Raw genomic sequence first — 56468 nt, forward strand, 5'->3', positions numbered from 1 at the left:
AGGAACTGATCGACTTCGTGACGGCCCCGGCCTAACCACGGGGCTCCGCCCCGGACCCCGCGCCACAATCGCCGGCGGGGCTTGATGATAGATCAAGCCCCGCCGGCGATTGAGGCGATCTTTCAGGCCCTTGCGGCGATTGACCTATTAAGCCCCTGCGGCGATTGAGCAGCGGGGTCCGGGGCAGAGCCCCGTGAGCGGGGGACGGACTCCCGGAAACATCCGCGATACCGTCGGAACGTCAACAGCACCACCCCGGAGGGGACTTCGTGGGGATCGAAAGTGATCAGATCGTCTTCGACTACCTGAGCAAGGTCGGAGACCTGGCCCAGTCACGGCAACTCCCGTCATCGACCCGCATGCGCCTCGTCACCGACCTCCGCTCCGAGATCGACAAACGCCGCGCAGCGGCCGGCGCCGAAAGCCCCGCCGCCGTGCGCAGGCTGATCGGCCGGATCGGCACGCCGGACGAGATCGTCGCCGGGGCGAAGGACGGCGACGGCACCTACGACTTCGGCGCCGCGAGCCCCACCCCCGACGAGCCCGAACAGGGCAGAGGCACGCTCGGCCGGATCGTGCCGAAGGCCCGCGACCGCGTACGCCGCAGGCCGGTGTCCGCCAAGCCACCCGTCGACGCGGACGCGGACGACGGGCCGACGCCCGTGCACCTCGCGGGGACCGACGAACTGGGCACGATCGAGGCCGCCGACTGGTGGCGCGCCGGGGGCGGCATACCGGGCGCCGAGATCGACGACGTGCCGGGGTTCGTCGGAGGCATAGAGATCCCGGACATCCTCAAGCCGCCGGGCCCGGGCCGCGGCGCCGACCTCCGCAAACGCCCGATCCCGGAACCGTCCAGGCCGGAGGACGAGTACGAGGACGAGTACGAGTACGAAGAGGACGACGAGGAGGACGAGGAGTCCGGCCGCACCCGGGCCCGCCGCCTCTTCCGCCCCCGCCGCGCGACCGGCCGCATCCCCCGCGCCTCCTTCGGCCGCTCCTTCAACCAGCCCTTCCTGCTGCTCGCCGCCCTCGCCCTGGTCGTCGGCGCCGTACTCGGCAACATCCTTGTGCTGCTGATCGGCTGGGCCGTCATCTACCTCTCACGGCAGCTGACCATCGGGCAGAAGAAGTGGGCGGTGTTCGGCCTGCCGGGGCTCGCCGCGCTCACCGGCGTCGTCTGGTTGTGGGGGCGTGGCGACGGCCGTTGGGGCGATCCGATCGCCGACGGCAGGCTCAGCGGCGCGCTCGACGAGACGTGGCCGTGGGTGCTGCGCTGCGCGGCGTTCGCCTCGGCGCTCTACCTGGTGTGGCGCGCCCGCTCACCACGGTTGTAGCCCCGAAGCACGCCCGCCTCACCGCGCCAGATCCGACTCCAGCTCGGACAGGATCTGGTTGGCCGCCGTGTAGCCGACGCCCTGGGCCCACAGGTCGTCGTCGACGTTGTAGACCTGGCTGTCCCGCACCGCCCTGATGCCGCGCCACTGGCCGCTCGTCGTCGCCTCCGCGACCTTGGCCAGGCCCGGATTCCCGTACGTGGACGTGAAGATGGCGTCCGCGTCCGCCTCGGCGATCCGCTCGGGCCCCACCTCGTACGCGATCCCGCCCCTGGCCTGCTTCGTGATCGCGGGGCGGCCGAGGCCCACGTCGGACAGGACCGTGGCGGTGGGCGTCCGCCTGCCGGAGATGCGGATGTCGGAGCCCGCGACGAACCGGACGACATTGACCTCGGTCCGCGCCGCCGCGCCCGCCCCGCCCAAGGCCTTGGTGACGGCGGCGACGTGTTCCTTGTACTTGGCCGCGACCTGCTTCGCCCGCGTCTTCTCGCCGAGTGCGTCGGCGTGCACGAGGAAGTTCCGCTTCCACGAGCCGTCGGCGGCCCCGGTGAGGACGGTGGGGGCGATGGCGCCGAGCTGTTTGTAGCGCCGACCGTCGTGGGCCTTGTCGCCGATGATCAGGTCGGGCTTCAGCCCGGCGATCTTCTTGAGGTCGGGGCTGCCGCGCTCGCCGACCTCGGTGATGCCCTTGGTCTTCGCCGCGGGCAGGTACGAGAGGAAGCCCTCTTCGGCGTCGGCCCGGGTGGCCCCCACGGGCCGCACGCCGAGCGTGAGCGCCGAATCGAGCCCGGCGGTGTTCAGGACGACCACGCGCTCGGGGAGGTTCTTGACCTTGACGTCGCCCATGGCGGTGCCGACCGTGTGGCTGCCGGAGGCCTTGGCGGCGGGCTTGTCGGCGTCCCCGTCGTCCGAGCTGCAGGCGGAGAGGGTGAGCGCGAGGGCGAGGGCGGCGCCGAGGGCGAGGCGGGTGTGGTTCATGGGGGCCCATGGTGCCCCTGGGATCGGCATCGGGGAAGCCTTCACCGTGCAGGCAGAATGATCCCCATGGCTCCTCACGCAGACCCCACGCCCACCGGCCCCACCGTCGGCTTCGATCTCGACATGACGCTGATCGACTCCCGGCCCGGCATCCGCGCCACCTGGGTCGCGCTGTCCGAGGAGACCGGGATGCGGATCGACGCGGATCTGATCGTCTCGCGCCTGGGCCCGCCGCTGACCGACGAGTTGGCGTACTGGTGCCCGCCTGAGCGGGTCCCGGCGATGGCCGACCGCTACCGTGAGATGTATCCCACATACGCGATCGAGCCGACGCTGCCGATGGCGGGCGTGCGCGAGACCATCGCCGCCGTGCACGCGGCGGGCGGCCGGGCGATCGTCGTCACCGCCAAGTACGAGCCGAACGCCAAGCTGCACCTCGCGCACCTCGGCATCGACGCGGACGCCGTCATCGGCGATCTGTGGGCCGAGGGCAAGGGCCACGCGCTGCGCGAGCACGGCGCGAGCGTCTACGTCGGCGACCATGTCGGCGACGTACGCGGGGCACGCACCGCCGACGCCCTGTCCGTGGGCGTGACGACGGGCCCGTGCGACGCCGCCGAACTGCGGGCGGCCGGCGCCGACGTGGTGCTGAAGGACCTGACCGAATTTCCGGCCTGGCTGGAGGGTTACGTAGCCGAGCGCGCCTGACGGCGCTGCGCGGCGACACCGCGCAGCACGCCCGCCGCGGCGACGATGAACCCGACGCCCATCAGCATGCACACCGCATAGGAAATGGGCGGGAACGGGTCGGTGTGGAGGAACAGCGGCGCCATCGTGACGAGGGTGGCGATCGCCCCCACGATGAAGACGATGCCGCCGGCTTTCACGAGCCCGTCGCCGGGGCCGGTCTCGGCCACCGCGGAATTGGCTTGGGTTTTGTCGCGCACTCCACCAGGGTAGTTCCCTGCGCAGAGGGACAAGCACGGACGTCTTGTCAGGGGCCCCGGGACCCATAGTCTTGGTGGCGGCGGGTCGGACCACGACCCGCCGTACTGCTATCCAGAGCGTTTTCTTTCAGTGACGAGGACGAGGACTTCAGGTGCCTACCGGCAAGGTCAAGTGGTTCAACAGCGAGAAGGGCTTCGGCTTCCTCTCCCGCGACGACGGCGGCGACGTCTTCGTGCACTCCTCCGTACTGCCCGACGGTGTCGACGCCCTCAAGCCCGGCCAGCGCGTCGAGTTCGGAGTGGTCGCAGGACAGCGCGGCGATCAGGCGCTTTCGGTCACCGTCCTGGACCCGACACCGTCGATCGCGGCGGCCCAGCGCCGCAAGCCGGACGAACTGGCCTCGATCGTCCAGGACTTGACGACGCTGCTGGAGAACATCACACCGATGCTGGAACGCGGCCGCTACCCCGAGAAGACCGCCGGCAAAAAAATCGCCGGCCTCCTACGAGCAGTGGCAGACCAGTTGGACGTCTGAGCGCTGCTCAAGCTCCGCACTTCAAGCCCCTGCGGCGTTTGAGCAGCGGGGTCTGGGGCAGAGCCCCAGGCCCCAGCGCCGTGGGGGCCCGCCGTTACGGGAAGGCCAGCGCGTCCGGCCCAAGTGCCGGAACCAAACCCTCCGCGGCGGCCCGGGTCAACAGGCCCCGGATCGCCGCATAACCGTCCTCACCGAGGTCCGCTGTGAACTCGTTGACGTACAGCCCGATGTGCTGATCGGCAACGGCCGGATCCATCTCCTGCGCGTGCGCCATGACGTACGGCCGACTGACCTCGGGCTCGTCCCAGGCCATCCGCACCGACGCCCGCACCGCATCCGCATAGCCCCGCAGCGCCTCCGCGCCCAGGTCACGCCGCGCGATGATCGCGCCGAGCGGGATCGGAAGCCCCGTCGTGGCCTCCCAGTGCTCGCCCATGTCGGCGAGCTTGTGCAGGCCGTAGTTCTGGTACGTGAAGCGGGCCTCGTGGATGACGAGCCCCGCATCGACCTTGCCGTCGCGCACGGCGGGCATGATCTCGTGGAACGGCATGACGACGATCTCGCCGACGCCGCCACCCGGCACCACGTCCGCGGCCCAGAGCCGGAACAGCAGATACGCGGTGGACGTCTCGCTCGGCACCGCGACGCGCTTGTCGGACAGGTCCACGCCCGCCTCGCGGGTGAGGACCAGCGGGCCGCAACCGCGCCCGAGCGCACCGCCGCACGGCAGCAGCGCGTAGTCGTCGAGGACGTACGGCAGGACCGCGTACGACACCTTGAGGAGGTCGTAGGCGTCCTCGCGGCGTTCGGCGACGCCGTTGGTGATGTCGATGTCGGCGAAGGTCACGTCGAGCGCGGGAGCGCCGGGGACGCGGCCGTGGGCCCAGGCGTCGAAGACGAAGGTGTCGTTCGGGCAGGGCGAGAAGGCGATGCGGGCCGTGGTGTCGGCGGTGTCGGTCATGTGTTCTTCCAACTCTCCAGTACGGGCGCGGTCTTCCCGAAGGCGGAGGCCAGCGCGGCGAGTGCGTCACCGATGCGCCAGGCGTCGCGGTCGCGGGGACCGACGGCGTTGGAGACGGCGCGTATCTCGGCCACCGGCACACCGTGCGCGGCGGCGGCCTCGGCGACCCCGAAGCCCTCCATCGCCTCGGCGACGGCGCCGGGGTGGCGCTGGGCGAGCAGCGCGGCGCGGTCGGCGGTGCCGGTCACCGTGGAGACGGTGAGCACGGTGCCGACCGTGGCGGAGGCGGCCGAAGCGAGGTCCCGTACGAGGGATTCCGGCGGCGTGTGGGTGACGGTGCCGAAGCCGAGTCCGGTGACGGGGACGAAGCCTTCGGCGGTCTCGGCGCCCAGGTCGGCGACGGTGATCGCGTCCGCGACCAGGACCGCTCCGGGCGCGGCCGTGAAGCCGCCGCCGATACCGGCCGAGACGACCAGCGTGTACGGGGTGCCCGCGAGTTCGGCCCTGGTGAGCGCGGTCGCGGTGCCGGCCGCAGCGGCGGCGGGGCCCACGCCGACCGCGATGACATCAAGGGCGGGGTGGTCTTGCAGCGCGCCCGCCACCGCGTCCCGTTCGGCAGGGACGGCGGTGGCGATCAGCACATGCGGGGTATTCGTCAGGAGTCCTTCTCGAGCTTGAACGACCACAGGCCGTACGCCTTGGAGTTGCCGCCGGAGAGGATCGTGACGGTGGTCGAGGAACCGGAGGCGCCGTACTGCTGGTTGAAGAAGACGCTGCCGGGAACCGTGCGATACGTCTTCTTGCTGGAGTCCGTGAGCGGCTGGCCGTTCATCAGGAGCGTCCAGCCCTTGTCCGCGATCTCCGGGTCAACGCCGAAGCGGACCGTGGCGTCCGGGTCCACCTTGATGGACTCGGCGTTCTTCGCGTCCTTCAGGCAGCCCTGCAGCGCGGTCGGCTTGAGGGCGTCGCCGTCGTTGTAGCAGCTGGCCTCGGAGTTCACCGAGTTGCGGTCCACCGTGACGGTGGCCAGCGGAGTCGGCTTGTCACAAGCGGAGAGGACGAGAAGTCCGGCGCCGACAACACCGACGGCGGCAGCGGCGCGGCGGTGGCGCTGAGCGAAACGCTGGGAGGTCATGGCGGAAGGCTATCTGGCGCCACCGCTCCCGCTCCGAGTGGGGGAGCGGGTGTCGCGTTTGCGCCTTGAGGTCAGGGCCTCACGCCACGCGTGCCCGGCGGGTCGGCCCGGCGTGGCGCGCCGACGCCAGCAGCCCGCGCACCGTGCCGAGCCAGCCCGCCGCCACGATGGCCGCCGCGACACACAGCCCGAGCACCCCGTTCAGCGGCAGCGCGATCCCGACCGCCCCGCCCACCACCCACGCCATCTGCAACAACGTCTCCGAGCGCGCGAACGCCGACGTGCGCACCGCCTCCGGGACGTCCCGCTGGAGCGTCGCGTCGAGGGACAGCTTGGCCAGCGCCTGCGCGAACCCGGCGACCGCGCCCAGACACGCCGTCATGAGCGCGCTGAAGAAGACGGCGGACAGAACGGCCACGCCGAGCACCACCGCGAGCACCGTCACGATGATGAGCTCGGGGGCCCGCGCCTTCAGCCACGCCCCGACGGCCGTGCCCAGCGCGTTCCCCGCCCCCGCCGACACGCCCACCAGCGCGAGCGAGACGGCCGCGCTCTGCCCGGTCAGCGGATGCTCCCGCAGCAGGAACGCCAGATAGAAGATGAGGAAGCCGGACAGACAGCGCAGCGTCGCGTTGGCGGCGAGGGCGTGGGTGACGGCGGGGCCGACCGTCCGCAGGCCCGGTCCGCGCTGCCAGCGCTTCTTCGAGGGACCGTGCAGATGTTCCTCGTCCGCCGCGAGCAGCGCCTTGTGCTCGCCCCGCGCCGAGTCCACCTTGTGCGGCATCGAGTACGACAGGAAGGCCCCGCACACGTACAGCACGAAGGCCCCGTACAGCGGCCAGCGCGGGCCGAGCGCCTGCAGTCCCGCCCCGACCGGCGCCGCCGCGCCCGTGGCGAGCAGGCCGCCGAGCGTGACCCGCGAGTTCGCCTTCACCAGCGAGAAGCGGGGTGGGAGCAGGCGCGGCACGACCGCCGAGCGCACCACCCCGTACGCCTTGGACGCGACGAGGACGCCGAGCGCCGCCGGGTACAGTTGGAGCCCGCCGCCCGTCACGGCGCCCGCGAGGACGAGGGCGAGCAGCGCCCGCGCCAGCATCGACGCGGCCATCGCGGCGCGCCGCCCGTGCGGCAGCCGGTCGAGCAGCGGCCCGATGACGGGCGCGAGGAGCGTGAACGGCGCCATCGTGATCGCGAGATACAGGGCGACCCGGCCGCGCGCCTCGTCCGTCGGCACGGAGAAGAAGACCGTCGAGGCGAGGGCGACCGTGATCATGACATCGCCCGCACCGTTCACCGCGTGCAGCTCGATGAGCTTCCCGAGCCCCGACTCGCCCGCGCCGTGCGCGTGTGTCGCCTTGCGGATACCGCGTGCGGTGCCGGTGAAAGGGAGGTGCAGGGCGCGGCCGATTCTGCGAAGGGGAGTCGGCGAGTCCGACGCGCGCGACGACGAACCCGACGACGACTTGAACGACGACCTATCGGCAGCCACGCAGCAATGGTGCCCCTTGTTCGGGCGAACTAGTGCCGATATGGACACGCTGGTCGGCTTTCCGGCCAGGTGCGGCTCGTACGTCGGTGTGGGCGCAGGGCGTCAGAGGAGGTAGCGTGCGTAGCGCGCCCGCGGCGGTTGTTCTCGGCCGCGCGCCTCTCGGCCATCCCGCAGAATGGATGGCGTAGGCGCGCCCGGAACGTCGGGCGCGGACGTCGACGCGGTCCCCTGGTCCGCTCCGTCCGCGCTCCCGCACACAGGACGGCGCACTCGTGAGACGGCGTAGGAGAGAAGCGATACCTGTGAGCGCAGCGACAACGCGAAGCCGCACCCCGGACCGCCTGTGCGCCGAGGCGGTGGACATCGCCCGGGCAGCGGCCGAGGAGGCAGCGGCACCGGGGGTGGTGGGCGAGCACGTCGAAACGGTCGTCGAGGGCGACCGGGTCGTCACGCACCTCTTCGAGTGCAAGGACTTCGGCTACCGGGGCTGGCGCTGGGCCGCCACCGTGGCCCGTGCCTCCCGTGCCAAGTACGTCACGCTCGACGAGGTCGTGCTGCTGCCCGGGCCCGACGCCCTCCTCGCGCCCGAATGGGTGCCGTGGAGCGAGCGGCTGCGCCCCGGCGACCTCGGGCCCGGCGATCTGCTGCCGACCGAGGCCGACGATCTGCGCCTGGAGCCGGGCTACAGCGGCGACGACGTGCCGCCGCCGAACTCTCCCGTGTCCGAGGACATGGCGGAGCTCGTCGAGGCGGAGGACGCCGAGATCACCGAGGGCCCCGTGGGGGCGCTGCCGGTGTCGCCCACCCGTGGTTCGATCGCGGCGGTCGCCGAGGAACTGGGCATGCGCCGGGCGCGGGTGCTCTCCCGGTACGGGCTGCATGTCGCGGCCGACCGCTGGGAGGACTCCTTCGGGGCGAAGACCCCCATGGCACAGGCGGCCCCCGCCACCTGCGTGTCCTGCGGCTTCCTCGCGAAGATCGGCGGCTCGCTCGGCCAGGCCTTCGGCGTCTGCGCCAACGAGTTCTCCTCCGCGGACGGCCGGGTCGTGTCCCTGTCGTACGGCTGCGGTGGCCACTCCGAGGCGGCCGTCATGCCCAAGGCCCCGCGGCCTGCGCCGCCGGTGATCGACGAAACGGTGGTCGACACGTTCCCGCTCCGCTTGGAGCCGGACGCGGGCTCGGTCGGAGCGGTGGCCTCCGGCGGTGGCGACGACGACTTGGGCCATTCGTAGGCAGATCAAGCCCCTGCGGCGATTGAGCAGCGGGGTCCGGGGCGGAGCCCCGAAGGCGCAACGCCGGTGCCGCTGCATGCTCGCGGCGGCACGGGGAACTCTGCGCGGTACGGTTCGGCCGATCACGATCACGCCGCCCAGAGGAGTCACCCGTGAGCGTCAGCAGACCTGCACCGGAGGGCGTCGACCCGTTCGGCACCGCACGGCTGCGCCACACCGTGCTCCAGGCATGGGCCGGTAGCGCCGCCCGCTTCCGCGAGGACGCCAACGCCGAGGAGGACCTCGCGCTCGGCGGCTACCGCGACCGCCTCGTCGTCGAACTCGCGCAGAACGCCGCGGACGCCGCCGCCCGCGCCGGCGTCCCGGGCCGACTGGCGCTGACGTTGAAGGACGGTGTGCTCGCCGCCGCCAACACCGGCGCCCCGTTGGACGCGGCAGGCGTCGAGTCGCTGTCCACGTTGCGGGCCTCCGCGAAGCGGGAGGACACGAGCGGTGCGGTGGGCCGTTTCGGTGTCGGCTTCGCGGCGGTGCTGGCCGTCTCCGACGAGCCCGCGGTGGTCGGGCGGAGCGGGGGAGTGCGCTGGTCCCTGACGGACGCGCGGCTCGCCGCGTCGGACGCGGCGTTGCGCGGTCCGGACCTCGGCGATGAGCTGCGGCGCCGGGACGGGCACGTGCCGCTGCTGAGGCTGCCGTTCGCGGCGGAGGGCTCTGCGCCTGAGCCGTACGACACGGTGGTCATCCTTCCGTTGCGGGATGCGGCGGCGGAGGCGTTGGCCTCGCGGTTGGTGGACGGGGTCGACGACACGCTCCTCCTCGCGCTGCCGGGGTTGACGGAGGTCGTGATCACGACGGACGCGGGCACGCGGATTTTGCGCCGCACGGACGAGGCGCCCTACGTGCTGATCGCCGACACGGGGTCGACGCCACGGGGCTCCGCCCCGGACCCCGCTGCTCAATCGCCGCAGGGGCTTGAAAACCGGTACCGCACCGTCACCCGTAGCGGCACGCTCGACGCCGCCCTCCTCGTCGACCGACCCGTCGAGGAACGGCTCCGGCCGCACTGGGCCGTGACCTGGGCCGTCCCCGTCGACGCCGAAGGCGCACCGCAGAGGCCGCGCAGCGAACCCGTGCTGTATGCGCCCACCCCCAGCGACGAGCCCCTCGGCGTGCCCGCCCTGCTCATCGCCTCGTACCCGCTGGACACCGCGCGGCGCCACGTCGCCCCCGGCCCGCTCACCGACTTCCTCACCGAGCGCGCCGCCGACGCGTACGCCGAACTCCTCGGCGGCTGGAACCCCGTAGGAACCGGCATCCTCGACCTCGTGCCGGGACCGCTCGGCAGGAGCGAGCTGGACGGGGCCCTGCGCGCCGCCGTCCTGGAGCGGCTGCCGAGCACCGCCTTCCTGCCTCCGGCGACCGAACCGGGAGACCACCCCGAGGACGAGGACCGGCCGACCGCCCTCAAGCCGCGCGACGCCGAGGTCGTCGAGGGCGCGGGCGCCGACACCGTACGGGTCCTCGCCGACGTGCTGCCGAGCCTGCTGCCCGCGGGGCTCGAACGGCGCGCGGAGCTGCGGACGCTGGGCGTCGCCCGCGTCCCGCTGACCGAGGCGGTCGACCGGCTGGCCGGACTGGAGAAGGAGCCCGGCTGGTGGCGGCGGCTGTACGAGTCCCTCGCCGGCGTCGACCCGGACCGGCTCAGCGGGCTGCCCGTGCCGCTCGCCGGCGGCCGGACCACCATCGGCCCGCGCCAGGTGCTGCTCCCCACCGCCGAGGCCTCCACCGTCCCCGGTGAGGCGCTCGCCCGGCTCGGCCTCAAGGTCGCGCACGCCGACGCCGCTCACCCGCTCCTGGAGAAGCTGGGCGCGCTGCCCGCGACCCCGCGGGCCGTCCTGCGCACCCCGCAGGTGCGCGCCGCGGTCGCCGCGTCCCTCGACGACGAGGCATCCGCCTGGGACGACGAAACCACTCTGGACGCCGACGAGTTGGCCGACGTCGTCCTCACCCTCGTACGCGACGCCCATCTCGACGTGGGTGACGAGCCCTGGCTCGGTGCGCTCGCCCTCCCCGACGACGAGGGCGAACTCGCCCCGGCCGCCGAACTCCTGCTCCCCGGCAGCCCGCTCGCCGAGGTCCTGCGCGAGGACGAACTCCCGTTCGTGGACGGTGAGCTGGCCGAGCGCTGGGGGCAGGAGCCCCTTGCCGCCTGCGGCGTCCTCGCGTCCTTCGCGCTCGTGCGCGCCACCGACGTCGTTCTCGACCCCGACGAACTCGACCCGCGCGAAAGCGACTTCCCGGAACCGGATGACGCCGGGCTCCTCGACGCCGTCGACGTGTGGTGCGAGGACGTCCTCGACGGGCTGCCCGACACGCCCGTACCGCCGGTCGCCACCGAACTGACCGCCGTACGCGATCTGGACCTGGTCGACGAGGACCGCTGGCCGCAGGCGCTCGCGCTGCTCTCGCAGCCGCCGCTGCGGGACGCCCTCACCCAGCCGGTCCGCGTGCTGCTGCCCGACGGCACGCACGAGCTCGTCCGCCCGTACACCGCCTGGTGGTTGCGCGGGAACCCGGTCCTCGACGGGCGCAGCCCTGCCGGCCTGCGCGCCGAGGGCGGGGACCCGCTGCTCATCGGCCTGTACGAGCCCGCCGACGCCGCCGGCTTCGACGACGAGCAGGTCCTGCGCGCCCTCGGCGTGCGCACCTCCGTCGCCGCGCTGCTCGACGAGCCCGGCGGCGCCGCGGAGCTCCTCGACCGGCTCGCCGACCCCGACCGCACGGTCGGCGCCACCCAACTCCACGCCCTCTACGGCAGGTTGGCCGACCTCGACCCCGAGCAGGTCACCCTGCCCGATGAGCTGCGGGCCGTACGGGACGGGGAGGTCGTGATCGTCGACGCCCGTGACGCGCTCGTCGCGGATGCCCCTGACTTGATCCCGCTCACCGAGGGCCGCGCGCTCCTCCCGGTCACGCCGTCGAAGGCAGCGCATCTCGCGGAGCTGTTCCAGGTGCGGCGCTTGAGCGAGGCGGTGGGTATCGGGGCGGTCGAGGGCGGCGATGTGCACGAGGTGCCCGGGCCGGTGCGTGTCCTGCTCGGTTCCGCAACCCCCGCCTCGTACGTCGAGCACGAAGAGCTGTACGTCTCCGACGTCGAGGTGGACTGGTGCCGGACGGCCGACGGGGTGGTGCATGCGGCGACGCTCGAGGGCGTCGCGGCGGGCCTCGCGTGGGCGGCGGGCCAGTGGCCCCGCCGCTTCGAGGTCGCGGCACTCCTGGAGGACCCGTCCCGCACGAACGAGCTGGCGCGGGACCGGTGGTTCGACTAGTACCCGGCACCGGCGTTGCGGACCTGGGGCGCTGCCCCAGACCCCGCTGCTCAATCGCCGCAGGGGCTTGAAATGCCCACCCCCGCTTTGGGTCGCGAGGGCTTGAAAGGCCTGCTCAATCGCCGCAGGGGCTTGAAAAACCAAGCCCCGCCGGCGGCGATCTACCTGCCCCGCCCGTGGTGACTGTCAGCTCTGCTGGTGGCGACCTATCAGCTCCGCTGGTGGTGACCTACCAGCCCCGCCGATGGTGACCTATCAGGCCCGTCGGCGATGGACATATCAAGCCCCGCCGGCGTTTGAGGCGCGGGGTCCGGGGCGGAGCCCCGAGGCCGCAACACACCTATGCCGGAAACCTGCGTCCCACCCACCGCCACAAGAACTCCAACAGGCCCGCCGCGACAACCGCCACCCCGACGGCAGTCCACGGCATCACCGACCCCACCAACCGCAACGCAAAGAACTCCTGCAGCCACGGCACCACAAGCACCAGCAGGAACCCGAAAGCCATCGCCGCCACCAGCCCCACCCGCCACCACGTATACGGCCGGGCGATGATCGCGAGGACCCACATCGAGATCAGGAAGAGCGTCAGCGTCGCCGAACTGGTCTCCGCGGCAAGCGCCCCCGAACCCCCGTAGTAGTGCCGCGCGACCAGGTACATCACGAACGTGGCGATCCCGGCGGCGGCCCCGCCGGGAATCGCGTACCGCATCACCCGCCGTACGAAGTGCGGCCTGGCCCGCTCCTTGTTCGGCGCGAGGGCCAGGAAGAACGCCGGGACGCCGATCGTCAGGGTGGACAAGAGCGTCAAGTGCCGTGGCAGGAAGGGGTATTCGACCTGGAAGCAGACCACGAGCAGCGCGAGGATCACCGAGTAGACCGTCTTCACCAGGAAGAGGGTGGCCACGCGCGTGATGTTGCCGATGACCCGGCGGCCCTCCGCGACCACCGAAGGAAGCGTCGCGAACGAGTTGTTGAGCAGCACGATTTGGGCGACGGCTCGCGTGGCCTCGGAGCCCGAGCCCATCGAGACCCCGATGTCGGCGTCCTTCAGTGCGAGGACGTCGTTGACGCCGTCGCCGGTCATCGCGACCGTGTGCCCGTGCGCCTGGAGCGCACCCACCATGTCCCGCTTCTGCTGCGGCGTCACCCGGCCGAACACCGTGCCGTCGTCGAGCGCGTCGGCCAGCTCCTCCGGGTCCTCGGGCAGCTCGCGGGCGTCGACGGTCTGCCCCTCGAGCCCCAGCTTTCCGGCGACCGCGCCCACCGACACCGCGTTGTCACCTGAGATGACCTTGGCCCGTACGTCCTGCTCGGCGAAGTAGCGCAGCGTGTCCCCGGCGTCGGGGCGAAGGCGCTGTTCGAGGACGACGAGGGCGGCCGGCTCGGCGCTCTCCACGACGCCCGCACCCTCCAGCCCCTCCGGCGCGCGGGCGAGCAGCAGCACGCGGAGGCCGCGCAGGTTGAGCTCCTCGGTCGCCGCGAGCGCCGGGTCGTCCGCGGGCAGCAGCACGTCGGGCGCCCCGAGCAGCCACGCGCTGCCCGTCCCGTCGCCCTCGCTGAAGGCGGCGCCGCTGTACTTGCGCGCGGAGGAAAACGGGAGTGCCTCGGTGCAGCGCCAGTCCATGCTGTCCGGGTACGCGTCGATGATCGCCTGGAGGGAGGCGTTGGGCCGCGGATCGGACTCGCCGAGCGCGCCGAGCACCTTCCGTACGTACGCCTCGTCGCTGTCGCCGAGCAGCCGCAGCTCGTGGACGTCCATGCCGCCCTCGGTGAGCGTGCCCGTCTTGTCGAGGCAGACCGTGTCGACGCGGGCCAGGCCCTCGATCGCGGGCAGCTCCTGCACGAGGCACTGCTGGCGGCCGAGCCGGATCACCCCGATCGCGAAGGCGACCGAGGTGAGCAGGACCAGGCCCTCGGGGACCATCGGGACGATGCCGCCGACCGTGCGTGCGATGGAGTCCTTGAGGTCGTTGTCCTTGACCACGAGCTGGCTGATGATCAGGCCGAGCGCGGTCGGGATCATCATCCACTGGACGTACTTGAGGATCGTGGAGATGCCGCTGCGCAGCTCGGAATGGACGAGCGTGAACCGGCTCGCCTCCTCGGCCAGCTGCGCCGCGTACGCCTCACGCCCGACCTTCGTCGCGGTGAACGCGCCGCCGCCCGCGACCACGAAGGAGCCCGACATGACCTCGTCGCCGGGCTTCTTGAGGACGGGGTCGGCCTCGCCGGTGAGCAACGACTCGTCGATCTCCAGGCCGTCGGCCTCGGCGCAGGTCCCGTCCACGACGATCTTGTCGCCCGGACCGATCTCGATGAGGTCGCCGAGCACGATCCCGGAGGTGGGGACGGCGACGGCGGCCCCGTCGCGCCGTACCGTGGGCCGGGCCTCGCCGATCACGGCGAGCGAGTCCAGGGTCTGCTTCGCCCGCCACTCCTGGATGATGCCGATGCCGGTGTTGGCCAGGATCACGAACCCGAAGAGGCTGTCCTGGATCGGCGCGACGCTGAGCATGATCACCCAGAGCACGCCGATGATCGCGTTGAACCGGGTGAAGACGTTGGCGCGCACGATCTCCGTCACGGACCGCGAGCTGCGCACGGGTACGTCGTTCACCTCGCCCCGCGCGACCCGCTCGGCGACCTGGTCGCTCGTCAGACCGGCCGCGCGTGACGGCATCGGTGCAGGGTCGGCGGATTCGCCCGGATCACCCGGATCGAGTTCCGTGCCCGCGTCGATGTGCGTCATGAAAACGACGGTACGGGCGATTTCGGGGGTTTACCCCTCGGGCGCCGCAGCTTCACGGTCCGTGACCGCCGCCGCGGCCGCCCGCTTGAGCGCGGCGTCACGCCCCCGGACGTACCAGATCCCGATCAGACCGAGCCCGGCGCCGGCCAGGCAGCACCACACCCACCATGTCGTCCCGCGGTCCCGGAACCAGCCGTAGAACGGCAGCTGTACGAGGAAGAGGACGAACCAGAGGATCGTGCCACCCGTGATGGTGGCGACCACGGGCCCCTCAAGGGGTTCCGGTGCCTCGTGCTTCGGGATCCACTTCGCCATGTGCACAGCTTACGAGGACCCACCGACAACCCGGTACAAGCCCCTCACCGCCGGGGTCTACGCGCGGAGATAGCAAATTGGGCCTCATATGTTCATACTGAAACAGCCTGAGTCTGGCTCCTTATGTTCGTATGAAACACCAGCGGAAACTTCGGGGAAACCCGCAGGTGACCACACGACGACGAGACTCCATCACGCACCCCGCCCGCATTTCACCGCTGAATACCGCTGAGGTCATCCATGTCCACTTCGGCCACCACCCCGGTCGATGTCAATGACTCGCCGCCGCCGGCCCCGAAGAACGGCTTCGACCGCTACTTCAAGATCACCGAGCGCGGCTCGACCGTCCCGCGTGAGATCCGTGGCGGCCTCGCCACGTTCTTCGCGATGGCCTACATCATCGTGCTGAACCCGATCATCCTCGGTGGCGCGAAGGACATGTACGGGCACCAGCTGGACAACGGCCAGCTGGTCACCGCGACCGCGCTGACCGCCGCGTTCACCACGCTGCTCATGGGCGTCATCGGCAATGTGCCGATCGCGCTCGCGGCGGGCCTGGGCGTGAACACGGTCGTCGCCCTGCAACTCGCGCCGCGCATGTCCTGGCCGGACGCGATGGGCATGGTCGTCCTCGCGGGCTTCGTCGTGATGCTGCTCGTCGCCACCGGCCTGCGGGAGCGGGTCATGAACGCGGTGCCGTACAGCCTGCGCAAGGGCATCGCGATCGGCATCGGCCTGTTCATCCTGCTGATCGGCCTCGTCGACTCCGGCTTCGTGACGCGCATGCCGGACGCCGCGCAGACCACGGTCCCGTTGCAGCTCGGCACCGGCGGTCACCTGCTCGGCTGGCCGGTCCTGGTCTTCGTGCTCGGCGTGCTGCTCACGCTGGCGCTGCTCGTGCGCAAGGTGCCGGGCGCGATCCTGATCTCGATCGTCGTCATGACGGTGGCCGCGCTGATCATCAACGCCGTGGCCGACATCGACCCGATGTCCTGGGGCCTGACCGTGCCCGAGTGGCCCGGCAACCCGGTCGCCAGCCCGGACTTCTCGCTCGTCGGCCAGGTCAGCCTGTTCGGCGGCTTCGGGAAGGTCGGCATCCTGACCGGCATCCTCTTCGTCTTCACCGTGCTGCTGTCGTGCTTCTTCGACGCCATGGGCACGATCATGGGCATCAGCGACGAGGCGCATCTGACCGATGAGAAGGGTCAGATGCCCGGCATGAACAAGGTCCTGTTCATCGACGGTGTCGCCGTCGCCGCCGGTGGGGCCTCGTCCTCCTCGGCCACCACCTGCTTCGTGGAGTCCACGGCCGGTGTCGGCGAGGGCGCCCGTACGGGCTTCGCCAACGTGGTCACCGGCTGCCTGTTCGCGGTCGCGCTGTTCCTCACGCCCGTCGTCACGATGGTCCCGTCCGGGGCGGCCACACCCGCGCTGATCGCGGTCGGCTTCCTGATCCTGTCGGGCAGCATCCGTGAGATCGACTGGGACGACTGGACGATCGCCATCCCCGCGTTCATCACGATGCTGATGATGCCGTTCACGTACTCGATCACCAACGGCATCGGCATGGGCTTCATCAGCTTCACGGTGCTGCGCGTCGTCGCGGGCCGCGCCAAGGAGGTGCCGGCCGCGATGTACGCCGTCTCCGCGGTGTTCGTCTTCTACTACCTGATGCCGGCGCTCGGCCTCACGTAGTCGCGCCGTACGTAGTCGTGCCTTACGTAGTCACGTCCCCGTAGAACCGCTCCGTCTCCTCGACGGCAGTCTTGAAGCGTTCGTCGAAGTCGTCGCGAATGAGCGTCCGGACCACATAGTCCTGGACGCTCATTCCTCTTTTGGCGGCATGCACCTTGAGCCGGTCGAGCAGCTCACCGTCGATCCGCAGACTGAGCACTGTCGATCCCATACGGACAGGGTCGCGGGCAGCCCCGACCTGTTGCGTCACTTTCCGCGTCCGGCTCACTCGTATGGGTGATGAAACATTTCTGCACTCCTGTCACAGGTGAAGAGGTGGTGGGGATCACGGACGCGTGCCGTGCGGCGAGTAGTCGTTAGACATAGTAATGAGTTACGCTAACGAACATGCCAGACCTCTCCCATGGCGATAACGCAGCCGCCGTGAACTCCCTGCGTTCCGCGGTGATGCGCCTGTCGCGTCGGCTCAAGCATCAGCGGGTCGACGAATCGCTGAGTCCCACCGAAATGTCGGTGCTCGGCACCCTCGCCGGATGCGGCTCCGCGACACCGGGCGAGCTGGCCCGCAAGGAGCATGTGCAGCCGCCGTCGATGACCAGAATCGTCGCGCTCCTCGAGGCCAAGGGACTGGTCGGGCTCGAGCCCCACCCCGAGGACCGGCGGCAGAAGGTCGTCACCTCCACCGAGCGGGCCGAGACCATGCTCGCCGAGTCCCGCCGCAAGCGGAACGCGTGGCTGGCCGACCTCGCCGAAGGGCTCGACGAGGACGACTGGGCCAAGCTGCGCGCCGCCGCCCCCGTCCTGGAGAAACTGGCCCACCTCTGAGCCCCACCTCTGAGCCCACCTGTGAGCCCCTCTGGGGACCGACGACCGCCGAGGAGGCGAACCCACTTTGAGTACGGGATCCGGAGCAGACTCCGCCCCCGCACCAGCCGCCCACGACTCGAACGCCCGCCCACGTAAGCCCTCGATGTTCGCCAGCCTGAAGGTACGCAACTACCGGCTGTTCGCGTCCGGGGCCGTCGTCTCCAACACCGGCACCTGGATGGCCCGCATCACCCAGGACTGGCTGGTCCTGTCCATCACGGGCTCGTCCACCGCCGTCGGCATCACGACGGCGATGCAGTTCCTTCCGATGCTGCTCTTCGGCCTGTACGGCGGTGTGATCGCCGACCGGTTCGCCAAGCGGACCCTGCTGTTCTGCACGCAGGGCGCGATGAGCCTGTCCGGACTCTTCCTCGCGGCGCTCACCCTCACGGGCAACGTCCAGGTGTGGCACGTCTACCTCGCGGCCTTCTTCACCGGCCTCGTCACGGTCGTCGACAACCCGACGCGGCAGTCCTTCGTGTCGGAAATGGTGGGCCCCGACCAGGTCCGCAACGCCGTCTCCCTGAACTCCGCGAACTTCCAGTCCGCCCGCCTCATCGGCCCGGCCGTCGCCTCCGCGCTGACCGCCGCGGTCGGCCCCGGCTGGGCGTTCCTCGCCAACGGCCTGTCCTTCCTCGCTCCCCTCACCGGCCTCATGCTCATGCGTACGCACGAGCTGCACGAGACGAAGCGCTCCCCGCGCGGCAAGGGTCAGTTGCGGGAGGGGCTGCGTTATGTGTCGGCGCACCCCGAACTGATCTGGCCGATCGTGCTCGTCGGGTTCGTCGGCACTTTCGGCTTCAACTTCCCGATCTGGCTGAGCGCGTACGCGGACGATGTGTTCCACGGCGGGGTCGGCCAGTACGGCCTGTTCAACACGCTCATGGCGATCGGCTCGCTGGCCGGCGCGCTGCTCGCGGCCCGCCGCCGCTCCACCCGCCTGCGGGTCCTGGTCGGCGCGGCGCTCGGCTTCGGTGTCCTGGAGGTCCTGGCTGCGTGGGCGCCGGGCGTCTGGGCGTTCGCGCCGCTGATCGTGCTGCTCGGCATCCTCGGTCTGACGGTGAACGTGACCGCCAACACCACGGTGCAGATGGGTACGGACCCGGAGATGCGGGGGCGTGTGATGTCGCTGTTCATGATGGTGTTCACCGGCGGTACGCCGCTGGGCGGCCCGCTCTTCGGCTGGCTCGCGGACGAGTACGGGGTGCGGGTGAGCTTTGCGCTTGCGGGGGTGATCTGTGCGGTTGCCGCGGTTGGCGTTGGCCTGATGCTGGCCCGTGCGGCCAACCTCCGGTTGAAGGTCGACCTCCGCCGCGGCGAACGCCACGTCCAGTTCGTCCCCCGGGAACTCGCGGCGGCGGCGTGATCCAGATCAAGCCCCTGCGGCGGGTGGGCCATTTAAGCCCCTGCGGCGATTGAGCAGGCTTTTCAAGCCGTGCGGCGCGTGAGCAAATCAAGCTCTGCGGCGGGTGAGCCAGCTCAAGCCCCTGCGGCGATTGAGGCGCGGGGTCCGGGGCAGCGCCCCGGGACCGCAACGCCGGAGGGGCTTGACGTCTCGGGGCTCCGCCCCGGACCCCGCGCCTCAATCGCCGGCGGGGCTTGATATGCCCATCCGTCCGCGGAGCTTGATGGGCCCACCCGTCCGCGGGGAGAAGGTCGCCGCCCAGCAGGATCCGGGAGCGGGTTACGCTCGGTGGGTGGACCCGAAGACCCGGAACCGGATCATGGCCGGTGTGCTCGTGCTGATGTTCGTCGTCGTAGCCGTCGCGGCGGCCGTCGGCCAGTAACCGACCGACGCCCGCCCCGTACGCGTCTACCAGGCGAAGGCTTCCGGGGACGGCCCAGGCCCCGGGAAGACCTCGTCCAGGCCGGCCAGCACCTCCTCGCTCAGCTCAAGATCGACCGCCCGCAGCGCCGAGTCGAGCTGCTCCTGCGTGCGCGGACCGACGATCGGCCCCGTGACGCCGGGCCGGGTGAGCAGCCAGGCCAGCGCCGCCTCACCGGGCTCGATCCCGTGCTTGCCCAGCAGATCCTCGTAGGCCTGGACCTGCTCGCGCACCTTCGTGTTCTCGAGCGCGGAGGCGGAGCGGCCCTGCGACCTGCGCTTGCCCTCGCTCTCCTTCTTGAGCACGCCGCCGAGCAGCCCGCCGTGCAGCGGGGACCACGGGATGACGCCGAGGCCGTAGTCCTGCGCGGCCGGGATGACCTCCATCTCGGCGCGGCGCTCGGCGAGGTTGTAGAGGCACTGCTCGCTGACGAGGCCCACGCGGCCGTGCCGGGCGGCCAGTTCATTGGCCTGGGCGATCTTGTAGCCGGCGAAGTTGGAGGACCCGGCGTACAGGATCTTGCCCTGCTGGATCAGGACGTCGATGGCCTGCCAGATCTCCTCGAAGGGGGTCCGGCGGTCGACGTGGTGGAACTGGTAGATGTCGATGTAGTCCGTCTGCAGCCGCTTGAGGCTGGCGTCGACCGCGCGGCGGATGTTCACCGCGGAGAGCCGGTCGTGATTGGGCCAGGCGTCGCCGTCGGCCGCCATGTTCCCGAACACCTTCGTGGCGAGCACCGTCTTGTCGCGCCGCTCGCCGCCCTTGGCGAACCAGGTGCCGATGATCTCCTCGGTACGGCCCTTGTTCTCGCCCCAGCCGTACACGTTCGCGGTGTCGAAGTAGTTGATGCCACTGGCCTGCGCCGCGTCCATGATCGCGTGGCTGGTGGCCTCGTCGGTCTGCGGACCGAAGTTCATGGTGCCGAGGACGAGTCGGCTGACCTTGAGTCCCGTGCGTCCGAGCTGTGTGTACTTCATGGTCCATAGCCAAGGACCTGGAGTGCGCTCTAGGCAAGCGGGTCGGGACTTCGGGCCCGGTCAGTCGCGGGGGAAATCCGTGGTGTCGAGGGTGAGGCCGACGGGGGTGTCGGTCATGCCGACGGCAGCGCCGAAGGCGACGGTCAGCTCGGACACGTACTCGCCGCCCTTGGGCTGGGTGTAGAGGTGGCACTTGCCCTGGTAGGGGTCGGCGACCAGGTGGACGGGGACCTCGGCGGCGGCGTAGGCGGACTTCTTGGGGCCGTAGTCGTTCTGTGCCGTGCCCTTGGAGATGACTTCGGCGACGAACACCACGTCCTGCCAGAGCCACAGGCCCTTGGCGTTCTTCTCGGCGGTCTCGGAGACCAGGGTGACGTCGGTGGCGAAGCCGTTGAGATTGCCCGGGTAGTCGATGCGGACGTCGGACTTCACGCGCTTGCGCGGGTACTTGGTGCGCAACTGCTCGACGATGTCCAGGATGATCTCCCAGTGCGTGTCCCGCTGCGGCGACATGTAGACGATCCCCTCGACGATCTCCGCCTTGTAGCCCTCGGGGATGGTCATCTGGTCGAACATCTCGTCCAAGATCTGCTCGTTCACCGTCGCCATGTCGATGTCGATCCTGTCGATTGCCTCAGCGGTCATCGTGGCGCTCCTCCCCGGCCACCCGACGGATGCGGGCAGCCGCGCAGTACAACGATACGCAGAGTGCTCCGGTCACAGCAGGGCGCAGAACTGCGGAAACGCTCGAACGTGCGCGCTAACGGACCTGTTGGAGCGCCCCGGACGGCCCGCCGATGCCCCACGCCTGACGCAGCGCGTCCGTGAAGGCCGAAGCGAGTTTGTGCTCGCCGGAGGCGTTCGGGTGGGTGCCGTCGTACGTGTCGTCCTGGATGTCGTACGACTCGGGGACGGAGGCGAGGAGCAAGGCGGAGCGGGGCTCGTCCAGGTCCGCGACCGCCTTCGCCAGAAGGGTGTTGAAGTGGGCGACCTCGGCGGCGAAGGGGGCGTCCGACGCGGCGCGGATGTTGGGGATCACGGGGAGGACGACCATGCGGATCGCCGGGTTCGCGGAGCGGGCCTCGGCGACGAAGCGGCGCATGTTCTCCGCGGTCTGTTCGGCGTCGGTGTAGAAGCCCAGGTCGATCAGGCCGAGGGAGACGAGGAGGACGTCGGCGCCGGTGGCCGTGACCGCGCCGGCGATCAGCGGGGCCATGTGCTGCCAGCCCTCGCCCCAGCCGGCGAGGTGGTGCTGCGGGAAGTCCGGGTCGGCGTACGCGTGGTTGTCGCCGTGCAGGGCGGTCCGGGGGCCGACGAGGGCGTACGCGTCGCGGTCCGCGCCCAGGCGGTGCCAGAAACGGTGGCGCCAGGTGTGTTCACCGGCGCTCCCTATCGTCATCGAGTCGCCGACCGGCATGAACCTGAGCACCCGCACATCATCGTCGATCTTCCCGGCCGGGTGCGTGTGAGCCCGAACACGCCTGGCAAGCTGGGGGCATGCGTGCGTATGTGGGTGCGGCCGGGGCCGCTGTCGTTCTTCTGCTCGGTGGCGTGGCCGCCGGGCCCGCGGCTGCCGACTCCCGCTCCGTCGGCTCCGACGGGTTCACGATCCAGGACCCGCGGATCACCGAGTCCAGCGGGCTCGCCGCCTCGCGCGCCCACCCGGGCATCTACTGGACGCACAACGACAGCGACGACGGCGCGTACCTGTTCGCGGTCGACGGCCGAACCGGGAAGACCGTCGCCCGCATCACGATGAGCGGAGTCGGCGCCCCGCGCGACGTCGAGGCGATCTCGGTCGGCTCCGACGGGAACCTCTACGTAGGCGACATCGGCGACAACCTCGGCGGCAAGTGGGACCACGTGTGGATCTACAAGCTGCCCGAGCCGAAGAAGCTCGTCGACCAGACGGTGCGAGCCACCCAGTACGTCGTGAAGTACGCGGACGGCCCGCGCAACGCCGAGTCGATGATGGTCCACCCGAAGACGGGCCGGGTCTACATCGTCGAGAAGGGCGACGACGGCGGCGGCCTGTACGAGGGCCCCTCCACGCTGAACTCCTCCGCCACCAACACCTTCCGCCGCGTCTCCGACATCGACCTGTGGGCGACGGACGCCGCGTTCTCTCCCGACGGGAAGCAGCTCGCCGTACGCGGCTACTTCGGCGGCGTCTCGTACGCCTGGAACGACGGAAAGCCCAAGCGGCAGGGCCGGTTGAGCGTGCCGATGCAGCCGCAGGGCGAGTCGGTGACGTACACGCCGGACGGGAGGACGCTGCTCTACGGGAGTGAGGGCAAGGGCAGTTCGGTGGAGCCCGTGGAGGTCGAGGGCGCGGGCGGCTCCGGAGACGGCTCGAACTCGACCTCCGGGCAAGGCGGTTCGGACGGTGACGGCGGCAGCGCCCTCACCGGCAAGGCCGGTGCGGTCGGCGCCGCCGTCGTCCTCATCCTGCTGTTCGGGATCGGCCGTCTGCTGAAGTGGCCCGGAAAGTCCGGCAAGGGCTGAACCAGGGTGAACTACTCGCCCAGCAAGCGCACTTCGTAGTGCAGCGTCCGGTCCCGCCGCACCTTGTGCGTGAGCGGCACTGTGATGCCGTGCAGGAACGGGTGCTTGCGGCGGATGAGGGCGGCCGCGTGCTTGTTCTCCTCGCCTCCCTGGTCGAGCAGCCGGACCCGCGCCTTGACCGCGGGCCCGGTCGGCGCGCCGCGCACCGTGGACGGCGCGATCTCCACTTCGGGGTTGTTGCGCATCCGCTTGACCTTCCAGGCCTTGCCGAAGGTGCGGATGTACGCGTGGTCGCCCTCGACCGCGATGTTCACGGGGGTGCCGACGCCGGTGCCGTCCTTCTTGTGCGTGGTGAGCAGGACGGCGTACTGCTTGACGAACGGGGCGAGCGCGGGGCTCGGATCGGGCTTGTCAGTCGTCATACGTCCATGGATGCACCGCGGCGGCGTTCTGTCACGTCTCACGGCACACCGCGCGGCACCGTGTCCCACACCTCGGGGCTCCGCCCCGGACCCCGCGCCTCAAACGCCGGCGGGGCTTAAAAGGCCTGCTCAATCGCCGGCGGGGCTTGATAGATCAAGCCCCGCCGGCGATTGAGCAGCGGGGTCTGGGGCAGAGCCCCAGGGGCCGTGACGGCGGGTGGGTCAGAGGGTGCCGATGACGTAGTCGATGCAGGTCGTCAGGGCCTGGACGTCCGACGGGGCGATGGCCGGGAACATCGCGACGCGCAGCTGGTTGCGGCCCAGCTTGCGGTACGGCTCCGTGTCGACGATCCCGTTGGCCCGCAGCACCTTGGCGACGGCGGCAGCGTCGATGCTGTCGTCGAAGTCGATCGTGCCGATGACCTGCGAGCGCTTGGCGGCGTCCGTCACGAACGGCGTCGCGTGCTTCGACTCCTCGGCCCACGAGTACAGCCGCGAGGACGAGTCCTTCGTGCGGGCCGTGGACCAGGCGAGGCCACCCTGACCGTTGATCCAGTCCAGCTGCTCGGCGAGCAGGAAGAGCGTGGAGAGGGCCGGGGTGTTGTACGTCTGGTTCTTGCGGGAGTTGTCGATCGCCGTCGGCAGGGAGAAGAACTCCGGGACGTGGCGGCCCGACGCGTGGATGCGCTGGGCGCGCTCGATCGCGGCCGGGGAGAAGATGCCGATCCACAGGCCGCCGTCGGAGGCGAAGGACTTCTGTGGGGCGAAGTAGTAGACGTCGGTCTCGGAGATGTCGACGGGCAGGCCGCCGGCGCCGGACGTGGCGTCCACGAGGACGAGGGAGTCGGCATCCGCGCCCGCGACGCGCTTGATCGGCGCGGCGACACCGGTCGAGGTCTCGTTGTGCGTCAGGCCGTAGACGTCGACACCGGCCTCGGCGACCGGCTCCGGGTGCGTACCCGGGTCGGAGGAGATCACGGTCGGCTCGGCGAGCCAGGGCGCGAGCTTCGAGGCCTTGGCGAACTTGGACGAGAACTCGCCGAAGTTCAGGTGCTGCGACTTGTTCTCGATCAGGCCGTGCGTCGCCACGTCCCAGAACGCGGTGGAGCCGCCGTTGCCGAGGATGACCTCGTAGCCCTCGGGGAGGGAGAAGAGGTCCTTGACGCCGTCGCGCACGCGACCGACGAGGTTCTTGACCGGAGCCTGACGATGGGACGTACCCATCAGAGAGGTGCCGGTGGCGGCCAGGGCGTCCAACGCCTCCGTACGCACCTTGGAGGGGCCAGCGCCGAAACGTCCGTCGGCGGGCTTGATGTCAGCGGGAATCTGGATCTCAGCCACGAAAGGGAGGGTAGCCCGTGGGGTTTCGTCGACCGCAAGGTGTTCGGTGGGTGAGATGCGGAATCTCGCCTGTCGCGTCAGGCCGTCCCGGACAGTTCGCAAAACGCATTTCGCCGGGCATGCCGGGCGGCCTTAGCGTGGAGAGTCACACCGCCCAGGACTGTTCATCAAGATGCTCTGTGCGGTCTAATACATTGCACTAGGCGTTCGACTCTACGAGCGACCGGTCGAGAAGAAGAGCCGAGAAGAAGACGAGAGGGGTGGACCGTGAGCGGGCCGCAGACCGAATCCGTGGCCGTGGCGCAGGACACCGCCCCGGCCGTGACCGTGGCCGAAGCGCCGTCGGGGCGCCGCCGCGGCTCACTCGGTCCGGTCGGCCTGGTCCTCGCGGGCTGTATCTCGGTGCAGTTCGGCGCGGCGCTCGCGGTGAGCCTGATGCCGCGCGCCGGAGCGGTCGGCGTCGTCACGCTGCGCCTCGTCGTGGCGGCCGTCGTCATGATGATCGTCTGCCGCCCCCGGCTGCGCGGGCACTCGCGCTCCGACTGGGGCACGGTCGTCGCCTTCGGCATCGCCATGGGCGGCATGAACCTGCTCTTCTACCAGGCGGCGGCCCGCATCCCGCTGGGCATCGCGGTCACCTTCGAGGTCCTCGGCCCGCTGGCCCTGTCGGTCTTCGCGTCCCGCCGGGTCTCCAGCCTCGCCTGGGCGGGGCTCGCCCTGTGCGGCGTGTTCCTGCTCGGCGGGGCGGGGGACGGGCTCGGCAGCCTGGACCTGGTGGGTGTGGGCTTCGCGCTCGCGGCCGGCGCCTGCTGGGCGACGTACATCATGTTCAGCGCCCGCACGGGGCGCCGCTTCCCGCAGGCGGACGGGCTCGCGCTCGCGATGGTCGTCGCGGCGGTGCTGTGCCTGCCGCTCGGCGTCGCGACGGCGGGCGACAAGCTCATCGACCCGGTGACGCTCGGCCTCGGCGCGGCCGTCGCGATCATGTCCTCGGTCCTGCCCTACACCCTCGAACTCATCGCCCTGCGCCGCCTTCCCGCGTCCACGTTCGCGGTGATGATGAGCCTCGAACCGGCCGTCGCGGCGCTCTCCGGCTTCCTCGTCCTGAGCCAGAACCTGGGCTGGGCGGAGGTCGTGGCCATCGCGCTCGTGATCGCGGCGAGCATGGGGGCGGTGCGGACGCAGGTGGGGCGGAAGAAGGATCCCGCCGTCGCCCTGCACGAGTGACGGGCGCCGTCACTGCTTGCCGGTGCCGACCGGGTCCACGTAGACCTTCTGGTCCGCGCCGTCGGAGACCGGGAGGTTGATGCCGACCTTGACCGTCGTGGAGTGGGTCTCGTTCGGCGGCGTGATGTCGAGGGAGGTGACGTCCACGCCGGAGCCGCCCGTGTTGTTCGGCGGGTAGTGGAGGGTGAAGCGGGTCGTTTCGCCGTTGCCCAGGACGACGGTCGGCGAGGCGAGTTCGCTGCGCTTGGCGCTGAGCGGACCCGAGGCGGCCTCGGACCGGAGGTCGACGCCCGGGAACCCCTTGAGCGAGCAGGCGTCACTGGTGTTCCTCATGCTGACCATGAGGGTGCCCTCGCCCATGCCGTGCGCGGTGTCGAACGCCAGGTTGGCCGTCTTGCACGGGCCGGTGTTTATCTGCCCGTTGCCGCTGCCCTCGGCGGAGCCCTTGGCGGCGGTCTTGGCGGCGGCCTTGGTGGTCGCGTCGCCGCCGGAGGAGGACGCGGCCGAGGACGACGAGTCGTCGTTCTTGCTCGCGGCGGAGTCGTCGTTGCCCTGGCAGGCGGTGAGCGAGAGGCCCGCGGCGAGGGCGACGGCGGCGAGGGTGAGCTTGCGAGCACGCATGGTTTTCATCCTTGACTCGTAGGTCTGTCGGTTGCGTCCGATGCAGGGTTACTGATCATCAGGACCCACCCCGCCCGCTGATCGTTCCGCCCGACCGCCGTCTCATACATGGCTGTTACATACGACGGATCAATCAGGAACAGAGAAGCGCGAACGCGCAGTCGCTTCTAGCCTCTTCGTCATGAACATCACCATTCATACGAGTTCCCTGCCGCACGACGACCCGGACGCCTCGCTCGCCTTCTACCGCGACGTCCTCGGCTTCGAGGTCCGCAGCGACGTCGGGCAGGGCAGGATGCGCTGGATCACGGTCGGCCCGGCGGGTCAGCCCGACACGTCGATCCTGCTGGCGCCGCCCGCCGCCGACCCGGGAGTCACCGAGGACGAGCGCCGCACCATCGCCGAGATGATGGCCAAGGGCACCTACGGCTGGATCCTGCTGGCCACCCCGGACCTCGACGCCACGTTCGAGAAGGTGCAGGCCGGTGACGCCGAGGTCGTCCAGGAGCCGGCCGAGCAGCCGTACGGCATCCGGGACTGCGCCGTCCGCGACCCCGCGGGCAACCTGGTCCGCATCCAGGAACTGCGCTGAGGGCCGCGCCATGTGCCGGCCCGAGTGGCGACGCGCGCGCGTCGAGGCGCAGCACCTGACCGATCTCGCGCGGCTGCGCCGCGTCCGCGACCGCATCGACCGGGAGTACGCGCAGCCGCTGAACGTGGAGGCGCTCGCTCGCGAGGCGCACATGTCCGCCGGGCACCTCAGCCGGCAGTTCCGGGCCGCGTACGGGGAGTCGCCGTACTCGTACCTGATGACGCGTCGCATCGAGCGCGCGACGGCGCTGCTGAGGCGTGGCGACCTCAGCGTCACCGACGTCTGTTGGGCGGTCGGCTGCGCTTCGTTGGGCACGTTCACCACCCGCTTCACGGAACTGGTCGGCATGCCGCCCGGGGCGTTCCGGCGGCTCGCGGCGGAGGCGGCTGACGCGGCGGCCGACCCCGCCGATGACCCGCGTACGGGCGGTGACGCGGGGCCCGCTGTCGTGGTGGAGGGGATGCCGGCGTGCGTCGCGAAGCAGGTGACAAGACCGGTCAGGAATCGAGAAGCCCCGCCCCCCGGGCCGCCCATAGCGTGAGAGACATGACATCAACCACCGCAGTCACCACGTTCCTCGAAACCGTCACCCTCGAGGTGTCCGACCCCGAGGCCGCCCGCGCCTTCTACGCCGCCTTCGGGGTGGCCGACCACATCCGTCTGCGGGCGGCCGAGGCGCCCACCACCGGATTCCGCGGGTTCACCCTGGCGCTCACGGTGTCCAACCCCGCCACCGTCGACGGCTTCTTCGGCGTCGCCGTGGACGCCGGAGCGACGGTGCTGAAGACCGCCACGAAGTCGATGTGGGGCTACGGCGGCGTCGTCCGGGCGCCGGACGGGACGATCTGGCAGATCGTGACCTCGGCGAAGAAGGACAGCGGCCCGGCCACGGGTGAGGTCGACGAGCTCGTCCTGCTGATCGGCGTCGAGGACGTGAAGGCCACCAAGCAGTTCTACGTCGACCGGGGCCTGACCGTGGCCAAGAGCTTCGGCGGCAAGTACGCGGAGTTCGCCTCCGGCGGGACCGGGGCAGGCACCGTGAAGCTGGCGCTCTACAAGCGCCGTGCCCTGGCCAAGCTCCTCGGCGTCGCCGCCGAAGGAAGCGGCTCGCATTGCATCGTCCTCGGCAGCACGGACGGCGCCTTCACCGACCCGGACGGATTCGCCTGGGAGGCCGCCGAGTAGTGGAGCCGGCTCACGGACCGGCTCACGGACCGGCTCACGGACCGGCTCACGGACCGGCTCACGAATCGGACCAACTTCCATGCAAGCACGCTTGCTTGTTTCTTGGCCCCCTGCCATGCTCCAGACACGCCGCACACCGCCGTGCCCGGAGGGGAGCGCACCGTGTCCGAACCGTCCGCCGTGTTCGAGGACTTGCGGGACGAGAGCGAGGAACTCGACCGGCTCGTAGGGGAGTTGAGTGCGGCACAGTGGGCCGCCCCGACCCCCGCGCCCCGCTGGACCGTCGCCCACCAGATCGCCCATCTCGCCTGGACCGACCGCGCCGCCCTGCTCGCCATGAGCGACGCCGACGCCTTCGCGGGCGAGGTGGAGAAGGCGATCGCCGCGCCGGAGTCGTTCGTCGACGAAGGGGCCGAGGAGGGCGCCCGTCAGGACCCGGCCGCGCTGCTCGCGGGCTGGCGGGAGGGGCGCGAGCGGTTGCAGAAGGTGCTGCGGGCCGCCGCGGCCGACAAGACCCGGTTCCCCTGGTACGGCCCGCCGATGTCCGCCGCCTCCATGGCGACCGGTCGGCTGATGGAGACGTGGGCGCACGGCCAGGACGTGGCCGACGCCCTGAGGGTCGTACGGGCTCCCAGCGATCGCCTCCGGCACGTCGCCCGGATCGGCGTGCGCGCCCGGAAGTTCGCGTTCGACGTGCACGGGGTCACCGCGCCCGACGACGAGTTTCGTGTCGAACTCGTGGCATCTAGCGGCGAGTTGTGGACGTACGGGCCCGAGGGCGCCGTGCAGCGGGTGACCGGATCCGCCGTCGACTTCTGCCTCCTCGTCACCCAGCGCGCCCACCGCGCCGACCTCGACGTGCGCGCCGAGGGCCCCGACGCCGACCGCTGGCTCGACATCGCACAGGCCTTCGCCGGGCCACCGGGGAAGGGGCGCGCGCCGAAGGGGGCCCGATGAGCAGGCCTCCGCTGCGGATCGGCAACGCCTCCGGGTTCTACGGCGACCGTTTCGACGCCATGAAGGAGATGCTGACCGGCGGCCAACTCGACGTCCTCACCGGCGACTACCTCGCCGAGCTGACCATGCTGATCCTCGGCCGCGACCGCCTGAAGAACGCGGACCGCGGCTACGCCCACACGTTCCTGCGGCAGTTGGAGGACTGCCTCGGCCTCGCGGTCGAGCGCGGCGTACGCCTCGTGGCCAACGCGGGCGGCCTCAACCCGGCGGGACTCGCCGATGCCGTACGGGAGTTGGGGGCCCGCCTCGGCGTTCCCGTACGCGTCGCCCACGTCGAGGGTGACGACCTGCTCGGCACCGGTCGGTTCCCGGGCGCCCTCACCGCCAACGCCTACCTCGGCGGCGCGGGCATCGCCGCGTGTCTCGACGCGGGCGCCGGCATCGTGGTCACGGGCCGTGTCACCGATGCCGCGCTGGTGACCGGGCCCGCGGCCTGGCACTTCGGGTGGCCGGACGATGCGTACGACCGGCTCGCGGGGGCCGTCGTCGCGGGGCACGTCCTCGAATGCGGGACGCAGGCGACCGGCGGGAACTACTCCCGGTTCGCCGACCGCGCCCACCGGTTGGGCCGCCCCGGCTTCCCCCTCGCCGAGATCCACGAGGACGGCTCCGCGGTCATCACCAAGCACCCCGGGACCGGCGGCTTCGTCGAACTCGGCACCGTCACCGAGCAACTCCTGTACGAGACCGGGGGCGCCCGGTACGCCGGACCCGACGTCACCGCCCGCCTCGACACCGTCCGCCTCACGCCGGACGGGCCCGACCGCGTCCGCATCCACGGCGTACGCGGCGAGGCCCCGCCGCCCACCCTCAAGGTGGGACTCAACCGGCTCGGCGGGTTCCGCAACGAGGTCGTCTTCGTGCTCACCGGCTTGGACATCGAGGCGAAGGCGGCGCTCGTGCGGGGGCAGATGGAGGACGCGCTGCGGGGTGCCAAGTCGGCCCCCGCGCACATCCGTTGGGAACTCTCCCGCACCGACCGCCCCGACGCCGACACCGAGGAGACCGCGAGCGCGCTGCTCCGCCTCGTCGTGCACGACCACGACCAGGAGGCCGTCGGACGGGCACTGAGTGGCGCCGCGGTGGAGCTGGCGCTCGGCTCCTACCCCGGCTTCCACGTCACGGCCCCGCCGGGCAAGGGCTCCCCGTACGGGGTGTTCGAGGCGGCGTACGTGGAGCGGGAGACGGTGCCGCACGTCGCGGTGCTGCCGGACGGGGAACGCCGACCGGTCCCCGTACCTGTACGAGAGACGCGCCCGCTCGCCCCCGTCGCCGACCCCGCCCTTCCGGATCCCCTGCCTCCCGGGCCGACGCGCCGCGCTCCCCTCGGCCTCGTCGCGGGCGCGCGCAGTGGGGACAAGGGCGGCGATGCGAATGTGGGGGTGTGGGTGGAGAGCGAGGCGGCGTGGCGGTGGCTGGTCCACACCCTGACGGTGGACCGCTTCTGCGAGCTCCTGCCGGAGACTGTCCGTTCTCTCCCGCGGGACCAATCTCACGTGGCGCCAATTCAAGCGCAAGTGGGGCCAAATCAAGCCCCTGCGGCGATTGAGCAGCGGGGTCCGGGGCGGAGCCCCGAGGCCGTAACCCGCCACCCGCTCCCCAACCTCCGCGCGCTCAACTTCACCGTCAAGGGACTCCTCGGCGAAGGCGTCGCCGCCCAACACCGGTTCGACCCACAGGCGAAGGCCCTCGCCGAATGGCTCCGCTCCCGCCACCTCGACATCCCGGAGGCCCTCCTGTGACCGCCCTGTCCAGCGCCCTGGACCCCCGTTCCGACGAGCACGCCGCCCGGCGAACCGCCCACCTCGCCAAGCTCACCGCCCTCGACACCGAGCACGCGAAGGCCGTCGCGGGCGGCGGCGAGAAGTACGTCGAACGGCACCGTAAGCGCGGCAAGTTGCTCGCCCGCGAACGCATCGAGCTGCTGCTCGACCCCGACAGCCCGTTCCTGGAGCTGTCCCCGCTCGCCGCGTGGGGCAGCGAGTACGCCGTCGGCGGCTCGCTCGTCACGGGCATCGGCGTCGTCGAGGGCGTCGAGTGCCTGATCACCGCCAACGACCCGACCGTGCGCGGTGGCGCCAGCAACCCGTGGTCCCTGAAGAAGGCGCTGCGGGCCAACGAGATCGCCCACGCCAACCGGCTCCCCGCGATCTCGCTCGTCGAGTCCGGCGGCGCCGATCTCCCCTCCCAGAAGGAGATCTTCATCCCCGGCGGCGGGATCTTCCGCGACATCACGCGGCTCTCGGCCGCCGGGATCCCCACCGTCGCCGTCGTCTTCGGCAACTCCACCGCCGGAGGCGCGTACATCCCCGGCATGTCCGACCACGTGATCATGGTGAAGGAGAAGGCGAAGGTCTTCCTCGGCGGACCGCCGCTGGTCAAGATGGCGACCGGCGAGGAGAGCGACGACGAGTCGCTGGGCGGCGCCGAGATGCACGCCCGCACCTCCGGCCTCGCCGACTACTTCGCCCACGACGAGCAGGACGCGATCCGCCAGGCCCGCCGCGTCGTCGCCCGCCTCAACCACCGCAAGGCGTACGCGAATCCACCCCTCGCCGAACCCCCCAAGTACGACCCGGAAGAACTCCTCGGCATCGTCCCCGAGGACCTGAAGGAGCCCTTCGACCCCCGCGAGGTCATCGCCCGGATCGTCGACGGCTCCGATTTCGATGAATTCAAGCCGCTGTACGGGGCGTCCCTCGTCACCGGTTGGGCTGCCCTGCACGGCTATCCCGTCGGTATCCTCGCCAACGCCCAGGGTGTCTTGTTCAGCGAGGAGTCCCAAAAGGCCGCCCAGTTCATTCAGTTGGCCAACCAGCGCGACATCCCGCTGCTCTTCCTGCACAACACCACCGGCTACATGGTCGGCAAGGAGTACGAGCAGGGCGGCATCATCAAACACGGCGCGATGATGATCAACGCGGTCTCCAACTCCCGCGTCCCGCACCTCTCCGTCCTCATGGGCGCCTCCTACGGCGCCGGGCACTACGGCATGTGCGGGCGCGCCTACGACCCCCGTTTCCTCTTCGCCTGGCCGAGCGCGAAGTCCGCCGTCATGGGGCCGCAGCAGCTCGCGGGCGTGCTGTCGATCGTGGCGCGGCAGTCCGCCGCCGCGAAGGGGCAGCCGTACGACGAGGAGGCCGACGCCGGGCTGCGCGCCATGGTCGAGCAGCAGATCGAGGCCGAGTCGTTGCCGATGTTCCTGTCCGGGCGGCTCTACGACGACGGGGTCATCGACCCCCGCGACACCCGGACCGTCCTCGGCATCTGCCTGTCCGCGATCCACACCGCACCGTACGAGGGCGCCCGCGGCGGCTTCGGCGTCTTCAGGATGTGACCCCGATGATCACCTCTCTCCTTGTGGCCAACCGCGGCGAGATCGCCTGCCGCATCTTCCGTACCTGCCGTGAACTGGGCATACGTACCGTCGCCCTGCACTCGGACCCGGACGCCGACGCCCTGCACGTACGGGAGGCGGACCTCGCCGTACGGCTCCCGGGCGCCACCCCCGCCGAGACCTACCTCCGCGCCGACCTCGTCGTGAAGGCCGCGCTCGACGCGGGCGCCGACGCCGTGCACCCCGGGTACGGCTTCCTCTCCGAGAACGCCGAATTTGCTCGCGCCGTCGCCGACGCCGGGCTCACCTGGATCGGGCCGCCGCCCGAAGCGATCGAGGCGATGGCGTCGAAGACGCGCGCCAAGGAGCTGATGGGCGTCGCCCCGCTGGAAGATGTGGGTATCGACGACCTTCCCGTGCTCGTGAAGGCCTCCGCCGGTGGCGGCGGGCGCGGCATGCGCGTCGTACGGGAACTGGGTGAACTGGAGGGTGAGTTGGTGGCCGCCGGGGCCGAGGCGCTGTCCGCCTTCGGTGACGGCGAGGTGTTCGTCGAGCCCTACCTGGAGGGCGGGCGGCACGTCGAGGTGCAGGTGCTGGCCGACGCGCACGGCACCGTGTGGACGCTCGGTACGCGGGACTGCTCGCTCCAGCGACGCCACCAGAAGGTCATCGAGGAGGCGCCCGCGCCGGATCTGATACGTGGCGTATCAGATGTCATATATGAGATGGCGGAGCGGGCGTGCCGGGCCACCGGGTACGTCGGCGCCGGCACCGTCGAGTTCCTCGTCGCCGACGGGCGTTCCCACTTCCTGGAGATGAACACCCGTCTCCAGGTGGAACACCCGGTCACCGAGGCCGTGTTCGGCATCGACCTCGTCGCGTATCAGATACGACTCGCGGAGGGCGAACCCCTCGACCCCGAACCCCCGGACCCGCGCGGCCACGCCGTCGAGGCCCGCCTCTACGCCGAGGACCCCGCCGCCTCCTTCGCCCCGCAGACCGGCACGCTGCACCGTCTCGCCGTCCCCGGAACCCGCCGCGGAGCGGCTGATGTGCACTGTCGCCTCGACACCGGCTACACCGACGGCGACGCCATCGGCGTGCACTACGACGCCATGCTCGCCAAGGTCGTCGCCCACGCCCCGACCCGCTCCGCCGCCGTCCGCGCCCTCGCCGGAGCCCTGGAACGCGCCGAGGTGCACGGCCCCGTCACCAACCGGGACCTGCTCGTACGCTCTCTGCGGCACCCCGAGTTCACCGACGCCCGCATGGACACCGGGTTCTACGAGCGGCACCTCGCCGAGCTGACCGCGCCCGCCGACGACCCGTACGCGCCGCTCGCCGCCGCCCTGGCCACCACCCGCAGCCACCGCTTCGGCGGCTTCCGCAACGTCCCCTCGGGGCCCCAGCTCAAGCGCTACCGCACCGAACCGGACGGCACCGAGCACGAGGTCCGCTACCGGCACACCCGCGACGGGCTCGAAGCCGACGGGGTGCGGGTGGTGCACGCCGCACCCGACCGCGTCGTCCTCGAAGTCGCAGGCGTACGGCGGAAGTACGCCGTCGCCACCTACGGAGACCGCGTCCACGTCAACGGCGCCGCACTCACCGCCCTGCCCCGCTTCACCGACCCCAGCGAGCAGCGCGCCCCCGGCTCCCTGCTCGCGCCCATGCCCGGCACCGTCGTGCGCGTCGCCGAAGGGCTGACCGAGGGCGCCGCCGTCACCGCCGGGCAGCCCCTGATCTGGCTGGAGGCGATGAAGATGGAGCACCGCATCCTCGCCCCCGCCTCCGGAACGCTCACCGCCCTGCACGCCGCCGTCGGCCGCCAGGTCGAGGTGGGCGTGCTGCTCGCCGTAGTCCAGGAGGAACAGTCGTGAACGCACCCGCCGGTCCTACCGCTCCCGCCACTCCGGCCGCCCCCGCCGCTCCCGTCCTCGAAACCGAAGAGCACCGGGCCCTGCGCGCCGCCGTCGCCGCACTCGGCAAGCGGTTCGGCCGCGACTACATGACCCGGATCACCGCCGCGGGCGGCCACCCCGAGGAGCTGTGGGCGGAGGCGGCGAAGGTCGGCTACCTCGGCGTCAACCTGCCCGAGGCGTACGGCGGAGGGGGTGGCGGAATAGCCGAACTCTCCATCGTCCTTGAGGAGTTGGGGGCCGCCGGGTCACCGCTGCTGATGATGGTCGTCTCGCCCGCGATCTGCGGCACGGTCATCTCCCGCTTCGGAACCGAGGAGCAGAAGCGCGCCTGGCTCCCCGGCCTCGCCGACGGCAGCCGCACCATGGCCTTCGGCATCACCGAGCCGGACGCCGGATCGAACTCCCACCGGATCACGACCACGGCCCGCCGCGACGACGACGGCTCGTGGGTGCTGAACGGGCGCAAGGTGTTCATATCGGGGGTCGACATCGCGGACGCGACACTGATCGTCGGCCGTACCTCCGACTCCCGCACCGGCAAGCTCAAGCCCTGCCTGTTCATCGTCCCCCGGGACACGGAGGGCTTCGGCCGCAAGCAGATCGACATGGAACTCCAGGCTCCGGAGAAGCAGTTCGAGCTGACCCTTGACGAGGTGCGGCTTCCCGCGGACGCTCTCGTGGGTGACGAGGACGCAGGACTGCTCCAGCTCTTCGCCGGGCTCAACCCGGAGCGCGTCATGACCGCCGCCTTCGCCATCGGCATGGGCAGGTACGCGCTGAAGCGGGCCGTCGACTACGCCAAGGACCGCACCGTCTGGCAGGCCCCCATCGGCTCCCACCAGGCCGTCGCCCACCCGCTCGCGCAGATCCACATCGAGCTGGAGCTGGCCCGCCTGATGATGCAGAAGGCGGCCCGGCTCTACGACGCGGGCGACGACATCGGCGCCGGCGAGGCCGCCAACATGGCCAAGTACGCAGCCGCGGAGGCCTGTGTGCGCGCCGTCGACCAGGCCGTGCACACGCTCGGCGGCAACGGCCTGACCCGCGAGTTCGGCCTCGCCTCCCTCATCACCGGCTCACGGGTGGCGCGCATCGCCCCGGTCAGCCGGGAAATGATCCTCAACTACGTGTCCCACCAGAGCTTGGGCCTGCCCAAATCGTACTGACCTCAACTGCCCGTATCCAGCGAGGAGTTCGCCATGGTGTACGTGAGTGAGTACGCGGACGTCGCGGTCGTCGACGAGCCCATCCACGACGCCGTGCTCGGGGGCGCGGCCGCCCGCGGCGACGCCCTCGCCCTCGTCGACGGCGTGGCCGGCACCACCCTCTCGTACGCCGCGCTCGACATGTTCCACCGGAAGGTGGCGGCCGGGCTCGTCGACGCGGGCGTACGCAAGGGCGACGTGGTGGCGCTGCACAGCCCCAACACGATTGCCTACCCGGTGGCGTTCTACGGCGCCACGCGCGCGGGCGCCTCCGTGACCACCGTGCACCCGCTGTCGACGCCGCAGGAGTTCGCCACGCAACTGCGCGACGCGGGTGCCGTCTGGATCGTCACCCTCACCCCGCTCGTCGACGCGGCCCGCGCCGCGGCCGAACTGGCAGGCGGGGTACGGGAGATATTCGTCTGCGACCCGTCGGGGGACTCCGGCCACCGCTCGCTGCTGGACATGCTCGGCACCGAGGCACCCGAGCCGCACGTCGACATCGACCCGGCCGATGACGTGGCCGCCCTCCCGTACTCCTCCGGCACCACCGGCACGCCCAAGGGCGTCATGCTCACCCACCGCAACATCGCCACGAACCTCGCCCAGCTCGACCCCCTCCTCCCCACGGGCCCGGGCGACCGCATCCTCGCCGTCCTGCCCTTCTTCCACATCTACGGCCTCACGGCGCTCATGAACGGCCCGCTCCGGCAGGGCTCCACCGTCGTCGTCCTGCCCCGCTTCGACCTCGACACGTTCCTCGCGGCGATCGAGAAGCACCGCATCACCCACCTGTACGTCGCCCCGCCGATCGTCCTCGCCCTCGCCAAACACCCGGCCGTGGAGGGCTACGACCTGTCGTCCCTGCGCCACGTCATCAGCGCCGCCGCACCCCTCGACGGCGAACTCGCCCGCGCCTGCGCGCGCCGCCTCGGCCTGCCACCCGTCGGCCAGGCGTACGGCATGACGGAACTCTCGCCCGGCACGCACGTCGTCCCGTACGACGCGAAGACCCCGCCGTCGGGCGCCGTCGGCAAGCTCATCGCCTCGACCGAGATGCGGATCGTGTCCCTCGACGACCAGGCGAAGGACGCGGCGCCCGGCGAACCCGGCGAGGTCCTGATCCGCGGGCCGCAGGTCATGAAGGGCTACCTCGGCCGCCCCGACGCCACCGCCGACATGATCGACTGCGACGGCTGGCTGCGCACCGGGGACGTGGGGCGCGTCGACGCGGACGGCTGGTTGTTCGTGGTCGACCGGGTCAAGGAACTCATCAAGTACAAGGGCTTCCAGGTCGCCCCCGCGGACCTGGAGGCGGTGCTCCTCACCCACGAGGACATCGCCGACGCGGCGGTCATCGGCGTCCTCAACGAGGACGGCAACGAGGTGCCGAAGGCGTTCGTCGTGCGCACGGATCCCGCGCTCGGCGCGGACGACGTGAAGGCGTACGTCGCCGAACGCGTCGCCCCGTACAAGAAGATCCGCCGCGTCGCGTTCATCGACGGGGTGCCGCGGGCGGCCTCCGGGAAGATATTGCGTCGTGAACTGAGGGAGCGTTGATGGTGGTTGGGAACGATGGGAACGTGTCCGGGAGTCTGGTGGCGCACGCCCACGAGCGGGGCGTCACCACCCTGGCCCTCGATTCGCCCGCCAACCGCAATGCCCTCTCGTCGGCGCTCGTCGGCGAGTTGGGGGACCGGCTGCGGGACGCGGACAAGGACCGCGATGTACGCGCCGTCGTCCTCACCCACACCGGCGGCACTTTCTGCGCGGGCGCCGACCTTCGGGATCCTCCGGACCCGGCCGCGCTTGTGGGCCTGCTGCGGCAGATCGTGGAGGTGAGCAAGCCGGTACTGGCACGGGTCGACGGACACGTACGGGCGGGCGGCCTCGGCCTGTTGGGCGCCTGCGACATGGCGGCGGCCTCCTCGGCTTCGTCCTTCGCCTTCACCGAGGTACGCATCGGGGTCGCGCCCGCCGTGATCTCCATGCCGCTGCTGCCGCGCCTCGATCCGCGCGCGGTGGCCCGCTACTACCTGACGGGCGAGCGCTTCGACGCGGCGGAGGCGGCGCGGATCGGGCTCGTCACGGTGGCGGGGGAGGACGTGGACGAGGCGCTCGGGCCGGTGCTCGGAGGCTTGCGGAAGGCGTCCCCCGAGGCCCTGGCCGAGACGAAGAGGCTGCTCACGGTTAAGGTCCTGGAGGCCTTCGACCGGGACGCGGAATCCCTGACGGCGCTGTCCGCGCGGCTGTTCGGCTCCGCGCAGGCCCGCGAGGGCATGACCGCCTTTCTCGAACGACGGGATGCCGCATGGGTGTTGTGACGCTGCCGAAACAGGACCGCTCGCGGGTGACGCGGCAACGGCTCCTGGAGTCCGCGGTCGCCTGCCTCGCCGCGCACGGCTGGGCCGGCTCCACGGTCTCCGTCGTCGCCGAGCACGCGGGCGTCTCGCGCGGCGCCGCCCAGCACCACTTTCCGACCCGCGAGGACCTGTTCACGGCGGCCGTCGAGTACGTCGCCGAGGAGCGCTCCACCGCTCTGCGCGGGCTGCGTCCGCAGGGGCGGGTGGAGGCGGTCGCGGCCCTCGTCGACCTGTATACGGGGCCGTTGTTCCGGGCGGCGCTGCACTTGTGGGTGGCCGCGTCGAACGAGCCGCAACTCGGGGGGCGGGTGACCGAGTTGGAGGCACGGGTCGGGCGCGAGACCCACCGGATCGCAGTGGAGCTCTTGGGCGCGGACGAGTCCGTCCCGGGTGTGCGGGAGGTTGTGCAGGGCCTCCTGGACATGGCCCGCGGCCTCGGCCTGGCGAACCTCCTCACGGATGACGGGGGGCGGCGCGAGCGGGTGGTGGGCGAGTGGGGGGTGCTGGTCGACCGGGTACTGGGATGATCCCGCGGCCCCGTGGTTACGGCCACGGGGCTCCGCCCCGGCCCCCGCGCCTCAAACGCCGGCGGGGCTGGAAGGATCGCCTCAAACGCCGGCGAGGCTTGATAGATCAAGCCCCGGCCGCGATTGGATCATCTGAGCCCGGCGGGGGCTGGAGCATCCGAGTCCAGCGGGGGGGCGGTTATTTAAGTCCCTGCGGCGATGGAGCAGCGGGGTCCGGGGCGGAGCCCCGATCTTTCAGCCCCGCCGGCGTTTGCGGCGCGGGGTCCGGGGCGGAGCCCCGAGGCCGCCACCACGGTGCTGCGGAACCAAGGCGATGGGCCCCGGCCACGGTTCGGCTATCGGGCGATGTCCCCGTAGCCCTCGATGCCGGCCGGAGGGCGTGACTCCGGGCCGACGTAGCGGGCCGAGGGGCGGACCAGGCGCCCCGTGCGCTTCTGCTCAAGGACGTGCGCGCTCCAACCCGCGGTCCTCGCACACGTGAACATCGACGTGAACATGTGCGCCGGCACCTCCGCAAAGTCGAGCACGATCGCCGCCCAGAACTCCACATTCGTGGCCAGCACCCGATCGGGCCGCCGCGCATGCAACTCCGCCAGCGCCGCCTTCTCCAACGCCTCCGCCACCTCGAACCTCGGCGCCCCCAACTCCCGCGCCGTACGCCGAAGTACTCGCGCCCGCGGGTCCTCGGCCCGGTACACCCGGTGCCCGAAGCCCATCAGCCGCTCACCCTTGTCGAGCGCCCGGCGCACGTACGCGTCCGCGTCCCCGGTCCGCTCGATCTCCTCGATCATGCCGAGGACCCGGGACGGCGCCCCGCCGTGCAGCGGCCCGGACATGGCCCCCACTGCTCCCGACAGCGCCGCCGCCACATCCGCCCCGGTGGACGCGATGACGCGGGCCGTGAACGTAGAGGCGTTCATGCCGTGCTCGGCAGCCGACGTCCAGTACGCGTCGACGGCCGCGACATGCTTCGGGTCCGGATCCCCGCGCCAGCGCTTCATGAACCGCTCGACGACGGTGTCCGCCTTGTCGATCTCCCGCTGCGGCACCATCGGCAGGCCCTGCCCGCGCGCGGACTGCGCGACGTACGACAGAGCCATGACGGCGGCGCGCGCGAGGTCATCGCGGGCCGTGCGCTCATCGATGTCGAGCAGCGGCTTCAGGCCCCACACGGGGGCCAGCATGGCGAGCGCGGACTGGACGTCGACGCGGATGTCACCGGAGTGGACCGGGATCGGGAACGGCTCGGCCGGCGGCAGGCCCGGGTTGAAGGCGCCGTCGACCAGCAGCCCCCAGACATTCCCGAACGACACGTGGCCGACCAGATCCTCGATGTCGACGCCGCGATAGCGCAGGGCGCCGCCTTCCTTGTCCGGTTCGGCGATCTCGGTCTCGAACGCGACGACACCTTCGAGGCCTGGAACAAAGCCGGGGGTCAGGTCGGACATCGGGCGGCTCCTCTGGATGCGTGGGGGTGTGTCCGGGTGCTGGAACACCCGTGGTCTGGTCTGGACTGGACTCTGGACGGGGGTACACCCGTAATGCCCCGTACGGCGGGCGGCTGAACCGTTTCGGTTCCAGGAAGATAACCCTCAGTGCCACAGTTGGCGAGAGTTCGCGGCACTCAGTGCCATGTTTCACCCTGCGGCCTGGGTGCGACCGTGCCCGTCCGTCCGGCAGGATGACGCCGTGAGCGCCCACGACGATCCCGAACTCGACCTCGCCGACATGCGCGAGCAGTACCGCGCCAAGAACGGCGGCCTGCTGGAGGGGGACCTCGCCCCGCACCCGATGGAACAGTTCACGCGCTGGTTCAAACAGGCGGCGGCGCCGGGCTCCCCGCTGTCCGAGCCCAACGCGATGGTCGTCTCGACCGCCGACGCCGAGGGCCGGCCCAGCTCCCGCACAGTGCTGCTCAAGTCGTACGACGACGCGGGCTTCGTCTTCTACACCAACTACGGCTCCCGCAAGGCGCGGGACCTCTCCGCGAACCCGCACGTCGCGCTGCTCTTTCCCTGGCACCCGATGGGGCGCCAGGTGCTGGTGACCGGGACGGCGGAGCGTACGTCGCGGGCCGAGACGGAGGCGTACTTCCGCACGCGCCCGCACGGGTCCCAGCTGGGCGCGTGGGCCAGCGCGCAGTCCTCCGTGGTCGCCTCGCGGGAGGACCTCGACGTGCGCTACGCGGAGCTGGCGGGGCGCCATCCGGCGGGTTCCGCGGTGCCCGTTCCGCCGCACTGGGGCGGCTACCGGGTCACCCCGGGGTCCGTCGAGTTCTGGCAGGGCCGCGAAAACCGCCTCCACGACCGGCTCCGCTACGCGCGGGGCCCAGTACCGGACGAGTGGCAGGTCCAACGCCTGAGCCCGTAGCCCCCTCAAGTCGCTGACCCCACCCAAGTTGCTGACCCGACCCAAGCCCTGCGGCGGTACATTTCCAGCCCCGCCGGCGCTCGAGCAAATCCAGCCCCGCCGGCGTTTGCGGCGCGGGGTCCGGCCCGGAGCTCCGTGTCCTGGGCCCCGGCCGGCGTTGCGCTCCCGGGGTTCCGCCCCGGACCCCGCTGCTCAATCGCCGCAGGGGCTTGAAGTGGTCAATCGCCGCAAGGGATCGAACTGCTCAAAGCTCCGCCAGGACCCCGTCCAGGAACGGCTCGACCGCGGAGCGCCACGCCTCGGGCTGGTCGTAGTGCACCAGATGCCCCGCATCCGCCACCTCCGCATACACCCCCCTGGGAAGAACCCGCACCATCTCCTGCGCCTCCGCCCGCCCCAACTCCCCGTCAAGCCCACGCAGTACAAGCGTCGGGCACTGGACCGCCGCCAGTTCCTCCCAGTGCGCGTCGAAGACCCACGTGGAGCGCGCCTGAAGCATCTGGCGCCGCGAGAACACCGGCCGCCAGCCGTCCACCGTCTCCGTCATCACCTCGGCGTAGAACTCCCCGCGCGCGGGATTGGGCCGCTCGACCCAGGGGTCGTCCTCCCCGAACCACTTCCGTACATCCGCGAGCGTCGCGAACGGCAGCGGCCACGCCTTGAACCAGTCCTCCCACTCCCGCTGGGAGGCCGCCCCGAGCGCGGAGGCCCGCATGTCGCAGATGACCAGGCCGCGGACGAGATCGGGCCGGCGGGCGGCGAGCTGCCACGCCGTGAGCGCTCCCATGGAGTGCCCGATGAGAACGGCCGGCTCAAGGCCCAGCTGGACCAGCGCCGCCTCCGCGTCCAGGACGTACGCCTCCCGGTCGAACGGTCCCTCCGGCGGCTTGTCGCTCTGCCCGTGCCCGCGCTGGTCGAGGGCGACCGCGCGATGCCGCTCGGCCAGCCAGCGCGTCGTTCCCGCCCAGTGGGACGCCCGCCCCATGAGCCCGTGCAGCAGCAGCACTCCGGGATTGTGGCCGGCCTCGCCCGTCTTGGGCGGGTCGGCGAACTCCCAGGCAGCCAGGTGGACCCCGCCTGCTCCGGTCACGTCGATGCGTCGTGCCATAGGCCCTGGCACCCCCTCGTGGTCGCGCCTGCAGTCGCGTACCCGCGCACGTTATCGAACCCGTTTTCGAAAACGCGGCGCTCTCGGACAACACCCCTCATTTGAGTGACGGAACTCAAGGAATGACCGGCGCTGTCGAGGGGATCTCTTCAGCGGGAGGCGGACCGTTCGGGGAAATCGGTCCGAGGGGATCGACCCTGGGAGCTCGGGGCTCCGGGTCGGAACAGGGGAGGACAGGCCCCGGCGCCGCAAGGCGCCGGGGCCCTCTGTATGTGGTGCGGCGTCATGTGGTGCGGCGCTCCACGCCGCTTCCAGCGCACCCGGCGCCCCCCAGGCCCGTCGCGCCCCGATCGGCCGATCCATGCGGCCCCCTCTGGTCATATGCCTCACGCGACAGCCTTGCACGCCGAGCGTCCGATCGCTGCCGTTCCGCACAGTGAATCTTGTTTTCTGCGCGGAAGTGCAGCATGTGCGGATACAAGTCAACTTAACCGCACGACACGGAAGTTGACGCCCGGCCCACAAGCGGCCGCTCGGCTCAGCGCTTCGCCACGAAGACGTGCGAGGCGATCTCCGCCTCCAGCTCCGCCGCCTCACCGCTGCTGCCGACGAGTACCCCGCCCGGCGACTGCGTCACGCTGACCACCGAACCGGGCTGCACGCCCGCCCGGCGCAGCGTGTACATCAGCTGCGCGTCCGTCTGGATCGGCTCGCCGATGCGGCGCACCACGACCGTCTTGCCGTCGGCACCCGGGTCGAGGTCGGACAGCGAGACCATGCCCTCGTCCAGGAACGGGTTCGCCCCGTCCTTCTCGCCCAGCTCCTCCAGGCCCGGGATCGGGTTCCCGTACGGCGACTCCGTCGGGTGCCGGAGCAGCTCGAGGACGCGGCGCTCCACCGCCTCGCTCATCACGTGCTCCCAGCGACAGGCCTCCGCGTGCACCTGCTCCCACTCCAGGCCGATCACGTCGACGAGCAGACACTCCGCGAGCCGGTGCTTGCGCATCACGCGCGTCGCGAGCCGCCTGCCCTCCTCGGTCAGCTCCAAATGCCGGTCGGCCGCCACAGCGACCAGGCCGTCCCGCTCCATGCGGGCCACGGTCTGGCTGACCGTCGGTCCGCTCTGGTCCAGCCGCTCGGCGATCCGGGCGCGCATGGGGACCACACCTTCCTCCTCCAGCTCGAGGATGGTGCGGAGGTACATCTCCGTGGTGTCGATCAGTCCGGACATACGTGCCCCTCGTGTAGCTCTCTCGCTTCGCGACAGCTCCGCTGGCTGACCGCGCAGCATGTGCGCTGGCCCTGGAACCCAGACCTCAATTCTGACGCATACCGCTGACAACCGTGACGCGCCAGGTAAACACCGCGCCAGGCGGGGCCGGGAAGCGTATTGACAGAGCACTGGTCCAGACCGCACCGTGATCCGCGAACACGCCACGTACCACCGAGACCCGACCCTTCTCACCAGGAAAAAGGGGCACGCCGATGAGCGAGAGCAGGCCGGCCGCGCAGTACCTCGACGCCTCCATCGGGCTCCTCACGAGGATCCGTGACGAGGAGGCCGACAACATCGCGGCCGCCGGCACCCTCCTCGCCGACACCGTCGCCGACGGCGGCCGCCTCTTCGCCTTCGGCGCGGGCCACTCCGGGCTCGCCGCCCAGGACGTCGTCTACCGGGCGGGCGGCCTCGCCCTGATGAACCTGCTGTCGGTACCCGGCACCGTCGGCATCGACGTCATGCCCGCGACGCTCGGCTCCGCCCTCGAACGGGTCGACGGGCTCGCGGCGGCCGTCCTGGAGGCCAGCCCCGCGCGCGCGGGCGACGCGCTGATCATCATCTCCCTGTCCGGGCGCAACGCGCTCCCCGTGGAGATGGCCCTCAGCGCCCGCGCCGCAGGCATCAAGGTCATCGGCGTCACCTCCCTGTCGTACGCGACCGGGCCCGACGCCCCCACCTCCCGCCACGCCTCCGGCAGCTACCTGCGCGACCACTGCGACGTCGTCCTCGACTCCAAGATCGCGATCGGCGACGCGGAGCTCACCCACGAAGGCGTCGACGCCCCCTTCGCACCCGCCTCCACGGTCACCGCCAGCGCCCTCATGCAGGCAACCCTCGCGACCTGCGCCGCGACGCTCGCCGACCGCGGCCTCCAGCCCCCACTTCTCCGCTCGGGCAACGTCGACGGCGGCCTGGAGTGGAACGCGCAGGTGTTCGCAGAGTACGGCGACCGGATCTACTACCGCCGCTGAACCGGCCAGGCCGTCACCGGTCGTCAGCCGCCAGCGCCCACGCCAGGTCCACCGCGCCGGCGATCCGCACCGCCACGCTCTCCGCGTACACGGCGTCACCGCGCTCGAACCCGACCCGGCTGGCGCCCCGCAGAAACGTCACCACGCCCACCGTCCGGCCCCGGCTGCGCAGTACCACGCACAGCGCGTACACCGTGTCCTCCGGCCACTGCCGGTCCAGGGCCCAGTCCGCGCGCACCGTGCCCCCCTCCGCGGCGGCCCGCACCGACCCCGCCCGCTCCACGCACTGCAACGCCGGATGCCCCGCCGCGTACCGCACCGGCAGTGCGCCCCGCGACACGAGCAGACTCGGCCCCGGCGCCCCCGAAGGCGTGGCCGCGGCCCGCACGAGACGCACCGGCTCCTCGCTCGCCACCAGGTCGATCACCGCGTGATCCGCGAACCCGGCGAGCGCGAAATCCAGATGCACCGTCGCCGCCTCGGCCGGGTTCTCGCACTCGGCGGCGGCCCGCGCCGCGCGGTGCAACTGCTGCGACCGGAAGCGGAGCTGCGCCGCCTCCTGCTCGTTCTGCTTGGCCTCCGTCACGTCCTGGAACAGCCACCCGACCCCCAGCGGCACCGGCTCCTCCGCGAGCGGCGACGCCAGCCGTACGAAACCGCTGCGCCAGCACCGACGCTCCGTACGCCCACCGCCCTCGCCGGGCCGCCGCAGCGTCACCCACACCTCCGTCGGAGACAGCGGCGGGCCCTCCGCGAGCACATGCGCGAGGGCGCCCTCCAGCTCCTCGACGCCCTGCCCGATCAGATCGCCGAGCGGCCGCCCCAGCGCGGCGGTACGCCCGGTCCCCATGGCGCGCGCGGCATGCCCGTTCACCACGGCGGGCCGCAGATCCGCGTCGACCAGCACGACACCCCACGCGGCGTCCTCGAACAGCGCCTCGCTCAGCGCGATGGACCGCTCCAGATCGATCTGCGCGTGCACCTCACTGAACGCGCAGTACACACCCGCGGGCTTCCCATCGGCCCCGCGTACGGCCGCGGACTGCGTCCGCACAAGCACCCGCCCACCATCCTTGGTGAGCAGCGCGAACTCGTTCACCTGCCGTCCCGGAGCATGCATCGAGGCCAGCAGCCGCCCCTGCACCTCCTCCGCGTCCGCCGACCGCACGGCCCACCCCGCGAACCCGTGTCGCCCCACGGCCTCCTCGGCCGACCAGCCGAGCACCCGCTCGGCCTCCCGGTTCCAATGGGTCACGACCCCATCGGCATCGAAGGCGCACAACGCGGCATCCATGCCGTCCAACAACGCGGCCAGCAGATCGGACCCGTCCGGCTCCGGCTCTTCCGGCCCGAGCGCATCAGTGGTCCCACTACGCCGGGAAGCACTCACCTGGAACCCCCTGCAGGCTGTGTCGGCGCGACGAATTCCTCGTATCGCTCCAGATCATTCAACTCGAACGTGACGCATCCCACACGGACTTCACGCAAGTTCGGAGAAACCGAAGAGCACATACACCCAGCATGCAACGCATGACGACATTGCCCGACGGCCGCCCCGTCCCGCCCCCGGCCTCCGACGAACGCGCCACCCTGGAAGGCTGGCTGGACTTCCACCGCGAGACGCTGGCCATCAAGTGCGCCGGCCTGACGGACGAACAGGCACGCACGCGTGCGATCCCGTCGTCCTCCCTCACGCTCCTCGGCCTGGTCCAACACCTGGCAGAGGTCGAACGCAACTGGTTCCAGCGGGTCTTCGCAGGAGCCCACACCACTCCACCGGTCCACGAAACAGCAGGCCCGAACGCCTTTACCCTCACCGAGGACCGCACCCTCCCGGACGCCCTCGCCCAATGGCGCACGGAAATCACCCGCTCCCGCGAACTCACCGCGACAGCCCCCCTCGACACCACCGGCACCCTCTCCCCCCAGGAAGCCGCCTTCACCGGCGACCCCAAGGTCTCCCTCCGCTGGATCCTGACCCACCTCATCGAGGAATACGCCCGCCACAACGGCCACGCGGACCTCCTCCGGGAGGCGATCGACGGGGTGGCGGGGGCGTGATCCCGGGCCTCCTCAGGGTCGCGTCCAACAAGGTCGCGTAAAACCGGTTGAGACCTGCCGTGCGGGTTCGTAGGCTGCACAGCACGACCGGAAGGAGGTGGTTCGGAGCATGTATGCACGCCGGACAGTTGAGGTGACTGCGGGCTAGCGGCCCGACGTCGCATTTCGAATTCGGCGCCGGACCAGTGCGCGATATGTGCGCGCAGCCGGCCCAATCCCAAGCAGTCGCCCGACCCGCGAGCCGCCGGTACGTCCGGCCGGCTTCCGACCGCCCTCAGGGGCGGGAGGAACCAGGCTCGCGGGTCGTCTGCGTTGTGCGGGCCCCGTAGGGCCTCAGCCCTTGCTCACCGCCAGCAGGATCTCCGGCAGGCGCTCGGCCGTGCGCGGGGCCGCCAGGCGCAGGCCCAGGACCGTCGCCCCCGCCCCGTACGCCGCTCCGATCGGGAGCAGGATCCACGTCCAGGAGGCCGAGTCCGTCGCGTGCAGGGTGATGGTGAGGGCCAGGATCGGGGTGCAGAGGAGGGCCGCCGCGACCATGCCGCCGAAGATGGAGATCCAGGCCAGACCCGCCTGGCCCGGCGCGACGTTCTTGTAGCCCTCCTGCGGGATCGAGTACGGGAAGCGCGCCGAGGTCCACGCGCCGGTGGCGAGCATCGCGCCGAGCAGGGCGTAGGAGAGGCCGAGGACTTCGGGGAAGTCGGGCCAGGCGTTCAGCATGGCTGTGGTGATGACGGTGACGAGCGTGGCGTAGGGGAGAGTTATCAGGAGCAGCGCGTATGCACGCGCGCGTAGTTCGACGTAGGCGTCCTTCGGTGACGCGATCGTCATCGCCACCATCCAGAACGCCGAGGTGTCCTGGCCGAACTGGTTGTACATCTGGATGCCGAGCATCCCCGAGGCGAAGCACGCGAAGTAGACGGTGCCGGTGCCCTGGAGGGCGTTGAAGACGGGGACGATCAGTCCGATCGCCAGGGATGTCACCCAGGCCGCTTTGGTTTTCGGGTCGCGCCATACGTAGCGGAGGCTGCGTTCCATGACCGTTCCGGTGCGGCCCTCGGGGAGGAGTCGGGGGCCCGTGCGGGTACGGCGGCGCCCGGGGCTCGCCGCTTCGATCGTGGAGCCGTCGGGGGCGGTCATCAGGCGGGTCAGGGCGCGGCGCCAGAGGGTCAGGAGGGCCAGGAGCGCCGCCGCGCAGATTGCCAGTTGGGCGAGGGCTGTTCCGTACGATGCCTTGCTCGTCGCGTCGACCGCGGCGATCGCCGATGCCGGGGGGATCCAGCCGAGGACCTTCGCCACCGGGTCGAGCGCGTCGACGCCGCCCGCCGCGCCGAGCCGCTGCACCCCGAAGTTGACCAGCTGTGCGCCGACGGCGATGACGAGTCCGCTCAGTACGGCGAGGTCGCGGCCCTTGCGGCTGGTGAGGAGCCGGATGTTGGCCGCGGCCACGGTTCTGGCGAGGGCGACGCAGGTGAGGACGGTGAGGGGGACCGCCAGTACCGCGACGACCGTGGCCGCCGCCCCGTGTGCCACCGCGTACGCGGCGCCGAACGCGAGGCACAGCGTGAAGAGCGGGCCGATGCCGACCAGGGACGCCACGAGGAGGCCGCGGACGAGCGGGTCGGGGCGCAGCGGGAGCATCGCGAGGCGGGTGGGGTCGAGGGTTTCGTCGCCGCTGGGGAAGAAGAGCGGGAGGACGGCCCAGCCGAGGGCGAGGAGGGTGGTGAGGGGGATGCCGATGGTTGCGGCGTGCGCGTTGCCGTGGAGGAGGATCAGGGCGAGGAGTTGGAGTGCGGCGACGAGCGCTGCCGCGAGGAGGGAGGCGATGTATGCGGCGCGGCGGCCGGGGGATTGGCGGAGGCCGTTGCGGAGCAGCGCGAGCTTGAGCCGGACCAGTACGCCGGTCATGGCTGGGGCCGCTTGTTGCGCTGCGGCGGGGTTGCGGCCTCGGGGCTCTGCCCCGGACCCCGCTGCTCAATCGCCGCAGGGGCTTGAGTGGGCTCACCCGCCGCAGGAGCTTGAATGGGCTCACCCGCTGCCGAAGCTTGAGTGTTGCCCAGCCAGTCCAGTGCGCCCTCGCTCGTGCGGCCACGCGCTCCCACCAGTTCCAGGAATGCCTCCTGGAGGGAGGATGAATCGCCGCGGACGTCCGCGAGTGGGCCCTGGGCGCGGATGCGGCCCGCTGCCATGACCGCGACCCAGTCGCAGAGGGACTCGACCAGTTCCATGACGTGGGAGGAGAAGACGACCGTCGCGCCGGAGCGTGTGTAGCGTTCCAGGACGCCGCGGATCGTCTGGGCCGAGACCGGGTCGACGCCCTCGAACGGTTCGTCCAGGAACAGGACTTCGGGGTTGTGGAGGAGGGCCGCGGCGAGGCCGATCTTCTTGCGCATGCCGGTCGAGTAGTCGACGACGAGTTTGTGGCGGGCTCCGGCCAGGTCCAGGACGTCGAGGAGCTGGTCCGCCCGTTTGTCGACCTCCGCGCCGGGCAGTCCGCGCAACCGGCCGGTGTAGGCGAGAAGTTCGTGGCCGGAGAGGCGTTCGAAGAGGCGTAGGCCCTCCGGGAGGACGCCGATGCGTGCCTTGACCTCGGCGGGGTCGGCCCAGACGTCGTGGCCGGCGACGTACACGGTGCCCCGGTCGGGGCGGAGCAGGCCGGTGACCATGGAGAGGGTCGTGGTCTTGCCCGCGCCGTTCGGCCCGACGAGGCCGATGAACCGGCCTGCGGGCAGGGCGAGTTCGATGCCGGCCACGGCGGTCTGCGACCCGAAGGACTTCCATAGGTCGTGTACGCGTACGGCTGCGGTTTCCTCGGCCGAGGTCAACTGTGCCCGCCCTTCGTCGTCTTCGTCCGTCCGGGCACGATACGTCGGCCAAGGGCGGGCCACCGGGAGGCGCCCGGACAGGCCCCTACCCGCGCCGGATCTCGCGTCCGCACGCGTATGAGAGGGGGGAGATGAGTTCTTCCGCGTCCGGGAGCCAGCGGTTCGCCGGGGTCGGGCGGCAGGCCCACTGGGCGGCGCCGCGGCTGCCGAAGCGGGTCGGGGGAGCGGCGACGTACTGGCCCTCGCCGAGCGCGAGCAGGTCGAGGGAGGCCGGGGGCCAGCCGAGCTTGCGGACGAGGTCGGGGACCTTGACGGTGGCGCCGGGGAGCACGAAGAACTGCATGCGGCGGTCGGGGGTGCAGGTCACGGGGCCGAGGGTGAGTTCCATGCGCTCCATGCGGGCGAGGGCGAGGAACCCGGCGGTCTCCGGCACGTCGATCGCGTCGAAGGTGCGGCCCGTGGGGAGGAGGATCGACGCGGTCGGCTGCTTCGCCCACAGCCGGCGGGCCACGGTCGCGCTGCCGGTGGCCTGCGTCGCCCAGTCGGGGCGGGCGGGGTGCGCGCCGGGGGTGGGGCACTGGGGGGAGCCGCACGAGCAGCGCTGGACGCCGTCGCCGATCTCCAGCCAGGTGCCCGGGAACACGTCCCAGTGCCGCTCCTCCGCGTAGCGGACGGCGGTGTCCAGGAGTGAGTCGCCGCGCTGCTGCGGGATCTGCCCGACGGCGGTGACGGGTGGGCTGTCGTCCGAGGTGCCTGCGATGGTCTCTTCCACGTGGTTCTCAACTCCCGCCGCCACGGAGGGTTACGGGCGCACGTACGGGCGGCCCGGGAGCATCGTTCCCGCATGTGGGGCGCATGGGTGCATGGGTGGGGGCGCGCGGGCGAGGAGGCCCCGGGCCGTGGGTAGTGCGGGAGGGGTAACGAGTACGGCGACGCGGCGGGCCGGCGTCACGCGGGCGTGTGTTTGACACCCGTTTGTGGTGCATCTTCCGTTTCCGCGCAGGGCAGTGATGATCCAACGACCGGCTGTTGACCGGCAGTCGGATACCCGGACGGGCACTTCAGGGGGTACGTCATGGCCGCACGGCCTCTCGTAGCGCGACAGCCCAATGAACGGCTGCAGGCGCTCATCCAGGAAGCGGGCTGTTCGAACGCGGGGCTCGCGCGCCGGGTCAACATGTGCGGTGCGGAGCACGGGCTCGATCTGCGTTACGACAAGACGTCCGTGGCGCGTTGGCTGCGTGGGCAGCAGCCGCGCGGCCGGGCGCCGGGGATCATCGCGGAGGCCCTGGGACGCAAGCTCGGGCGCACGGTGACCATCGACGAGATCGGGATGGCCAACGGGAAGAACCTCGCCTCCGGAGTCGGACTGCAGTTCTCGCCCACCGTGCTCGGCGCCATTGAGCAGGTGTGCGAGCTGTGGCGAAGTGACGTGGGGCGCAGGGACTTTCTCTCCGGTTCGTCCGTGGCGTCCTCGGCGCTCGTCGAGCCGAGCCGCGACTGGTTGATCTCCGTGCCGGACTCGCAGGTGGCACGGGCGTCGGGGCCGCGGGTCGGGCCCTCGGACGTGGCGGCGGTGCGGGCGATGACGCAGGCGCTGACCGATCTGGACCACCAGTACGGGAGCGGGCACGTGCGCCCGGTGGTCGTGCACTACCTGAACAGTGTGGTGAGCGGGCTGCTCGCGGGTTCGTACCGGGAGGCGGTGGGGCGTGAACTGTTTTCCGCCGTCGCGCGGTTGACGGAGCTCGCCGGGTACATGGCGATCGACACCGGGCAGCCGGGGCTCGCCCAGCGGTACTACATTCAGGCGTTGCGGCTCGCGCAGGCGGCCGGTGACCGTGGCTACGGCGGGTACGTGCTGGCCGCGTCCATGAGTCACCTGGCGGCGCAGCTCGGCAATCCGCGCGAGATCGCCCAGCTCGCCCGCGCGGCTCAGGAGGGGGCGCGCGGGCGTGTGACGCCGCGCGCCGAGGCGATGTTCCACGCCGCCGAGGCGCGCGGCCACGCACTTCTCGGGGACGCGAGGTCGGCGCAGTCCGCGACGTCGCGCGCGGTCGCCGCCCTGGAACAGGCGGACGGGCGGGCCGACTCCGGGGACGACCCGGTGTGGATCGCCCACTTCGACCACGCCTATCTGGCGGACGAACTGGCGCACTGCCACCGGGACTTGGGTCAGTCGAGGGACGCGGCGCGGTGTGCGCAGGAGTCGTTGGACGGGCATCCTGAGTCGCGGGCCAGGCGCCGCGCGATCGGTCTCGTGCTGCTCGCGACGGCGCAGGTGCAGCAGAGGGAGGTGGAACAGGCCTGTCATACGGGACTTCGGGCCGTCGAGCTGCTCGGCACGGTGCGTTCGAACCGGGGCGCGGAGTATCTGGAGGACTTCAGGGAGCGTCTCGACCCGTTCGGGGAGGAGCCCGTGGTGCGGGAGTTCGGGGCGCGCATGGAGCTTCAGGCGGCGTGAGCGGCGTACTTGTCTGGCGTGGGCGGCGTGAGCTGTGTCATAACGGGCAAGCCGGTGGCCGGTTTTGTTAGTCGCGTCACTGGGGAGGCTTCGGGGATTTGAGGTGCGTAGCACGGGCGTACGAAGACCCGGTAGCGTGAGCCGACGATTCCGACCCCCTACGTAGGAGTCTTACGGTGACGGAGCAGAGTGGGCAGGGCGAACGCCCGCACCTTCCGCAGGCGCGGCAGACGCACGAAGGTGTCGTGCTGCCTGCCGACGGCGGTGAGCCCCTGTTGCCGGGCACTTACGGCGACCAGGCGGGTCCGGCGGGCGCGAGCCCGTGGGGTCAGCCCTGGGGGCCCGAGTCCCAGCAGGCGCACAACGCCGGGCCGATGCCGACCTACGACGGGTCCATGCCTACGTACGAGTGGGGTCAGCCGCAGGGCTCCGCGCCGATGCCCGCTCAGGACCAGGGCTACGGTGCGCTGCCGCCCCAGTCCTACGGTGCCGCGCTGCCGCAGCAGCAGCCCGTGCAGGCGCTGCCGCAGCAGTACGCGGAGGCCGGTCCGCTGCCGCCCGCGGCCCCGGCGGGACCCGCCGCCGGTGCCTACGACGGGGACGCCACCCAGTACATACCCCCGGCTCAGCAGCAGGCCGCCCAGTACGCGGCCGGTCCCGGGCTGCCGCCGGAGGTTCCCGCCCCGGACGCCACGCAGTTCCTTGGCCGCGCGCAGCCGATGCCCGACGCGGCGCCGCCCGGCTACGGAGGCTCCCCCGACAGCCAGGCCACGCAGTACATTCCGCCGGTTCCTGGCCAGCCGGTGCCGGGCCAGGGTCAGCCGATGCCGGCTCAGGGCCCGCCGATGCCCGCTCAGGCGATGCCCGCTCAGGACCAGGGCTACGGCCTGCGCCCCGGGGAGCCCGGTGAGCGGCAGCCGCCGGCCGAGTTCGACGCCCTGTTCCGTACGGAGCCGGAGGGCGGCGCCGGCGCTACGCAGCAGATGCCGCGCTTCGACCCGCACGCGCCGCCGCCCGGGCCCGGTGGGCCGGGGGCGCCGGGCATGACGCCGCCCCCGCAGCAGTACGGGTACCAGCCCGAGCCGCCGCCGCGCGGCGGCAAGAACCGCACCGGTTCCAAGGTGCCGCTGATCGCCGCGATCGGCGTCGGCATCCTCGTCGTCGGTGTCGGCGCGGGCGCCATGCTCAGCGGCGGGGACGACGACAAGAAGACGGACGCGACGAAGAACGTGTCGAACTCGGCGCCCGCGTCCGAGTCGGCCTCTCCGACCGTGGACCCGGCCAAGGAGCAGGCCGTCGAGCTCGACAAACTGCTCGGCGACTCCAACAACAGCCGCTCCGCCGTGGTGCGTTCGGTCGCGAACATCGGCAGCTGCAAGGCGCTGCCCCAGGCGTCGAAGGACTTGCAGAGCGCCGCGACGCAGCGCAATGAACTGGTGACGCGCCTCGGCACGCTGTCCGTGGACAAGCTGCCCGACAACGCCCGCCTGACCGCCGCCCTCACCAGCGCCTGGAAGGCGTCCGCGTCCGCGGACAGCCACTACGCGAGGTGGGGCGACCAGGTCGCCGCCAAGAAGAAGGCGCTGTGCAAGAAGGGTCACGCCAAGCCGACGTCCGAGCGCCGGGCGGGCGACGCGGCGAGCGGCACGGCGTCCACGCAGAAGCAGCAGGCCTCGAAGCTGTGGAACGAGATCGCGAGCAAGTACGGGCTGACCCAGCGCTCGGCCGTCCAGCTCTGACCGATTCGCCGGCGGTCGCGATCAGGAAAGCCCGGCGAGCGTGCCCGTCACGTCCACCGAGGACTTCCTGGTCGCCGTGAGCCGCCCGGAGACGACCTTCTGGAAGGTCACCCGTGCGTTGACCAGGCGCGGGTAGTCGCCGACCGGGGACATGTGGTCGTAGCCCCAGCGCAGCGGCGGGGTGAGCCCGCCCGTCGTCACCTTCACGTCGTCGTCGAGGGCGGTGCGCACGGTGCGCGCGGTGACCGCGCCGTCGCCGACCGACTCGATGATCTGCCGCAGCACCTCGTACGCGATCCAGGTCGTCTGCACGCCCGCGTCCGCCGGGTCGATCCGGTTGTCGCCGAAGGCCTGCTCGTTGATCGCCCGCTTCATGGGGTCCCAGCGCGCGTCGCCCGACGCCGGGTACCAGCTCGTGACGTACGCCCCTTCGTAGGGGCTCTTCGGGCCGCCGGTGCGGTCGACGACGGTCTGGTCGACGCTGCCGAGGACGGTGGCGGTGCGCACCGATGGGTAGTCGTCGCGCAGCCGCCGGAACGAGTCGAAGAACGTGTTCGTACGCTCCCCGAGCACCGCCGCGACGCAGCCCTCGCCCTGCGGCGCCCGGCTCGCGGCGTCGAGGGCGCGGCGGGCCTGGTCGGCGTAGTCGGTGGCGTCGTCGGCGGTGAGCATGTCGACGGCGGCGGGGCGGTGGTGCAGCGCGAGCCCGGAGTTGAGCAGGGGCGGGAGCTGGTCGCCCGCGATGGAGTCGGGGCGGATCAGGACGGTACGGGCGCAAGGCCCGGACAGCTGGCGCCCGTTGCCGGCGAGGAGGGCGGCCTGTCCGCCGTTGACCGGGTACGACAGCGGGCTGGTGAACTCCGCCTCGGTGGCGCCGTAACCGCCCAGGTAGGGGATACCGGCGGACTCCAGCGGGGGCAGGAAGGCGTTCGAGTGCTGGCTGTACGCGCCGACGACCGCCACGGCGTCGTGCTGGACGGCGGAGCGGGCGCACCGGGCGGCGTCCACGCTGTCGTTGTGGTCGTTGCAGGTGAGGACCTTGAGCGTGCGGCCGCCGATGCCGCCGTGGGCGTTGATCCAGCGCGCGTAGGCCCGCGCCATGGCGGGCACCCCCGGCATGTTGGTCGCTCCGGTCTTCTCGGGGGCCCAGGTCATGACGGTCACCGGCGGTTTCCCCACGCTCTTGGCGTCGCCGCCGGGGACGAGCCCGCACCCGGCGACCATGGCGGCGCTCAGGAGCACGGCAGTGGTACGTATGGGGCTTCGGGGGACGATGCGGTCACGGGTGCTGGAGCGCCTGCCGGTCATGTCCCCGCACGATTCCGCCGCGCTCCCAACGGTCGTGTGACCCGTGGTCAACGTGTGGTGACGATGAGGTGAATTGCGGGGGTCGTGCGGGGCTCGAGGGGCCGGGACGTACGATCGATGACCGTGCAAACCTCGGACAAGTCTTCCCGTCGCGGCCGTAGCTCAACGAAGATGGGCGGCATGCCACTCAACGACATGCCGTGGTGGCGCTGGCGCAGCAACGTGCGTTCCGCGCTGCACATGCTCTCCGACCCGACGTTCCAGCGGGACGTCTGGCAGGCAGGCGTGGACGGATACGGAGACGTGACCGACGCCGTGTACCGCCTCGTCGAGGACACCTGGCTGGACAACTGGTCCGCCGAGAAATACGTCGGGACGATCTTCCGGGACTCGCAGGAGGCGGCGCTCGTCGACGCCGCGGTGCTGCGGGTGCTGCGGATCATGCACCAGGTGGGCCCGGACGCCCCGGTCGCCGCGTATCTGAACCACGAGGGCTGGCCGGACGCGGTCCGTGCGGCCCGCGACGCCCATGTGAGGCTCGCCACGAGCGACGGCGACGACCCGGAGGGGGCGCCGCAGAACCTCGAGGTGCTGCGGATCATGACGCGGGCGGCGTAGCGCCGCCTGCCGGGCGTTTAGGCTTGGCGCATGAACGCGCAGTCCGTCGCCTCCGGCCCCGAGCAGTACGTCCTCACCCTCTCCTGCCCCGACAAGCAGGGCATCGTGCACGCCGTGTCGAGCTACCTCTTCATGACCGGCTGCAACATCGAGGACAGCCAGCAGTTCGGTGACCACGACACGGGACTGTTCTTCATGCGCGTCCACTTCAGCGCGGACGAGCACGTGACCGTGGAGAAGCTGCGGGCCAGCTTCGCCGCGATCGGCGACGCGTTCCAGATGGACTGGCAGCTCCACCGGGCGAGCGATCGCATGAAGATCGTGCTCATGGTCAGCAAGTTCGGCCACTGCCTCAACGACCTGCTCTTCCGGGCGCGGATCGGCGCGCTGCCGGTCGACATCGCCGCGGTCGTCTCCAACCACACGGACTTCGCCGAGCTGGTCGCCTCGTACGACATCCCCTTCCACCACATCCCGGTGACGAAGGAGACGAAGGCGCGGGCCGAGCGGCAGGTGCTCGATCTGGTGCGGGACGAGGGCGTCGAGGTGGTCGTGCTCGCGCGCTACATGCAGGTGCTCTCGGACGACCTGTGCAAGGAGCTCAGCGGGCGGATCATCAACATCCACCACTCGTTCCTGCCGAGCTTCAAGGGCGCGAAGCCGTATCACCAGGCGCATGCGCGGGGTGTGAAGCTGATCGGGGCGACCGCGCACTACGTGACCGCGGACCTCGACGAGGGGCCGATCATCGAGCAGGAGGTCGAGCGGGTGGGGCATGACGTCACGCCCGATCAGCTGGTCGCGATCGGCCGTGACGTCGAGTGCCAGGCGCTGGCGCGGGCGGTCAAGTGGCACGCCGAACGCCGGATCCTCTTGAACGGCCACCGCACGGTGGTCTTCGCGTAGGGGCTTCGCCCCTACGCCCCATCTTTTAAGCTTCGCTCTTCGGACGAGAGCTGGCGGGTGCATTTTCAGCCCCTGCGGCGATTGAGCAGCGGGGTGCGGGGCAGAGCCCCGATCTTTCGCCCCGTCGGGGGTTGCGGCCGCGGGGCTCCGCCCCGGAGATCGGAAGAGCGGGGGGGAGGGGCAGA

General features: G+C 71.2%; 50 protein-coding genes and 1 pseudogene. 28 read left to right on the plus strand and 23 right to left on the minus strand.

The annotated features are described in order from the left end of the window. Window positions 1–269 precede the first annotated feature (269 nt). Complete coding sequence (locus tag ACWD2L_RS37420) at window positions 270–1337, plus strand: hypothetical protein (protein WP_351343294.1); 1068 nt, start codon at window positions 270–272, stop codon at window positions 1335–1337. An 18-nt stretch (window positions 1338–1355) separates the two neighbouring features. Here ACWD2L_RS37420 and ACWD2L_RS37425 read toward each other — a convergent pair whose 3' ends face one another. Continuing rightward, window positions 1356–2315, minus strand: a complete 960-nt coding sequence (locus ACWD2L_RS37425; protein WP_351343293.1) for an iron-siderophore ABC transporter substrate-binding protein — start codon at window positions 2313–2315, stop codon at window positions 1356–1358. Between the two features lie 66 nt (window positions 2316–2381). Between ACWD2L_RS37425 and ACWD2L_RS37430 the strand changes: the two genes are divergently transcribed. Then, a complete protein-coding gene (locus ACWD2L_RS37430; RefSeq protein ID WP_451193330.1) occupies window positions 2382–3023 on the plus strand; it encodes an HAD family hydrolase in 642 nt (213 codons plus the stop codon). Here the strand turns inward: ACWD2L_RS37430 and ACWD2L_RS37435 are convergent. Then, entirely contained in the window at window positions 3002–3262 is a 261-nt protein-coding gene (locus tag ACWD2L_RS37435) for a hypothetical protein (RefSeq protein WP_351343289.1), read from the minus strand. The two genes, ACWD2L_RS37430 and ACWD2L_RS37435, sit on opposite strands and share 22 nt — an antisense overlap. 152 nt (window positions 3263–3414) lie before the next feature. On the opposite strand from ACWD2L_RS37435, the gene ACWD2L_RS37440 reads away from it, so the two are divergent. Continuing rightward, window positions 3415–3798 (plus strand): cold-shock protein, encoded by a 384-nt coding sequence (locus ACWD2L_RS37440; RefSeq protein ID WP_351343287.1) that lies wholly within the window; start codon window positions 3415–3417, stop codon window positions 3796–3798. Window positions 3799–3892: 94 nt separating this feature from the next. On the opposite strand, the gene ACWD2L_RS37445 is transcribed toward ACWD2L_RS37440, so the two are convergent. From ACWD2L_RS37445 to ACWD2L_RS37460, 4 genes are all read right to left on the minus strand, one after another. After that, window positions 3893–4759, minus strand: coding sequence for a 1,4-dihydroxy-6-naphthoate synthase (locus tag ACWD2L_RS37445; protein WP_351343285.1), 867 nt, complete (start codon window positions 4757–4759; stop codon window positions 3893–3895). After that, a complete protein-coding gene (locus tag ACWD2L_RS37450) occupies window positions 4756–5445 on the minus strand; it encodes a futalosine hydrolase (protein ID WP_351343283.1) in 690 nt (229 codons plus the stop codon). Before ACWD2L_RS37450 ends, ACWD2L_RS37445 begins: the two co-directional genes overlap by 4 nt. Further along, entirely contained in the window at window positions 5415–5894 is a 480-nt protein-coding gene (locus ACWD2L_RS37455; protein ID WP_351343281.1) for a DUF2771 domain-containing protein, read from the minus strand. Before ACWD2L_RS37455 ends, ACWD2L_RS37450 begins: the two co-directional genes overlap by 31 nt. 79 nt (window positions 5895–5973) lie before the next feature. Further along, window positions 5974–7383 (minus strand): MFS transporter, encoded by a 1410-nt coding sequence (locus ACWD2L_RS37460; RefSeq protein WP_451193334.1) that lies wholly within the window; start codon window positions 7381–7383, stop codon window positions 5974–5976. Window positions 7384–7685: 302 nt separating this feature from the next. On the opposite strand from ACWD2L_RS37460, the gene ACWD2L_RS37465 reads away from it, so the two are divergent. Both ACWD2L_RS37465 and ACWD2L_RS37470 read left to right on the plus strand, forming a co-directional pair. Further along, on the plus strand, window positions 7686–8615 hold the full coding sequence (locus ACWD2L_RS37465) for a DUF3027 domain-containing protein (RefSeq protein WP_351343279.1): 930 nt from the start codon (window positions 7686–7688) through the stop codon (window positions 8613–8615). 152 nt (window positions 8616–8767) lie between these two features. Continuing rightward, window positions 8768–11941: a sacsin N-terminal ATP-binding-like domain-containing protein gene (locus ACWD2L_RS37470; protein ID WP_351343278.1), complete on the plus strand. Its 3174-nt coding sequence runs from the start codon at window positions 8768–8770 to the stop codon at window positions 11939–11941. A 340-nt stretch (window positions 11942–12281) separates the two neighbouring features. On the opposite strand, the gene ACWD2L_RS37475 is transcribed toward ACWD2L_RS37470, so the two are convergent. Further along, complete coding sequence (locus tag ACWD2L_RS37475) at window positions 12282–14693, minus strand: HAD-IC family P-type ATPase (protein ID WP_351343276.1); 2412 nt, start codon at window positions 14691–14693, stop codon at window positions 12282–12284. A gap of 30 nt (window positions 14694–14723) precedes the next feature. Continuing rightward, on the minus strand, window positions 14724–15008 hold the full coding sequence (locus ACWD2L_RS37480) for a DUF2530 domain-containing protein (protein WP_351343274.1): 285 nt from the start codon (window positions 15006–15008) through the stop codon (window positions 14724–14726). A gap of 240 nt (window positions 15009–15248) precedes the next feature. Here ACWD2L_RS37480 and ACWD2L_RS37485 point away from each other — a divergent pair, with 240 nt between their 5' ends. After that, a complete protein-coding gene (locus tag ACWD2L_RS37485; protein ID WP_351343272.1) occupies window positions 15249–16703 on the plus strand; it encodes an NCS2 family permease in 1455 nt (484 codons plus the stop codon). Between the two features lie 22 nt (window positions 16704–16725). Here the strand turns inward: ACWD2L_RS37485 and ACWD2L_RS37490 are convergent, their stop codons facing one another. Continuing rightward, window positions 16726–16914 (minus strand): ribbon-helix-helix protein, CopG family, encoded by a 189-nt coding sequence (locus ACWD2L_RS37490; RefSeq protein WP_266712647.1) that lies wholly within the window; start codon window positions 16912–16914, stop codon window positions 16726–16728. Between the two features lie 176 nt (window positions 16915–17090). Between ACWD2L_RS37490 and ACWD2L_RS37495 the strand changes: the two genes are divergently transcribed. Both ACWD2L_RS37495 and ACWD2L_RS37500 read left to right on the plus strand, forming a co-directional pair. Next, window positions 17091–17528 carry a MarR family winged helix-turn-helix transcriptional regulator gene (locus ACWD2L_RS37495; protein ID WP_351343270.1) on the plus strand — a complete coding sequence of 146 codons (438 nt, stop codon included), beginning with the start codon at window positions 17091–17093 and terminating at the stop codon, window positions 17526–17528. A 67-nt stretch (window positions 17529–17595) separates the two neighbouring features. Beyond that, the gene (locus ACWD2L_RS37500; RefSeq protein ID WP_351343268.1) at window positions 17596–18936 is read left to right on the plus strand and encodes an MFS transporter; all 1341 of its coding nucleotides are present in this window, start codon (window positions 17596–17598) and stop codon (window positions 18934–18936) included. Between the two features lie 447 nt (window positions 18937–19383). On the opposite strand, the gene ACWD2L_RS37505 is transcribed toward ACWD2L_RS37500, so the two are convergent. The 3 genes from ACWD2L_RS37505 to ACWD2L_RS37515 all read right to left on the minus strand — a co-directional run bounded on the left by ACWD2L_RS37505 (window position 19384) and on the right by ACWD2L_RS37515 (window position 21802). After that, the gene (locus tag ACWD2L_RS37505; protein WP_351345954.1) at window positions 19384–20373 is read right to left on the minus strand and encodes an aldo/keto reductase; all 990 of its coding nucleotides are present in this window, start codon (window positions 20371–20373) and stop codon (window positions 19384–19386) included. Between the two features lie 60 nt (window positions 20374–20433). Beyond that, on the minus strand, window positions 20434–21018 hold the full coding sequence (locus ACWD2L_RS37510) for a Uma2 family endonuclease (RefSeq protein ID WP_351345957.1): 585 nt from the start codon (window positions 21016–21018) through the stop codon (window positions 20434–20436). 115 nt (window positions 21019–21133) lie between these two features. After that, entirely contained in the window at window positions 21134–21802 is a 669-nt protein-coding gene (locus tag ACWD2L_RS37515) for an SGNH/GDSL hydrolase family protein (protein WP_351345960.1), read from the minus strand. Between the two features lie 68 nt (window positions 21803–21870). Here ACWD2L_RS37515 and ACWD2L_RS37520 point away from each other — a divergent pair, with 68 nt between their 5' ends. Beyond that, window positions 21871–22878: a WD40 repeat domain-containing protein gene (locus ACWD2L_RS37520; RefSeq protein WP_351345963.1), complete on the plus strand. Its 1008-nt coding sequence runs from the start codon at window positions 21871–21873 to the stop codon at window positions 22876–22878. Window positions 22879–22889: 11 nt separating this feature from the next. Here the strand turns inward: ACWD2L_RS37520 and ACWD2L_RS37525 are convergent, their stop codons facing one another. Together ACWD2L_RS37525 and serC are read right to left on the minus strand one after the other, a co-directional pair. Beyond that, window positions 22890–23300: a PPOX class F420-dependent oxidoreductase gene (locus ACWD2L_RS37525; protein ID WP_351345966.1), complete on the minus strand. Its 411-nt coding sequence runs from the start codon at window positions 23298–23300 to the stop codon at window positions 22890–22892. A 222-nt stretch (window positions 23301–23522) separates the two neighbouring features. After that, complete coding sequence (serC, locus tag ACWD2L_RS37530) at window positions 23523–24641, minus strand: phosphoserine transaminase (protein WP_351345563.1); 1119 nt, start codon at window positions 24639–24641, stop codon at window positions 23523–23525. 267 nt (window positions 24642–24908) lie between these two features. Here serC and ACWD2L_RS37535 point away from each other — a divergent pair, with 267 nt between their 5' ends. Beyond that, window positions 24909–25868: an EamA family transporter gene (locus ACWD2L_RS37535; RefSeq protein ID WP_451193342.1), complete on the plus strand. Its 960-nt coding sequence runs from the start codon at window positions 24909–24911 to the stop codon at window positions 25866–25868. A gap of 9 nt (window positions 25869–25877) precedes the next feature. Here ACWD2L_RS37535 and ACWD2L_RS37540 read toward each other — a convergent pair whose 3' ends face one another. Next, the gene (locus ACWD2L_RS37540) at window positions 25878–26489 is read right to left on the minus strand and encodes a DUF4232 domain-containing protein (protein WP_351345566.1); all 612 of its coding nucleotides are present in this window, start codon (window positions 26487–26489) and stop codon (window positions 25878–25880) included. A gap of 181 nt (window positions 26490–26670) precedes the next feature. Here ACWD2L_RS37540 and ACWD2L_RS37545 point away from each other — a divergent pair, with 181 nt between their 5' ends. From ACWD2L_RS37545 to ACWD2L_RS37595, 11 genes are all read left to right on the plus strand, one after another. After that, entirely contained in the window at window positions 26671–27081 is a 411-nt protein-coding gene (locus tag ACWD2L_RS37545) for a VOC family protein (protein WP_351345569.1), read from the plus strand. A 10-nt stretch (window positions 27082–27091) separates the two neighbouring features. After that, window positions 27092–27622 carry a helix-turn-helix transcriptional regulator gene (locus ACWD2L_RS37550; protein ID WP_351345572.1) on the plus strand — a complete coding sequence of 177 codons (531 nt, stop codon included), beginning with the start codon at window positions 27092–27094 and terminating at the stop codon, window positions 27620–27622. Window positions 27623–27627: 5 nt separating this feature from the next. Then, window positions 27628–28266, plus strand: a complete 639-nt coding sequence (locus ACWD2L_RS37555; protein ID WP_351345575.1) for a glyoxalase — start codon at window positions 27628–27630, stop codon at window positions 28264–28266. 162 nt (window positions 28267–28428) lie between these two features. Further along, window positions 28429–29223 carry a TIGR03084 family metal-binding protein gene (locus tag ACWD2L_RS37560; RefSeq protein ID WP_351345578.1) on the plus strand — a complete coding sequence of 265 codons (795 nt, stop codon included), beginning with the start codon at window positions 28429–28431 and terminating at the stop codon, window positions 29221–29223. Beyond that, complete coding sequence (locus ACWD2L_RS37565; RefSeq protein ID WP_451193347.1) at window positions 29220–31025, plus strand: acyclic terpene utilization AtuA family protein; 1806 nt, start codon at window positions 29220–29222, stop codon at window positions 31023–31025. Before ACWD2L_RS37560 ends, ACWD2L_RS37565 begins: the two co-directional genes overlap by 4 nt. Beyond that, the gene (locus ACWD2L_RS37570; protein WP_351342496.1) at window positions 31022–32620 is read left to right on the plus strand and encodes an acyl-CoA carboxylase subunit beta; all 1599 of its coding nucleotides are present in this window, start codon (window positions 31022–31024) and stop codon (window positions 32618–32620) included. Before ACWD2L_RS37565 ends, ACWD2L_RS37570 begins: the two co-directional genes overlap by 4 nt. Window positions 32621–32625: 5 nt before the next feature. Further along, window positions 32626–34500, plus strand: a complete 1875-nt coding sequence (locus ACWD2L_RS37575) for an acetyl/propionyl/methylcrotonyl-CoA carboxylase subunit alpha (protein ID WP_351342494.1) — start codon at window positions 32626–32628, stop codon at window positions 34498–34500. Continuing rightward, window positions 34497–35708, plus strand: coding sequence for an acyl-CoA dehydrogenase family protein (locus tag ACWD2L_RS37580; RefSeq protein WP_351342492.1), 1212 nt, complete (start codon window positions 34497–34499; stop codon window positions 35706–35708). Before ACWD2L_RS37575 ends, ACWD2L_RS37580 begins: the two co-directional genes overlap by 4 nt. A gap of 36 nt (window positions 35709–35744) precedes the next feature. Then, entirely contained in the window at window positions 35745–37307 is a 1563-nt protein-coding gene (locus ACWD2L_RS37585; RefSeq protein WP_351342501.1) for a 4-coumarate--CoA ligase family protein, read from the plus strand. After that, entirely contained in the window at window positions 37307–38071 is a 765-nt protein-coding gene (locus ACWD2L_RS37590) for an enoyl-CoA hydratase family protein (RefSeq protein ID WP_451193351.1), read from the plus strand. The genes ACWD2L_RS37585 and ACWD2L_RS37590 overlap by 1 nt, the downstream gene beginning before the upstream one ends. Continuing rightward, window positions 38059–38637, plus strand: a complete 579-nt coding sequence (locus tag ACWD2L_RS37595; protein WP_351342489.1) for a TetR/AcrR family transcriptional regulator — start codon at window positions 38059–38061, stop codon at window positions 38635–38637. The genes ACWD2L_RS37590 and ACWD2L_RS37595 overlap by 13 nt, the downstream gene beginning before the upstream one ends. Window positions 38638–38972: 335 nt before the next feature. Here the strand turns inward: ACWD2L_RS37595 and ACWD2L_RS37600 are convergent, their stop codons facing one another. Then, the gene (locus ACWD2L_RS37600; RefSeq protein WP_351342488.1) at window positions 38973–40085 is read right to left on the minus strand and encodes a citrate synthase 2; all 1113 of its coding nucleotides are present in this window, start codon (window positions 40083–40085) and stop codon (window positions 38973–38975) included. A gap of 280 nt (window positions 40086–40365) precedes the next feature. On the opposite strand from ACWD2L_RS37600, the gene pdxH reads away from it, so the two are divergent. Beyond that, complete coding sequence (gene pdxH / locus ACWD2L_RS37605; protein ID WP_351342499.1) at window positions 40366–41007, plus strand: pyridoxamine 5'-phosphate oxidase; 642 nt, start codon at window positions 40366–40368, stop codon at window positions 41005–41007. A 244-nt stretch (window positions 41008–41251) separates the two neighbouring features. On the opposite strand, the gene ACWD2L_RS37610 is transcribed toward pdxH, so the two are convergent. Then, window positions 41252–42115, minus strand: coding sequence for an alpha/beta fold hydrolase (locus tag ACWD2L_RS37610; protein ID WP_351342486.1), 864 nt, complete (start codon window positions 42113–42115; stop codon window positions 41252–41254). Between the two features lie 538 nt (window positions 42116–42653). After that, a complete protein-coding gene (locus tag ACWD2L_RS37615) occupies window positions 42654–43346 on the minus strand; it encodes a metal-dependent transcriptional regulator (protein ID WP_351342484.1) in 693 nt (230 codons plus the stop codon). 254 nt (window positions 43347–43600) lie between these two features. Between ACWD2L_RS37615 and ACWD2L_RS37620 the strand changes: the two genes are divergently transcribed. Next, window positions 43601–44365, plus strand: coding sequence for an SIS domain-containing protein (locus ACWD2L_RS37620; RefSeq protein ID WP_351342482.1), 765 nt, complete (start codon window positions 43601–43603; stop codon window positions 44363–44365). A gap of 13 nt (window positions 44366–44378) precedes the next feature. Here ACWD2L_RS37620 and ACWD2L_RS37625 read toward each other — a convergent pair whose 3' ends face one another. Beyond that, the gene (locus tag ACWD2L_RS37625; RefSeq protein WP_351342480.1) at window positions 44379–45755 is read right to left on the minus strand and encodes a PAS domain-containing protein; all 1377 of its coding nucleotides are present in this window, start codon (window positions 45753–45755) and stop codon (window positions 44379–44381) included. 140 nt (window positions 45756–45895) lie between these two features. On the opposite strand from ACWD2L_RS37625, the gene ACWD2L_RS37630 reads away from it, so the two are divergent. Continuing rightward, window positions 45896–46426 (plus strand): DinB family protein, encoded by a 531-nt coding sequence (locus ACWD2L_RS37630; protein ID WP_351342478.1) that lies wholly within the window; start codon window positions 45896–45898, stop codon window positions 46424–46426. Window positions 46427–46759: 333 nt separating this feature from the next. Here ACWD2L_RS37630 and ACWD2L_RS37635 read toward each other — a convergent pair whose 3' ends face one another. The 3 genes and pseudogenes from ACWD2L_RS37635 to ACWD2L_RS37645 form a co-directional block, all read right to left on the minus strand. Next, window positions 46760–48331, minus strand: a complete 1572-nt coding sequence (locus tag ACWD2L_RS37635; RefSeq protein ID WP_351342477.1) for a transporter — start codon at window positions 48329–48331, stop codon at window positions 46760–46762. 137 nt (window positions 48332–48468) lie between these two features. Further along, window positions 48469–49248, minus strand: a pseudogene (locus tag ACWD2L_RS37640) (ABC transporter ATP-binding protein); the annotation flags it as partial. Window positions 49249–49333: 85 nt separating this feature from the next. Continuing rightward, the gene (locus ACWD2L_RS37645; protein ID WP_351342475.1) at window positions 49334–50020 is read right to left on the minus strand and encodes a bifunctional DNA primase/polymerase; all 687 of its coding nucleotides are present in this window, start codon (window positions 50018–50020) and stop codon (window positions 49334–49336) included. Between the two features lie 303 nt (window positions 50021–50323). Between ACWD2L_RS37645 and ACWD2L_RS37650 the strand changes: the two genes are divergently transcribed. Then, a complete protein-coding gene (locus ACWD2L_RS37650; RefSeq protein ID WP_351342473.1) occupies window positions 50324–51712 on the plus strand; it encodes a tetratricopeptide repeat protein in 1389 nt (462 codons plus the stop codon). Between the two features lie 176 nt (window positions 51713–51888). After that, on the plus strand, window positions 51889–53451 hold the full coding sequence (locus tag ACWD2L_RS37655; protein WP_451193359.1) for a hypothetical protein: 1563 nt from the start codon (window positions 51889–51891) through the stop codon (window positions 53449–53451). A gap of 21 nt (window positions 53452–53472) precedes the next feature. On the opposite strand, the gene ACWD2L_RS37660 is transcribed toward ACWD2L_RS37655, so the two are convergent. Beyond that, window positions 53473–54759, minus strand: a complete 1287-nt coding sequence (locus ACWD2L_RS37660) for an ABC transporter substrate-binding protein (RefSeq protein WP_351342472.1) — start codon at window positions 54757–54759, stop codon at window positions 53473–53475. Between the two features lie 117 nt (window positions 54760–54876). Between ACWD2L_RS37660 and ACWD2L_RS37665 the strand changes: the two genes are divergently transcribed. Both ACWD2L_RS37665 and purU read left to right on the plus strand, forming a co-directional pair. After that, window positions 54877–55377, plus strand: coding sequence for an SCO4402 family protein (locus tag ACWD2L_RS37665; RefSeq protein WP_351342470.1), 501 nt, complete (start codon window positions 54877–54879; stop codon window positions 55375–55377). 30 nt (window positions 55378–55407) lie between these two features. Beyond that, on the plus strand, window positions 55408–56283 hold the full coding sequence (gene purU, locus ACWD2L_RS37670; RefSeq protein ID WP_351342468.1) for a formyltetrahydrofolate deformylase: 876 nt from the start codon (window positions 55408–55410) through the stop codon (window positions 56281–56283). Window positions 56284–56468 lie beyond the last annotated feature (185 nt).

It is taken from the genome of Streptomyces sp. NPDC002754, assembly GCF_053592315.1.

Excerpts from the sequence above, each read along its gene's own strand:
- ACWD2L_RS37425 (WP_351343293.1), bottom strand. The coding sequence starts at position 2,315 with ATGAACCACACCCGCCTCGCCCTCGGCGCCGCCCTCGCCCTCGCGCTC.
- ACWD2L_RS37430 (WP_451193330.1), top strand. The coding sequence starts at position 2,382 with ATGGCTCCTCACGCAGACCCCACGCCCACCGGCCCCACCGTCGGCTTC.
- ACWD2L_RS37445 (WP_351343285.1), bottom strand. The coding sequence starts at position 4,759 with ATGACCGACACCGCCGACACCACGGCCCGCATCGCCTTCTCGCCCTGC.
- ACWD2L_RS37455 (WP_351343281.1), bottom strand. The coding sequence starts at position 5,894 with ATGACCTCCCAGCGTTTCGCTCAGCGCCACCGCCGCGCCGCTGCCGCC.
- ACWD2L_RS37475 (WP_351343276.1), bottom strand. The coding sequence starts at position 14,693 with ATGACGCACATCGACGCGGGCACGGAACTCGATCCGGGTGATCCGGGC.
- ACWD2L_RS37480 (WP_351343274.1), bottom strand. The coding sequence starts at position 15,008 with ATGGCGAAGTGGATCCCGAAGCACGAGGCACCGGAACCCCTTGAGGGG.
- ACWD2L_RS37485 (WP_351343272.1), top strand. The coding sequence starts at position 15,249 with ATGTCCACTTCGGCCACCACCCCGGTCGATGTCAATGACTCGCCGCCG.
- ACWD2L_RS37490 (WP_266712647.1), bottom strand. The coding sequence starts at position 16,914 with ATGGGATCGACAGTGCTCAGTCTGCGGATCGACGGTGAGCTGCTCGAC.
- ACWD2L_RS37495 (WP_351343270.1), top strand. The coding sequence starts at position 17,091 with ATGCCAGACCTCTCCCATGGCGATAACGCAGCCGCCGTGAACTCCCTG.
- ACWD2L_RS37505 (WP_351345954.1), bottom strand. The coding sequence starts at position 20,373 with ATGAAGTACACACAGCTCGGACGCACGGGACTCAAGGTCAGCCGACTC.
- ACWD2L_RS37510 (WP_351345957.1), bottom strand. The coding sequence starts at position 21,018 with ATGACCGCTGAGGCAATCGACAGGATCGACATCGACATGGCGACGGTG.
- ACWD2L_RS37520 (WP_351345963.1), top strand. The coding sequence starts at position 21,871 with ATGCGTGCGTATGTGGGTGCGGCCGGGGCCGCTGTCGTTCTTCTGCTC.
- ACWD2L_RS37525 (WP_351345966.1), bottom strand. The coding sequence starts at position 23,300 with ATGACGACTGACAAGCCCGATCCGAGCCCCGCGCTCGCCCCGTTCGTC.
- ACWD2L_RS37540 (WP_351345566.1), bottom strand. The coding sequence starts at position 26,489 with ATGCGTGCTCGCAAGCTCACCCTCGCCGCCGTCGCCCTCGCCGCGGGC.
- ACWD2L_RS37545 (WP_351345569.1), top strand. The coding sequence starts at position 26,671 with ATGAACATCACCATTCATACGAGTTCCCTGCCGCACGACGACCCGGAC.
- ACWD2L_RS37550 (WP_351345572.1), top strand. The coding sequence starts at position 27,092 with ATGTGCCGGCCCGAGTGGCGACGCGCGCGCGTCGAGGCGCAGCACCTG.
- ACWD2L_RS37555 (WP_351345575.1), top strand. The coding sequence starts at position 27,628 with ATGACATCAACCACCGCAGTCACCACGTTCCTCGAAACCGTCACCCTC.
- ACWD2L_RS37565 (WP_451193347.1), top strand. The coding sequence starts at position 29,220 with ATGAGCAGGCCTCCGCTGCGGATCGGCAACGCCTCCGGGTTCTACGGC.
- ACWD2L_RS37575 (WP_351342494.1), top strand. The coding sequence starts at position 32,626 with ATGATCACCTCTCTCCTTGTGGCCAACCGCGGCGAGATCGCCTGCCGC.
- ACWD2L_RS37590 (WP_451193351.1), top strand. The coding sequence starts at position 37,307 with ATGGTGGTTGGGAACGATGGGAACGTGTCCGGGAGTCTGGTGGCGCAC.
- ACWD2L_RS37595 (WP_351342489.1), top strand. The coding sequence starts at position 38,059 with ATGGGTGTTGTGACGCTGCCGAAACAGGACCGCTCGCGGGTGACGCGG.
- ACWD2L_RS37600 (WP_351342488.1), bottom strand. The coding sequence starts at position 40,085 with ATGTCCGACCTGACCCCCGGCTTTGTTCCAGGCCTCGAAGGTGTCGTC.
- pdxH (WP_351342499.1), top strand. The coding sequence starts at position 40,366 with ATGCGCGAGCAGTACCGCGCCAAGAACGGCGGCCTGCTGGAGGGGGAC.
- ACWD2L_RS37610 (WP_351342486.1), bottom strand. The coding sequence starts at position 42,115 with ATGGCACGACGCATCGACGTGACCGGAGCAGGCGGGGTCCACCTGGCT.
- ACWD2L_RS37615 (WP_351342484.1), bottom strand. The coding sequence starts at position 43,346 with ATGTCCGGACTGATCGACACCACGGAGATGTACCTCCGCACCATCCTC.
- ACWD2L_RS37620 (WP_351342482.1), top strand. The coding sequence starts at position 43,601 with ATGAGCGAGAGCAGGCCGGCCGCGCAGTACCTCGACGCCTCCATCGGG.
- ACWD2L_RS37630 (WP_351342478.1), top strand. The coding sequence starts at position 45,896 with ATGACGACATTGCCCGACGGCCGCCCCGTCCCGCCCCCGGCCTCCGAC.
- ACWD2L_RS37635 (WP_351342477.1), bottom strand. The coding sequence starts at position 48,331 with ATGACCGGCGTACTGGTCCGGCTCAAGCTCGCGCTGCTCCGCAACGGC.
- ACWD2L_RS37650 (WP_351342473.1), top strand. The coding sequence starts at position 50,324 with ATGGCCGCACGGCCTCTCGTAGCGCGACAGCCCAATGAACGGCTGCAG.
- ACWD2L_RS37660 (WP_351342472.1), bottom strand. The coding sequence starts at position 54,759 with ATGACCGGCAGGCGCTCCAGCACCCGTGACCGCATCGTCCCCCGAAGC.
- ACWD2L_RS37665 (WP_351342470.1), top strand. The coding sequence starts at position 54,877 with ATGACCGTGCAAACCTCGGACAAGTCTTCCCGTCGCGGCCGTAGCTCA.
- purU (WP_351342468.1), top strand. The coding sequence starts at position 55,408 with ATGAACGCGCAGTCCGTCGCCTCCGGCCCCGAGCAGTACGTCCTCACC.